Source organism: Thiohalocapsa halophila (genome assembly GCF_016583825.1).
GTDB classification, from domain to species: Bacteria; Pseudomonadota; Gammaproteobacteria; order Chromatiales; family Chromatiaceae; genus Thiohalocapsa; species Thiohalocapsa halophila.
This window is the reverse complement of sequence record NZ_NRRV01000013.1, coordinates 55,651-97,203: the sequence shown is the minus strand read 5'-3', so window position 1 is coordinate 97,203 and position 41,553 is coordinate 55,651. Positions and strand designations below refer to the sequence as shown.

General features: G+C 68.6%; 39 protein-coding genes and 1 pseudogene (1 of these 40 only partly in view). 16 read left to right on the top strand and 24 right to left on the bottom strand.

Annotated elements, in window-relative coordinates:
* The first annotated feature begins 77 nt into the window (after positions 1-77).
* From CKO31_RS07790 to CKO31_RS07770, 5 genes are all read left to right on the top strand, one after another.
* Complete coding sequence (locus CKO31_RS07790; RefSeq protein WP_200235641.1) at positions 78-740, top strand: NADH:ubiquinone reductase (Na(+)-transporting) subunit D; 663 nt, start codon at positions 78-80, stop codon at positions 738-740.
* A gap of 67 nt (positions 741-807) precedes the next feature.
* The gene (nqrE, locus tag CKO31_RS07785) at positions 808-1,416 is read left to right on the top strand and encodes an NADH:ubiquinone reductase (Na(+)-transporting) subunit E (protein WP_200235639.1); all 609 of its coding nucleotides are present in this window, start codon (positions 808-810) and stop codon (positions 1,414-1,416) included.
* 113 nt (positions 1,417-1,529) lie between these two features.
* Entirely contained in the window at positions 1,530-2,750 is a 1,221-nt protein-coding gene (gene nqrF, locus CKO31_RS07780; RefSeq protein WP_200235638.1) for an NADH:ubiquinone reductase (Na(+)-transporting) subunit F, read from the top strand.
* A 205-nt stretch (positions 2,751-2,955) separates the two neighbouring features.
* Entirely contained in the window at positions 2,956-3,144 is a 189-nt protein-coding gene (locus tag CKO31_RS07775) for a hypothetical protein (protein ID WP_200235636.1), read from the top strand.
* Positions 3,145-3,482: 338 nt separating this feature from the next.
* The gene (locus tag CKO31_RS07770; protein ID WP_200235634.1) at positions 3,483-3,899 is read left to right on the top strand and encodes a CBS domain-containing protein; all 417 of its coding nucleotides are present in this window, start codon (positions 3,483-3,485) and stop codon (positions 3,897-3,899) included.
* Positions 3,900-4,254: 355 nt separating this feature from the next.
* Here CKO31_RS07770 and CKO31_RS26745 read toward each other — a convergent pair.
* The 8 genes and pseudogenes from CKO31_RS26745 to CKO31_RS07735 all read right to left on the bottom strand — a co-directional run.
* Positions 4,255-4,422 (bottom strand): annotated as a pseudogene (locus CKO31_RS26745) (dTDP-glucose 4,6-dehydratase); the annotation flags it as partial.
* Between the two features lie 22 nt (positions 4,423-4,444).
* Entirely contained in the window at positions 4,445-5,404 is a 960-nt protein-coding gene (locus tag CKO31_RS07765; RefSeq protein ID WP_200235632.1) for a Uma2 family endonuclease, read from the bottom strand.
* Positions 5,405-5,607: 203 nt separating this feature from the next.
* A complete protein-coding gene (locus CKO31_RS07760; protein WP_200235630.1) occupies positions 5,608-8,049 on the bottom strand; it encodes a GumC family protein in 2,442 nt (813 codons plus the stop codon).
* Complete coding sequence (locus tag CKO31_RS07755; protein ID WP_200235628.1) at positions 8,046-9,023, bottom strand: ExeA family protein; 978 nt, start codon at positions 9,021-9,023, stop codon at positions 8,046-8,048. The genes CKO31_RS07760 and CKO31_RS07755 overlap by 4 nt, the downstream gene beginning before the upstream one ends.
* A gap of 240 nt (positions 9,024-9,263) precedes the next feature.
* Entirely contained in the window at positions 9,264-9,722 is a 459-nt protein-coding gene (locus CKO31_RS07750) for a hypothetical protein (RefSeq protein WP_200235627.1), read from the bottom strand.
* A gap of 67 nt (positions 9,723-9,789) precedes the next feature.
* Positions 9,790-10,941 carry a glycosyltransferase family 4 protein gene (locus tag CKO31_RS07745; protein ID WP_200235625.1) on the bottom strand — a complete coding sequence of 384 codons (1,152 nt, stop codon included), beginning with the start codon at positions 10,939-10,941 and terminating at the stop codon, positions 9,790-9,792.
* A 58-nt stretch (positions 10,942-10,999) separates the two neighbouring features.
* The gene (locus CKO31_RS07740) at positions 11,000-12,148 is read right to left on the bottom strand and encodes a glycosyltransferase family 4 protein (protein ID WP_200235623.1); all 1,149 of its coding nucleotides are present in this window, start codon (positions 12,146-12,148) and stop codon (positions 11,000-11,002) included.
* Positions 12,149-13,279: a glycosyltransferase family protein gene (locus CKO31_RS07735; protein WP_200235621.1), complete on the bottom strand. Its 1,131-nt coding sequence runs from the start codon at positions 13,277-13,279 to the stop codon at positions 12,149-12,151.
* A 174-nt stretch (positions 13,280-13,453) separates the two neighbouring features.
* Between CKO31_RS07735 and CKO31_RS07730 the strand changes: the two genes are divergently transcribed.
* Entirely contained in the window at positions 13,454-14,959 is a 1,506-nt protein-coding gene (locus CKO31_RS07730) for an O-antigen ligase family protein (protein WP_200235619.1), read from the top strand.
* On the opposite strand, the gene CKO31_RS07725 is transcribed toward CKO31_RS07730, so the two are convergent.
* The 6 genes from CKO31_RS07725 to CKO31_RS07700 form a co-directional block, all read right to left on the bottom strand.
* Positions 14,892-16,142, bottom strand: a complete 1,251-nt coding sequence (locus CKO31_RS07725) for a glycosyltransferase family 4 protein (protein WP_200235617.1) — start codon at positions 16,140-16,142, stop codon at positions 14,892-14,894. The genes CKO31_RS07730 and CKO31_RS07725 overlap by 68 nt on opposite strands.
* A 61-nt stretch (positions 16,143-16,203) precedes the next feature.
* Positions 16,204-17,724 carry an MATE family efflux transporter gene (locus CKO31_RS07720; RefSeq protein ID WP_200235616.1) on the bottom strand — a complete coding sequence of 507 codons (1,521 nt, stop codon included), beginning with the start codon at positions 17,722-17,724 and terminating at the stop codon, positions 16,204-16,206.
* Positions 17,725-17,967: 243 nt separating this feature from the next.
* The gene (locus tag CKO31_RS07715) at positions 17,968-19,128 is read right to left on the bottom strand and encodes an alkaline phosphatase family protein (RefSeq protein WP_200235614.1); all 1,161 of its coding nucleotides are present in this window, start codon (positions 19,126-19,128) and stop codon (positions 17,968-17,970) included.
* A gap of 99 nt (positions 19,129-19,227) precedes the next feature.
* A complete protein-coding gene (locus tag CKO31_RS07710) occupies positions 19,228-19,563 on the bottom strand; it encodes an STAS domain-containing protein (RefSeq protein ID WP_200235611.1) in 336 nt (111 codons plus the stop codon).
* Between the two features lie 62 nt (positions 19,564-19,625).
* Complete coding sequence (locus CKO31_RS07705; protein WP_200235609.1) at positions 19,626-20,045, bottom strand: ATP-binding protein; 420 nt, start codon at positions 20,043-20,045, stop codon at positions 19,626-19,628.
* Between the two features lie 107 nt (positions 20,046-20,152).
* Positions 20,153-21,421, bottom strand: coding sequence for a PP2C family protein-serine/threonine phosphatase (locus CKO31_RS07700; protein WP_200235607.1), 1,269 nt, complete (start codon positions 21,419-21,421; stop codon positions 20,153-20,155).
* Positions 21,422-21,893: 472 nt separating this feature from the next.
* Here CKO31_RS07700 and CKO31_RS07695 point away from each other — a divergent pair, with 472 nt between their 5' ends.
* The 7 genes from CKO31_RS07695 (at position 21,894) to CKO31_RS07665 (ending at position 30,016) form a co-directional block, all read left to right on the top strand.
* On the top strand, positions 21,894-22,709 hold the full coding sequence (locus tag CKO31_RS07695) for a DUF4114 domain-containing protein (RefSeq protein WP_200235605.1): 816 nt from the start codon (positions 21,894-21,896) through the stop codon (positions 22,707-22,709).
* Positions 22,702-24,927, top strand: a complete 2,226-nt coding sequence (locus CKO31_RS07690; RefSeq protein WP_200235603.1) for a tetratricopeptide repeat protein — start codon at positions 22,702-22,704, stop codon at positions 24,925-24,927. The genes CKO31_RS07695 and CKO31_RS07690 overlap by 8 nt, the downstream gene beginning before the upstream one ends.
* Positions 24,924-26,117 (top strand): exosortase-associated EpsI family protein, encoded by a 1,194-nt coding sequence (locus CKO31_RS27375; RefSeq protein WP_200235601.1) that lies wholly within the window; start codon positions 24,924-24,926, stop codon positions 26,115-26,117. Before CKO31_RS07690 ends, CKO31_RS27375 begins: the two co-directional genes overlap by 4 nt.
* Before the next feature lie 40 nt (positions 26,118-26,157).
* Complete coding sequence (locus CKO31_RS07680) at positions 26,158-27,009, top strand: exosortase/archaeosortase family protein (RefSeq protein ID WP_200235600.1); 852 nt, start codon at positions 26,158-26,160, stop codon at positions 27,007-27,009.
* A 105-nt stretch (positions 27,010-27,114) separates the two neighbouring features.
* Positions 27,115-27,717 carry a D-sedoheptulose-7-phosphate isomerase gene (locus tag CKO31_RS07675; RefSeq protein ID WP_200235598.1) on the top strand — a complete coding sequence of 201 codons (603 nt, stop codon included), beginning with the start codon at positions 27,115-27,117 and terminating at the stop codon, positions 27,715-27,717.
* Positions 27,711-29,195, top strand: coding sequence for a D-glycero-beta-D-manno-heptose-7-phosphate kinase (rfaE1, locus tag CKO31_RS07670; RefSeq protein WP_322789108.1), 1,485 nt, complete (start codon positions 27,711-27,713; stop codon positions 29,193-29,195). Before CKO31_RS07675 ends, rfaE1 begins: the two co-directional genes overlap by 7 nt.
* A gap of 38 nt (positions 29,196-29,233) precedes the next feature.
* Entirely contained in the window at positions 29,234-30,016 is a 783-nt protein-coding gene (locus CKO31_RS07665) for a TFIIB-type zinc ribbon-containing protein (RefSeq protein ID WP_200235596.1), read from the top strand.
* A 99-nt stretch (positions 30,017-30,115) separates the two neighbouring features.
* Here CKO31_RS07665 and CKO31_RS07660 read toward each other — a convergent pair whose 3' ends face one another.
* From CKO31_RS07660 to CKO31_RS07615, 10 genes are all read right to left on the bottom strand, one after another.
* Positions 30,116-30,610, bottom strand: coding sequence for a DUF29 domain-containing protein (locus CKO31_RS07660; RefSeq protein ID WP_242475226.1), 495 nt, complete (start codon positions 30,608-30,610; stop codon positions 30,116-30,118).
* A gap of 52 nt (positions 30,611-30,662) precedes the next feature.
* The gene (locus tag CKO31_RS07655) at positions 30,663-30,956 is read right to left on the bottom strand and encodes a YkgJ family cysteine cluster protein (RefSeq protein WP_200235594.1); all 294 of its coding nucleotides are present in this window, start codon (positions 30,954-30,956) and stop codon (positions 30,663-30,665) included.
* A complete protein-coding gene (locus CKO31_RS07650; protein WP_200235592.1) occupies positions 30,956-32,341 on the bottom strand; it encodes a V-type ATP synthase subunit B in 1,386 nt (461 codons plus the stop codon). The genes CKO31_RS07655 and CKO31_RS07650 overlap by 1 nt, the downstream gene beginning before the upstream one ends.
* A 263-nt stretch (positions 32,342-32,604) precedes the next feature.
* Positions 32,605-34,398 (bottom strand): V-type ATP synthase subunit A, encoded by a 1,794-nt coding sequence (locus CKO31_RS07645; protein ID WP_200235590.1) that lies wholly within the window; start codon positions 34,396-34,398, stop codon positions 32,605-32,607.
* A 285-nt stretch (positions 34,399-34,683) separates the two neighbouring features.
* Positions 34,684-35,328, bottom strand: coding sequence for a V-type ATP synthase subunit E (locus tag CKO31_RS07640; protein WP_200235588.1), 645 nt, complete (start codon positions 35,326-35,328; stop codon positions 34,684-34,686).
* 159 nt (positions 35,329-35,487) lie between these two features.
* Positions 35,488-35,841 (bottom strand): V-type ATP synthase subunit F, encoded by a 354-nt coding sequence (locus tag CKO31_RS07635; protein WP_200235587.1) that lies wholly within the window; start codon positions 35,839-35,841, stop codon positions 35,488-35,490.
* Positions 35,842-35,847: 6 nt separating this feature from the next.
* Positions 35,848-36,294 (bottom strand): ATP synthase subunit C, encoded by a 447-nt coding sequence (locus tag CKO31_RS07630; RefSeq protein WP_200235585.1) that lies wholly within the window; start codon positions 36,292-36,294, stop codon positions 35,848-35,850.
* 169 nt (positions 36,295-36,463) lie between these two features.
* Positions 36,464-38,350 carry a V-type ATP synthase subunit I gene (locus CKO31_RS07625; RefSeq protein ID WP_200235648.1) on the bottom strand — a complete coding sequence of 629 codons (1,887 nt, stop codon included), beginning with the start codon at positions 38,348-38,350 and terminating at the stop codon, positions 36,464-36,466.
* Positions 38,351-38,471: 121 nt separating this feature from the next.
* The gene (locus CKO31_RS07620; protein WP_200235583.1) at positions 38,472-39,530 is read right to left on the bottom strand and encodes a V0D/AC39 family V-type ATPase subunit; all 1,059 of its coding nucleotides are present in this window, start codon (positions 39,528-39,530) and stop codon (positions 38,472-38,474) included.
* A gap of 16 nt (positions 39,531-39,546) precedes the next feature.
* Entirely contained in the window at positions 39,547-39,864 is a 318-nt protein-coding gene (locus tag CKO31_RS07615) for an ATPase (RefSeq protein WP_200235581.1), read from the bottom strand.
* A gap of 379 nt (positions 39,865-40,243) precedes the next feature.
* Between CKO31_RS07615 and CKO31_RS07610 the strand changes: the two genes are divergently transcribed.
* From CKO31_RS07610 to CKO31_RS07600, 3 genes are all read left to right on the top strand, one after another.
* The gene (locus CKO31_RS07610; protein ID WP_200235580.1) at positions 40,244-41,044 is read left to right on the top strand and encodes a S1C family serine protease; all 801 of its coding nucleotides are present in this window, start codon (positions 40,244-40,246) and stop codon (positions 41,042-41,044) included.
* Positions 41,045-41,141: 97 nt separating this feature from the next.
* Positions 41,142-41,474, top strand: a complete 333-nt coding sequence (locus tag CKO31_RS07605) for a hypothetical protein (protein WP_200235578.1) — start codon at positions 41,142-41,144, stop codon at positions 41,472-41,474.
* Positions 41,471-41,553, top strand: the 5' portion of a protein-coding gene (locus tag CKO31_RS07600; protein ID WP_200235576.1) for a hypothetical protein. 703 nt of this gene lie beyond the right edge of the window; the window shows 83 of its 786 coding nt (coding positions 1-83); its start codon is at positions 41,471-41,473; the stop codon falls past the right edge of the window. The genes CKO31_RS07605 and CKO31_RS07600 overlap by 4 nt, the downstream gene beginning before the upstream one ends.

Here is a 41,553-nt window from a genome sequence, read left to right as displayed (position 1 = left end):
CCCAGCCCTCAGCCCTCAGCCCTGAACCCTCAGCCCCCCAAATCCCTTTATCGACTGAATCCAAGGCAACACCGACCATGAACGGCAACGACACCAAGCTCCTCGTCGAGCCCATCGTCGACAACAACCCGATTACGCTGCAGATCCTCGGCATCTGCTCGGCGTTGGCGGTGACCACCAAGCTGGCGCCGGCCATCACCATGAGTATCGCGTTGACGGCGGTGATCGTCGGTGCCTGTGTCATCATCAGCCTGATCCGCGATCACATGCCGAGCAGCATCCGGATCATCATCCAGATGACCATCATCGCCTCGCTGGTGATCGTGGTGGACCAGGTGCTCCAGGCCTTCGCCTATGAGCTCTCGAAGCAGCTGTCCGTCTTCGTCGGGCTCATCATCACCAACTGCATCGTGCTCGGTCGCGCCGAGGCCTTTGCCTCCAAGAATCCGCCCTGGCCGACCTTCCTGGATGCCCTGGGCCATGGGCTCGGCTACAGCGCGATCCTGATCGCCGTGGCCGCCATCCGCGAGCTGCTGGGCTCTGGCACCCTGCTCGGTATGCAGGTGCTGCCGCTGCTGGAAGACGGCGGCTGGTACGAGCCGAACGGCCTCATGCTGCTCGCCCCCGGGGCCTTTTTCATTATCGGGCTCATGATCTGGGCGCTGCGCACCTGGCGGCCGCAGCAGGTGGAGAAGCCCGAGTATCGGATTCACATCGTCCATCGCACCGAGCCCGGCTGAGCCGGCGCTCGCCGCCGCCCGCCTTCGTTCCATGATTGTGATGCCCTGCGCCTGAGGAAGCCGTTCGATGGAGCACTACCTCTCTTTGCTGTTCAAGGCGGTTTTCGTCGAGAACCTGGCGCTCGCGTTCTTCCTCGGCATGTGCACCTTCCTCGCCGTGTCCAAGCGCATCGCGACGGCGCTGGGGCTCGGGCTCGCCGTCATCGTGGTGCAGACCATCACGGTGCCGGTGAACGCCGTCATCCACCAATACCTGCTCGCGGACGGGGCGCTGGCCTGGCTTGGTCTGGATAGTCTGGACCTGTCCTTCCTGGGGCTCATCACCTACATCGGCGTCATCGCCGCCATGGTGCAGATCCTGGAGATGGCGCTGGACCGCTACTTCCCTGCCCTGTATCAGGCGCTCGGCATCTTCCTGCCGCTGATCACGGTCAATTGCGCCATCCTCGGCGGCTCGCTGTTCATGGTGGAGCGGGGCTACAACATCCCCGAAAGCACCGTCTACGGCTTCGGGACCGGCTTGGGCTGGGCGCTGGCGCTGGTGCTGCTCGCCGGCATTCGCGAGAAGCTCAAGTACAGCGACGTGCCCGAAGGACTGCAGGGTCTCGGCATCACCTTCATCACCACCGGGCTGATGGCCATGGCCTTCATGTCCTTCTCCGGCATCAGCATCTAGGCGCGGGCGGCGGCGCCGCTTTCCGGAAGCCGTGAGCCTGCTGCCGGCAAGGCGCTCGGTGCGCATATCCAAGGCACGCGCCGCCGCCGGCGGGCGCTAGCGGAGACCCAACCATGCTGACCCTCTCCTTCGGCATCCTGATCTTCACCGCCGTCGTGCTGATGCTGGTGACCGTCATCCTCGGCGCCCGCAACCTGCTGGTGCCCTCCGGCGAGGTGCACATCGACATCAACGGCGAGCGGGACATCGCCAGTCGCGCCGGGCAGAAGCTGCTGGGCGCCTTGGCGGAGGCGGGGCTCTTCGTGCCCTCCGCCTGCGGCGGCGGCGGCACCTGCGGCCAGTGCCGGGTCAAGGTGCTGGAGGGCGGCGGCAAGCTGCTGCCGACGGAGTCCAGTCTCATCAACCGCCGCGAGGCCGCCGAGGGCTACCGGCTCTCCTGCCAGGTCGCCATCAAGGACGACCTGCGCATCGAGCTGCCGCGGGAGCTGTTCGGCATCAAGCAATGGCAGTGCCGGGTGCGCTCCAACCGCAGCGTGTCCACCTTCATCAAGGAGCTGATCCTGGAATTGCCGAAGGGCGAGGATGTCGCCTTTCGCGCCGGCGGCTATATCCAGATCGAATGCCCGCCGTATCACGTGAAGTTCAGCGACTTCGACATCCCCGAGCACCTGCGCGAGGACTGGGACAAATACGACCTCTGGCAGCTCGAGGCCGGCACCAAGCACCGCGTGACCCGCGCCTACTCCATGGCCAATTATCCGGGCGAGGCGGGCATCATCATGCTCAACGTGCGCATTGCCACGCCGCCGCCGGACCACCCGGAGGCCCCGCCCGGCATCATGTCCAGCTATATCTTCGGCCTCAAGCCCGGCGACACCGTCACCATCGCCGGCCCCTTCGGCGAGTTCTTCGCCAAAGAGACCGACGCCGAGATGGTCTTCGTCGGCGGCGGCGCCGGCATGGCGCCCATGCGCAGCCATATCTTCGACCAGCTCAAGCGCCTGGACAGCAAACGGCCCATCACCTTCTGGTACGGCGCCCGCAGCAAGCGCGAGATCTTCTACCGGGAAGACTTCGATGAGCTGGCACGGGACCATGACAACTTCCAATGGCACATCGCCCTGTCCCACCCGCTGCCGGAGGACGACTGGGACGGAGACACCGGCTTCATCCATAAAGTGCTGTACGACAAATACCTCAAGGACCACCCGACCCCGGAGGACTGCGAGTACTACCTCTGCGGACCGCCCATGATGACCGCCGCCGTCATCGGTATGCTGCACAGCCTCGGCGTCGAGGACGACAACATCCTGCTGGACAACTTCGGCGGGTGAGCGCCGGCAGGGTCGGGTGCCTCTTCGCCCGCACCTTGGCCGTCGTCGATGTCGTTGCGCTCGGCAGCGCGCGCCTTGATCGTCGATCCAACCGAGCACCTGCGTGTTCTTCGGGATCTTCGCGGCTCAAATATCGGATCCAGGATCAAACGCGCTGCGGCCGGTCACATACCGCCGCCAACCCAACAGGCAAGAGAAGCCGCCCATGGCCGAACTGCTCTTCACCCTCGTCATCTTCCCGCTTGCAGTCGCCGGCCTGTCGCTCAAGGTCCTCGCCGGCCGCCCCGGCATCACCGGCACCTGCGGCGGCCTGAACCAGATCCCCGGCGTCGAATCTGACTGCGGCGGCGCCTGCCGCATCCCCGGCCGCGTCTGCCCCAACCGCCGCGACTGAAGGCGCACCGGGAGCACCGACACCCTAGCCGCCCCGCCGCATGCCTGCCGGGAGCACCGACTTGTAGCCAGCCCGCCGCGCGCCCCCTGAGGGCGCCGACATTCAGTCGGTCCGCGGTGTGCCCGGCTCGATGCCGGGCACACCGCGTCAAGGCTGCAAGACGCGCACAAACGGGCACGCCATCACTGGACTGACGCAGCCTGGAACCCCACGAGCCCAAGCCGCCCACGCTACCCACGTGACCTGAGCCCATTGAGCAGACCGCGTTCCACCGCGTGCGCACCCTCAACCCAAGGTCTAAGCTTGCCCCCAACACCCATAGCGCCGAGGACCCACCCGTGCTCGATTCCAAAACCGCCAAAGAGGCCATGTCGCGGCACCCCATCACCCTGCACCCGGAGATGGAGGTGCTGGAGGCCGTGCGCATCCTGGTACAGGATGGTATTTCCGGCGCGCCCGTGCTGGACCAGGTGGGTAACCTCATCGGCATCCTCACAGAGCGCGACTGCCTGAAGATCGCCCTGGACGCCGGCTACTTCAGCGAAGGCGGCGGCCGCGTCGAGAACTTCATGAGCACCGACCCGGTGACCGTCGAGGCCCACACCCCCATCACCGAGATCGCCGAGCGTTTCGCCAACAGCAATTTCCGCCGCCTGCCGGTGATGGAGCAGGGCAAGCTCGTCGGCATCATCAGCCGCCGCGACGTCCTCAAGCTGCTGGAAGCCGCCTGGCAGCCGGACCGGCAGCGGATCTGACCGCGGCGGGGCCGAGCCTCGCCGGCGAGCGCTGTCGCGCAGACGCCTTTCAGCATTGGCACCCGGCGGGCCGGGTCAGACAGCCCAATGCCGGAACAGCCAGGTGGTTATGGTTAACGTCCCGATAATTGGCTTTGCGCTGGAAGTCGTCGCGGCAAGGATGCCGCTCCCACGGCGCGGTGTTCTGTGGGAGCGGCGTCTCGCCGCGATGGGTGCTGGCTGCGCGCTGCACGTCGTCGCGGCAAGGATGCCGCTCCCACGGCGCGCTGTTGGCTGTGCGAGCGGCGTCTCGCCGCGACGGATTCTGGCTTTGCGCTGGAAGTCGTCGCGGCAGGGATGCCGCTCCCACGGGGGCCCTGCTGGCGGGGTAGCTGCCGTCCATGACGCGCTGGACCCAGGTCTGGTTGTCCAGATACCAATGGAGCGTTTTCCGCAGGCCGGACTCGAAGGTCTCCTGCGGGCTCCAGCCCAGCTCGCAGCGGAGCTTGGAGGCGTCGATGGCGAAGCGCTGTTCGGTTCCAGGCGATCGGCGTCAGGCGCCCGGCTCAGTCAGGATCATGCTTGTTGCCCAGCAGCGCCTTGAGCCGCGCGAGCTCGGCTTCCGACTCGGCGCGTGCCTGCGCTTCGGACTCAGCGCGTTGTTCGGCCTCGGTCCGGCCCCGCGCTGCGGCCGTCGCCCGGTCCGCCGCCGCCTGCGCGCGCTGTTCGGCCTCGGCCCGTGCTTCGGCCTCTGCTTCTGCGCGCGCCGCCTCGGCCTCGGCGCGCGCGGCTTCAGCCTTCGCCCGCTCCTCCGCCTCCCGCCAGGCGGGCAGCAGGTAGTCGTTGTAGACCGGGTCGTGGCGCAGCTCGGTGATATCCGTGCCGGCCACCATGTCCGCGATGCGGAACTGGAAGCCGGGCAGCGCCTCGGAGCGGATCACGTCGTCTTCCGGCGCGATGGGCCGGTACAGTCCGGTGTCCGGGTCCAGGTGGAAGAACGCCAGGTGCTCGCGCTCCTTGTGCACGATGTAGTACTCGCGCACGCCGCCGGCTGCGTATTCGGCCTTCTTGGTCTCCGTGTCGCGGGCGATATCGGCCTGTGACAGGTCCGACAGCGCCTCGATGCAGAGGTCATAGACGCCGTGATAAGACGCATCCAGCGGCAGCAGCGGCTGGGGGTTGTCGCGGCGCACCAGCGCCAGGTCCGGCCTGCGGATCACGGTCTTGTCCGGCAGGGCGAGACGAAAGCCCATGTCCGGCACCGACTCCTGCGCCACGGGCTCACTGCGCAGGAACCAGCGCAGCAGCTCCGCGAGCCAGGCGAGCGCGAGTAGGGTGCCGTAGTTGGACACGGGCTTCTCCTCCAGGCGGCCGTCGTTCCATTCGTACCGGATGTCGGACTCGGAGTAGTACCGGCACCAATAGTCATGCTCCGACACCAGACGGCCGGCGTGGGAGACGGGCTCCACGGGATGCTCCTCCTGCGGAGCCACCGGGGGCTCGGCGAGTGCGGATCGGCTGCTCATCGATCCCTCCTCGGGTTCATCGGTTGGCTTCACGCTAGCACGGATCGTGCGACGGGTCTGCCCGGGCGGGTCGCTGTCGGTGCAGCGCCGAACTGCGCGGGGACGCCCCGTGCGCTCGTGGTGCTGTTCATCCGAAGCCGCGGTTGACCGGGTAAAAAGACGCCGCCAATGCGGCATCGAGCTGCGTATGAGCAGGTGCGCCCTCAGCCCACTGCCAGGTCCTCGTCCACCAGCACCGGGTCCTGCTTGGCCTTGCCACGTTGCTTTTTGGACTTTGGCGGCGGCTGGAAGGTGCGCTTGCCCGCGATGAGGCGGCCGGGGATGGCGGTGACGACGACGGCGCGGATCTCGATCTCGCGGGCGGCGAGGGCCTCGGCGGCGGCCTTGAGGTCGGCGCGGCGGGTGTGCCCGCTCCTGGCCACCAGTAGGACATTGCCGATGTTGGCGGCGGCCTCTATGACGGCCTCCATGGCGTTGACGGGCGGCAGGTCGTAGAGCACGTGCTCCCCTTCGCGCTTGAGGCGCCGGGCGAGATCGCGGAAGCCGCGGCTGCCGAGCAGCAGCAGGCCGCGATCGTCCGCATAGTCGCCGGCGCTCATCAGGCGGACATAGGGGTTGGTGGTGGGCTCGAAGGCGTCCTCCGGTGCCGCATCGCCGCTGAGGACGTCGGTGATCTCCGCCGGCGGGTGCAGCGCCTCGACGCCGAGCAGGGTCTCCGGACGCGGACCGGCATCGGCGCGCACATCGGCGTCCACTAACAGCGTCAGCTCGTCCTTGAGCGCCAGCGCCGAGGCCAGGTTCACGCCGATGACTGAGCGCCCACTGGCGGGCTCGGCGCTGGTGATAGCGAGGCTGCGCCACGCTTTGGGGGTCAGTGCGGTATGCAGGTCGTTGACGATGCTGCGAAACAGGGTCGACACGGGCGCCGTGGGCACGGCGTGGTCGACGACAGCGTCATCGGCGTGCGGCGCCTGCTGGAACTCGAGCACCAGGTCGCAGCCGGTGATGCTGCGGGCGTCGCGGGCGGTGCGCACCAAGGGGTCGAGGAATTCCAGCGCCAGAGCGACGAAGAGTCCGAGCCCGCCGCCCAAGATCACGCCTGCGGCGCCCACCAGCTTGCGCAGGGACGGTTCCGGGAACACCGGCGGGATGGCGCGCTCGAGGACGGTGAAGCCCGGATCGTTGCGCAGCAGGGCAACGCGGACTTCTGCCTGCCTCGAGGCGAGCTTGTCCACCAGCTGCTCGGCCTCGCGCAGCTCGCTGGCGAGCTCCTGGTAGCCGGTGCGAGCCACGGTGAGCGCGTCGAGCTGGCTGCGGGCGCCGTCCAGGGTCTGTTTGACGGCCGCCGCCTGGGCCTGGAGGATCTGGATATCGTCTTCCAGCTGCTGGGCGCGGAGGCTCAGCTCCTCGCGTTTGGGATTCAGGCGGTACTCGTTCTCGGGCGCCACCTCGTCGTTGCTCTCCTCGATGAGCTGCTCCAGGGTGGCGATACGCTTTTGGATGCGCTGGATCTTGGGGTTTTCTTCTGTATAGCGGGTGCGCGCCTCCTTGAGCTCCCATTGGTAGTCAGAGAGCCGCTGCTTGAAGGGGCTGTAGTAGCGTGAGATAGCGACGACCATTTCGGGCTCTTCGGCGATCTGCGCGCGAATGCGCTTCAGGGCCGCGCGCATGGCGCCGGCCTCTGCGGTCTGGGTCCGATACTCGGTCTCCAGCGCCGAGACCTGTCCCACCAGCACCGTCAGTTGATCCGCCAGGCTCGCGATGTCGTGCTCTTCTTCGTAGGCGAGGACGGCCTTGTGGGCCTCTTCCAGCTCGGCGCGTGCCTCCCGCAGTTGGCTGCTGTAGTCGTCGAACGTCTGCTCGATGTCCTGCCGGCGGATGGCGGCGGCGTTCTCCAGGAAGAGCTCGGCGACGGTGTTGGCGATGCGCACGGCGGTCTGCGGGCTGTCCCAGACGGCGCTGATGGAAAAGAGCTTGGAGTCGCGACCGACGCTCACGGAGATCGCGCCCGCCATGGTCATGCGCAGCACCGAAACGCCGACACGCTCCATGGTCGCGTCCAGCGAGCTGGGTAGCTTGATGGTGTCGATGAAGGTCTGGAGGTCGTACTCCTGGGGCCGGAAGGGCGGCACCTCGCTCAGCTGGAAGGGGTCCCGGTGCGTCTCGGCGATGAGCGTGACCGTTGCTTTCCATTCCCGCGGCAGTGACAGCGCCAGCAGCAGGAAGAGCAGGGTGACGATGGTCGCGATGGCGACGACGATCCATTTGCGCTGCCAGACACCGCGCGCATAGCGCATGACATCGATATCGAGGCCGCCGGACTGGGCTTCGGAGTCGTCGCCGAAGCCGGGGAAGGGCGGGAAGGCGGGCGCCGCCGGCGGCTCCGCGTCGGCTCCGTCATCGGTGAGGGCCGGCGGCGGGGACGTCGACGCCGATGCGCGGCGCTCGGGTGCGTCGGTCGTGCCGCCGGTGCTTGCCTGCTCGTCGTCGCCGGCGGGGTCCGGCACGTCCCAGGCCGCTTCTCCCGGGCTGTCGTCGGCGCCGCCGCGGTCCCGGCCGCCGTGCGCTGGCTGGCCGTCGTCTTGGTCTGCGTCCGAGCTGGTGCGTCGGCGCAGGCTCGCGTCGATCTTCAGCGAATCACTCACTGCGACCCGGTCCGCACCGCGTGAGCGGCATTCATATCCCGGTCCAAACCGTCATCCAGCAGACCGGATGCCGGCTCCTGCGCCATGGCGAGGGCGCCGTGGCGGCGCAGGTCCGCCACCACCACCTGCACTGCGGCGGCATCGAGCCGGCCGCGGCCCTGGTTGAGTACATGCTCCAGAGCCAGTTTGCAGAGTCGATTGATCTCCCGCGGGATGCCGAGACTCGCCTGATGCAGCAGGGTGATGGCGGCGGACTCCAGCGGTGGCTCCCCGATGAGGCCCGCGGCTTTCAGCCGATGGCGGACATAGTCGCCGGTCTCGGCGGCGGTGAGGGCGCCGAGGTGAAAGCGCAGGCTCACCCGCTGGTCGACCTGCGGCAGCCGCGCCAGGCGCTCGCGCAGCTCCGGCTGGCCGATGAGGATGAGCGTCATGAAGTTCTGTCGCTCGGAGGCGATGTTGGTGAGCGCCTTCAGGGCCTCCAGGGTGTCGAGGCCGAGCTGCTGCGCCTCGTCCACCAGCACGATGAGATGTTTGTCCTGGCCCGCCACTTCCTCGGCGAGGGTGCGCTTGAAGGCGGCGAGCCGGCTGTAGCGGTCCGGCAGGTCCGCGCTGTGCACGCGGGCCCCGCGCATTTGGCTCAGCATCTCCAACAACAGCCCGTCGAAGTCCAGCAGGCTGTTCTCGATATTGACTCGGAGGTGATCGGCGGACGACAGCTGCGCATAGAGCAGGGTGCGCAACAGGGTCTTACCGGCACCGATCTCGCCTGTGAGCAGGCCGATGCCCATGTTGCGGTCCTGGGCCAGGAAGAGCAGCCGGGACAGGGCCTCGCGATGTGCGGCGGACGGAAAGTAGAAGCGTGTGTCGCGCGTGTTCTCGAATGCCGGGCGAGGTGGGTTGTCCGGGCCGAGCTCGCCCATCTCCGCCGCGTCCGCCGCTGAGACCTGGCGGGTTTCCGGATCGGGCTGGGACACGGGCGGATCGGTGTCTCGGGGATCGGCGGACATAGCGGGACCAAGGCTGCTCGCTTCCCAGTATATGCCAACGGCGGCCTGACATCGGTGGCATCCTGATCAGGGCCTAGGGATTGTGCGGGGAGCCGCAAGTCTTAGCCAAAACGAGAGAGTCTGGGCGGGTCAAGCCCGCGGAGATATCCGGCCTAAGGGTCGCGAGGGCTCGAGGGCGTGCGCACGCAGGCGCTCCACTACGGCAAGCTAGTCGTCGGGAGACTCGGCGGGCGGATTGTTCATGAAAAAGGAGACCCGTGCCGGCAGCGGCGGGACACGGATCAACCGCGCCTGTTGGGCTTGGCCGGGGAACAGTGGTACGGCCACCAGGCTCAGGGCGAGGTCGTCGCTACTGAAGCCAAGGGGGTGGCGCAGTGGGCTGTAGCCGATGAACTCGCCGTTGAGATAAATGGCCGCTGCGGTGGGTATGCTATCGATGTCTACCCAGCGGCGGGTCTGACCATCGGGTCGGCTGGCGGCGGTTGCGGTGGTGTGACCGGGCTCGGCGCAGTCCGCGGCGAACGCCGAGCAGCCGCGCGCGAGACCGCCGCTGAGCGGCGCTGTGCAGCCGCTCGCCGCCAGCAGTGCGGCGAGGGCCGCCGTCAGCACACTGCCCGCGTTGGCCCGGGCCGTGCGGCGAGCGGTCTTTGCCTGGGCTCGCTGCATTCGCCGCCCGGGCCCGACGCTCGGCAGCGCCTCTGGTGTGCCGCTGCGGCGCAATCCGCCCATGGCTTCAGGGGCGCTTCTGAGCCGCCAGGGCTTGGAGCTCTGCCAGCGTCGCCGCGGCGGCGCGGTCCCAGGTAAAGCCTGCCGCTCGCGCCTTGCCTTGCTCCGCCAGGCGCGCACGCAGCCGGCCGTCCTCGAGGAGCTGCGCAAGAGCGCTGGCAATAGCGTCGGCGTCCGTCGGGTCGAACAGGAGCCCGGCGTCGCCCACGACCTCGGGAATACTGGAGGTGTTGCCCGCGCAGACGGCGGTGCCGGCCGCCATGGCCTCCAGCACCGGAATGCCGAAGCCCTCGAACAAGGACGGGAAGACGAAAACCTCGGCCTCGGCGTAGAGCGCCGGCAGCAGCTCGCTCGGTACGAAGCCGGCAAAGACCACCGCATCGCGCAGACCGAGCTCTGCCACCCGAGCGTCGATGGCCTCGGCCCCGCTCCAGCGCCCGCCCGCGAGTACCAGGCGATGGGGCAGGTCGCGGCTGCGCCGCAGTTGCGCGAAGGCTTCCAACAAGCGGACGTGGTTCTTGCCGGGGTGCTCCAGGCGGGCGGTGTAGAGCAGGTAGGGCCCGTCGATGCCGAGCTGTGCCCGCATGGCGGCGACAGTACTCGCGGGCTGATCCGGCGTGAAGCGGCCGAGATCGGCACCGTTGTGGATCACGGCGATGCGCTGCGCCGGCACGCGGGCGAAGCTTTCCAGGTCTCTGCGCGTGGAATCGCTGACAGCGATGACCCGATCCAGGCGGCGCATCATCGCCGGCAGGACACGCATGATGTAGGCCATGCGCAGCGCGTCGTACTTTTGCGGCACATGCAGCTGCGAGAAGTCGTGCACGGTGCCCAGGCTCGGGACGCCGTAGGACCAGGCGAGCCGGCGGTTGCCGGCGGGCATGAACACCAGCTCGCAGCCGTGTGTGCGCAGCACCGCCGGCAGGCGCAGCAGATGCCAGCCGATGCTGGCGACGGGGTGGGCGGTCCAGTCCGGAAAGCCGACGACCTCTAGCCCGGGATGCCAGGATTGCACCCAATCCCGCTCGCCGTTACCGACGAAGGCGACAAGCTCGTGCTCCGGGGCCAGCGCCACCAGACGGCCGACGATATTGGCCATGTACTGGCTGATGCCCGATTTGCCGCCGTCGCCGGCGAAGGCGGAGATGCCGATGCGCATGCTGGTTGTGGCTCGTGCTATGCGTGTCGTTGTTGGCTGCGCCCGGCCTTGGGGCGCGCTAGCCGGCGTCTGCCACGGCCTCCTGCAACACCCGGGTGAGATGGGCCAGGCAGGCGTCGGGGCTGTAGCGCTCGCGCACGCGCTTGGCTGCACGCTTGCCGAGCATGCCGGCGAGCTCGGGGTCCGCCAGGAGCCGGGCCAGGTTCTGCGCGAGCGCGTCGGTGTCGGCCTCTCGCGCCAGCAGGCCGGTGATGCCGTGGTCGAGCCAGTCCGGGATGCCGCCGACGGCGAAGGCCGCCACCGGCCGGCCGCGGGCCATGGCCTCGATGCCGACCATGCCGAAGGGCTCCGGCCAGCGCGAGGGCACCACACTCACCGAGGCCCTCGCGTAGTAGTCGTCCAGCGCCGCATGGTCGACCCAGCCGGTGAAGGTGATGCGGTGGGCGATGTCCAGCTTGACGGCCAGCGCCTTGCAGGCGGGCAGATGGTTGCCGGTGCCGACGATGGTGGCGTGCCAGTCGCCGGGCACTTGCGCCAGGGCCTTGAGCAGCAGGTCGACGCCCTTGCCGCGGATCACCTGGCCGACGTAGAGCACTTCCGGCGAGTGCGACGGCGGTTGTTGCTCGCAGCGCGCCAGCGACTGGGGCACCGGCGGCACGATGCGGATGCGTGCCGGCGGCAGACCGTTGATGCGAAGCTCATCGCGCATCCAGCGGCTGCCGACGATGAGCCGGCGGACCTTCGCATGGGCGGCAATGGCGGCCCGCACGTCGGCGGTGCCCTTGAGCGCAATGGGCCATGGCCCGCTCGGTGCGCGCTGCACGAAGCAGAGGTGGGTATAACAAGCCCTACCGGCCGGCTTGTCGCAGACCTTCTGGCTGATGGGGAAATACTTGTGCCGGCGCGGGCATACCAGGTCGTGGTCGTGCACCATACGGGCCGTGGGGAAGCGGGCGGCGAGATCGGCGACCCGCGCCGGGTCTTCGAGCTTGTGCAGCAGGAGCACGTCGGGCCGAAAGCGCTCGATGGCGGCCTCGTCGGTGCCGGTTTCGGCGAAGACGCCGAGGTAGTCCGGCCGCGGGCTCGGGTCGGCATGCAGCAGCCCCTGGGGCAGCCCGCGCGCGGCGAGGCCCGCGGCGATGTCGTGCAGGATCTGCTCGACACCGCCGTAGAAGCCGGCCCGCTCATGGACGTGAAGTACGCGCATTCAATCCACCAGCGCCAAACGCTTCAGGATGTTGCCGAGGTGGTCCACCAGGCGCCGCTCGCGGTAGTAGCCGACATAGACCTCCCGTGCCTTGTCGGCGATGCGTCGGCGCTCGTCCTCGTTGTCCAGATAGTACCGGCACTGATCCAGCATGTCGGACATATCCCACTTCAGCGGCACATAGGTCTCGCCGGGGAAGCAGACATCCGGCTCTGTCTTGATGTGCTCGAGCGAAGGCTTCAGCAGCAGGGCGCCGAAATACATGGCCTCGTAGTCCTTGGGCGTGTACTCACACCAGCCGGACGGCGAGACGAAGATCCGCGCCTGGGCCATTTCCCGATAATATTCGGAAAACGAGACCTTGCCTGTGGAGGAAACTACTGCGTAGTCGTCGGCGAGGTGGTTGAGCTCGGCGATGGTGGTTTCGCGGTGCTTGCGAGTCCAGCCGGCGTAGAGGGTGGCGCGGCAGTAGGCATCGATGGTCTTGCCGCGCCCACGTACGCCGTCCAGCGCCGCTTTGGCCTTGGCGGCGGCGAAGCGGTGCGGCTTGTCCTTGCCGAGCAGCACCAGGTCCGGCTTGCCCTCGGCGAGGTAGATCATCCGCTTCCACAGGCCGAAGTTCCAGCCGAGCATCAGCTTGTGCTCGTGCTCTGCGGGCAGCTCGGACTGGAAGAGCTCGGTCCAGACCTCGGATAGGATGCTGTCGGAAGCCTGGCCGATTGCCACCAGGTATTGAATGAATTTGGAGCCGCCGAGGAAGCGCCGGGAGTAGTCGTCCCAATCGGTGTTGAGATACTGCTTCAGGTACAGGTCCACATACGGCAGGATGCCGAAGTGCGGCGATTGATTGCCGTCGCCGTAGTCGAAGTGCACGAGCTTCTGATCCGGGCAGCTGCGGCGCAGCTCGCGGTAAAAGTCCAGGAGCTTGTGCCGATCCGTGTCCCAGGGCACGGAGATGACGATAAGCTCGCCCGAGAAGGCGCGGGCGTCGATCAGCTTCTGCTGCAGGCTGTCGGAGACGATCTCCCGGCTGGTCAGCCCGAAGCGCGATTGCAAATCCTCTTTGTAGTGGATGAACGGATACAAAGACCCATGGCCGAAGCCGGTGTTGGACAGTATCAGGGCCTGCATCGCGTTCTCCGCTGTGGGGGTGTGCTGTCATTGTTATGGCCGGCAAGGCCGCAGGTGGGTCAAACCCCTGCTAAGCCCATGGTAACCAAAGTGCCGGTCCCTTGCCACGCGACGCTACCCGAGTGCCCGGCTGCGCGTGCCGGCGCTCGATAGATAAGGGGTCTGACCCCAACGATGCCGCTGCCGCCTGAAATCTTCCCCGAGCCCATCAGCCTGAAGCAGCTCGTCTTCGTGGTGGCGACGCTGGGCTTCCTCGCCATGGCCATCCCGGCGGCCATCAAGTTCCCGTGGATGGAGCGGGTCTGCATCGGCGGCATCCTGTTCATGGCCATCAACCCGGTGGATGTGACCTTCTTCAGCTACACCAACTACCGGGGCGACATCCGCGGCATCGAATTCGGCATCACGGACTGGCTCACCATCGTCCTCATCGTCACCATGCAGTTCGCGCCGCGCTGGAAGCGCCGCCGGCTCTATTACCGCAGCCCGAACGATGTGCTGATGTGGGCCTACCTGGTCTGGGCTGCGGCGTCCATCGCCTGGGCCCTGATCCCGCAGTTCGCGTTCTTCGGCGTGACCCGGCTGATCCGCGCCTTCGCGCTCTTCTGGGTGGCCTATAACTATGTCCGCGACGAGGACGATCTGCGCTTCGTCATCAACTGCGTGGTGGCGCTGACCTTCTACAGCTTCTTCCAGGTGCTGCTGGACAAATATCAGCGCGGGGTGTTCCCGCCGCGGGGGTCCTTCGATCATCAGAACACCCTGGTGACCTTTCAGAACGTCATGAACTTCATCATCTTCGCGGCGTTGCTCGGGGACACGGACAAGGTCTTCGACAAGCGCAGCCTGGTGTATTGGACGGCGCTCGGCGCCGGCTCCCTCACCAGCGTCGCCACCCTCTCCCGCGGCGGCATGGTGACCATGGTCATGGGCTACGCCATGATGACGCCCATCCTGCTGTGGTTGAAGCAGCCGGGGCGCAAGCGCGGCAAGAAGCTCATCGCGCTCGGCATGATGTTTCTGGCGAGCCTGCCGGCACTGGCAGTGGTGCTGCCGCCCATCATCGATCGGTTTCAGAATGCCCCGGAAGAGTCCGCCGAGGCGCGGGACCTCTTCAACGAGGTGGCCAAGGACATGGGGGACACGCGTTTCCTCGGCATCGGCCTCAACAACTATTCATACGGCACCGCCTACGTCGACCAGTACCGCGATAGCCTGCCCCCCATCGATCACGGCGGACTGGCCCACCATATCTACTGGCTGCACTACGCCGAGCTCGGGGTCATCGGGCGTGCCCTGTTCATCCTGCTGATGCTGGGCTTCATGGCCGTGATGCTGCGCTTCATCCTGCGGCGCCGAGACAGCCTCGAGCGAGTGTTCACCGTCGGCGTGCTGGCGGGCTTCGTCATCGCTATGCTGATCGGGCTCCTGGAATGGAACTGGCGCCAGTCGCAGATGACACTCACCTACATGATGCTGGCGGGCGTCGTCTGTGCGCTGCCGCGGGTGGAGCGCGAGCGCGAGCGCGCCGAGCGGCGCCACCACCAGCAACTGCTCGCGCTGGCCGCCTATGCCCAACAACAGCACGCCGGCGGTGGCCGGTCTGCGGCAGTCAGCGCCCGGCGGCACGCGGGTGGGCTGCGATCAGCTCGGCATATAGGTCGCGCAGCCGGGTACTGATGGCGCGCCAGTCGTAGTCGCGGCGGGCCTTGCGGTGGCCGGCGTCTGCCAGGCCGCCGGCGAGCGCGGGGTCGTCCAGGACGCGGCGGAGCTGGGCGGCCAAGTCGCCGGCGTCCCCCGGCTGCGCGTGCAATACGTCCACGCCGTCCTCGGTGAAGGACGGAATGCCGCCGACGTGCGAGGCCACCACCGGCAGCCCGGCGGCCCAGGCCTCCAGGATGACGATGCCGAAGGGCTCGTGCAGCGAGGGCAGGGCGAAGACCTCCGCTGCGTGGAAGGCGCCCGGCAGCAAGGGATCATCCGATCGCAAGCCCGGGATCAGCGTCACCCGTTCGCCGACGCCGAGCTCGGCGATGCGCGCATCCAGCTTGTCGCGGTAACCCGCCACCGTCACCGGTCCCAGCAGCACCAGATGCAGGTCGGGCTGGTTGGGCAGCAGCTCGGCCAGCGCCTCCACCAGAGTGATCTGGCTCTTCTGGTAGTCGATGCGGCTCACGCAAAGGATGATCCGCCGCTCCGGCGGGATGGCATAGGCGCGGCGGAAGGCGTCGGCATCGCCGCCGGCGAAGGCCTCGCAGTCGACGCCGTTCGGCATCAGCTCCACGCGCTGGCCCGGCAGGCGCTCGCGAGCGGCGGCGCGCTCGTCGTCGCCGACGCAGAGCACGGCGTCCGCGTCCCCAAGCACCCGCCGCGAGCCCATGGCCATGCCGAACAGGCGGCCCCATTCGACGGTGCGTTGGATGGGGGCAAGCATTTGGCTCATTTCCCCGGGCGGCACGACGAAATGGCCGCCGTGCAGGGTGATCACATAGGGGATGCCGCGGAGCTTCGCCGCCGTGCGCACGGCGGCCCCCAGGCGCTTGCCGCTGTGGGCGTGCAGCAGGTCGACACCGGGCTCCCGCAGCAGGGCCCAGAGCAGCGATAGCGACAGCAGATTGCCGCCTTTTTTGTCCATGTCGCGGCGGGCCGCATCGTCGAGCCCCCAGAAGGGGTAGCTGTAGGGAAAACGGCGCACGGGCACGCCGCGGATGGTCTCGGCCCGGGTGTCCGACAGGGCGAGGCTCGTGAAAATGCCGACATCGTCACCGCCGGCGCGCAGGGCCCGGCTCGTCTCGAGGATGGTGGTCTCGGTGCCGCCCCACTCATCGGCCACGAAGCGTCGGGGGACTTGAATGATCTTCACCTGCATCTCCGCTTCGTGCGCTGGCTCACGCGCTGGCTCACGCGCTGGCTCATGCGCTGATTCACGCGCTGGGATGGGCCGTCGCCGGACGACGCTTCAGCTTGGCGGTGATGAAAAGCCGCTCCTCGGCTCTCACCGATGTGAGGTAGAAGGTCAGGTAATAGACCAGCGCCGCGGTGGCGCCCTGGAGAAAGACCCACTGGAAGCCGTCGACGGCCGGCTGCAGATAATCGAGCCCGTAAGCGGCGGCCAGTGCCGGTGCCAGGGGCGGCAGCACCGGCCAGATCGCCTCGCGGAAGAAGCGCCAGAGCGAAATGCCCCGGGACCAGCAGGCACGGGGGATGATGACCAGCACCTCCACGGTGAAGGCGGCAATCAGCGTCGCCAGCGCGACACCGTTCAGGCCATAGTCCTGGATCAGAATCACCGACAGCACCAGGTTCAGCAGCGCCGAGGCGGCCATGGCCAGGGCGATGAACTTATGCTGCCCGTTCATCGCCAGCACATTCGCGGCATTGAGCTGCATCGCAGTGGACAGGATGGCACCGAGCAGCAGCCGCAGCACGGGCACGGCGCCGGCGAAGTCCTCGCCCATCCACAGCAGGATGATGGCCTCGGCATAGAAGAACAGCAGGGCGACGAAGGGCAGCGCGATGGCCATGCCGAAGCGGGTGCCGTCCAGCAGCACCCGGTCGATGGTGGCGTCGTCGCCGCCGCCGCGAGACTGCGCCACCAGCGGCATCAGGGCATTGGAGAACTGCTTGTTCAAGTAATAGGTGTACTCGGCGATCTTCGCACCGATGGCATACACGGCTACGGCGGAGAGCGGCAGAAACGCCTTGATGACCAAGGGGTCCATGCGCAGGATGATCAGCACCGCGATGTTCGCAATGAAGAAGTAGAACGAGAAGCCCAGCAGCTCCCGCACCCGCGGCCGCGAGAACAGCCGCGGCGACACCGACAGCCGCGGCGTCAGTGCGAAGGCCAGCACCGTCGCCAACAGCGGCCCCAGCAGCATGGTGAGGCTGGTCGAATAGATCAGCGCACGAATGCCGTAATCTGCATTCAGCAGGGTGACGATGAGCGCGGCATTGAGCAGCTGCATCGCCAGATCGATGCCGTTCACCAGTGCCATGCGCCCGCTGCCGTTCAGCACCGCCTTGAACAGGTTCAGCGGTAGATTGATGGCCACGACGCCACCCAGCAGCCACAGCGCCAGCTGGAACCAATGCCGCATGGTCGGGTCGAGATCGAGCCAGTCACCGGCAAAGGTCGACACCAGCGCGACAATGGCGATGCAAAGGATGCCGAGTCCCAGATAGACCCCGAGCAGCGTCGCCAGCACCTCGTTGCGCCCGGCATGATCGCCGCTGCCGTGGAATTCCCCCATGTACTTGTTTGCGGCCGTGGCGAAGCCTAGGTCCATGAGCCCGAACAACGCCACGACGGAGAAGATCAGGGACCAGAGCCCGAATTGGTCCACACCGATCTTGCCGACGATGAAGGGCGTGAGGAAGAACACCACCACCATCACCACGACGAAGCGCAGATAGCTGGTGGCGATGTTGATGATCCAGCGCATGTTCAGGGGCTAGGTGTTGAGGGCTGAGGGCTGAGGGCTGAGGGGGAAGCTAGGGGCCCCGGCGCTCGGTGCGCCGCGCCGGGGGCGAGCTCGGGCAGGTCGGGCTGAGGTACGAAGCCCGACACGATGCCGGCAGCGATACCCGGATGGTCGGGCCGCCTGCTCTCGGCCCGACTGGCGCCGAGGTCGCTGCGGGGCGCCCGCGGGTCATGGCTGCCCGGTTGCATCGGCGCGCCGGGGCACTCAGGCGCTCACGCCGGCCTCGGCGGTCATGACGTGGAAGATGTCGGTGATGGCCTGCGGGTCCCCGGGCGGCGGGACGTTGCTCAGGAGGCAGGCGTCGGAGTCCGGGTCGTCCGGGTGGTAGCCGTGCATGCCGGTGATAGGCTTCAAGCCCATGTGGCAGGGCACGATGATGACGCCCGGGTTGGTCAGGAAGATGAGCTCGCCGTATTGGTGGCCGTCGAAATCGCAGCCGAGCTCGCGCAGCTCGTCCTCGGAGAGGATGCGCCCGTGCGGCTCTTGCTCCAGGGCGGCGACGATGCGCCGTCGCGCCTCGTCGGTCTTCAGCCAGAAGCGGCCCATGGTGGAGTCATAGGTGGCAACGTAGTCTTTGTCGAATTCGAGCCCAAGGGCCTCGATGCGCGCCATCAGGTCGATGTGCGTGTGCACCGTCGCCATACCATGATCCGAGCAGACGAAGAGCCGAACGCTGTCGTAGTGGCGTTCCGCCACGGCCAGCAGGTCCGTCAGCTCGCGCTCGTACCACGCCATTTTCTTGTCTACTTCCGGGCTTGCCTTGCCCACCTGGTGCAGCAGCGCGTCCATGGACGCCATGTACAGGAAGGCGAAGCGGATTTCGCCCTGCTCGATGTCCGCTTTCACGGCGGCGAGATTGGCGTCTTCGGGCTGGCGCCAATTGGAGACGTGATAGGGCACGCCTTCACGCTCCAGACGATCGAAAATGTTCTCGCCGCGGTTCAGCCCGCCGGGCTTGAACAGGTCCTTCTTCTCGCAGTAGTCGAAGAGCCCGATCTGGCTGAAGGGCACGCTGTAGAGCTGGAAATAGCCCGTAAAGCCATAGGCCCGCTTGACGAGCTTACTGAGCTGGTTGCGCACCCGGCCGCGGTCCACCAGGCTGCGCGGCAGCACGCCCAGCGGCTTTAACGCTTTGAAGGGCGAGTGCTCGGGGTCGTAGTAGAAGAAGGACCAGTGCCCGTGCTCGCGCGGCGTGAGGCCCGAGAGGATGGACGGCACGCAGGCGGAGGAGAAGCCGAAGGTGGAGCGCAGCTTGCGCCGGTGCGGCAGGCGGTCCTCAAGGAATTGCCGCCCGCGCAGCACCTCCCAGCCGAGGGCGTCGATGAAGCAGACGATGGAAAGCTGCTTGGCTGCGCTGTTGGTCATGCCATCCTCCGTTGTTGCCGGGCTCGGGGCCGGGGGCGTTGCTGGTTGCGGGAGACTGTGGCTGGGCGCGTTGCCGCGGCGGCGGGCGTGGTACCCCGCTTAGCCGAAGGCGCGCACGGCGGCCGTCTCGTCGTCGAAGATCTGGAATACCGTGTGCAGCCGCGTCAGCTCGAACAGTGCCCGAATGCTGTCGCTCATCTGCGCCAGGTAGAGGTCGCCGTCTAGTTTGCGCGCCGTCTGCAGGCCCGCCACCACGACGGCGAGCCCGCTCGAGTCCATGAAGGACGTCTCTGCGAGATTCACGACCACCCGGCCGGAGCCGGATTGAATGATCTCCTTCAGCTGCGCACGGGCGTCGCCGGCGTTGGCCATCACCAGCCGCTGCGGCAGGGTAACGACATCGATGCCGTTCTCTTGTCTGTGCTTGAGGGTCATGGCTTACTCCGATTTGTCTGGGGTTGGGTGCGGCGTTGGCCCGGCGGAGGCTCAAGGTCGGCTCAGTCAGGGGCTGGCAGCGGCCGCCTCAGGGTCAGCAGGTTGACGCCATCGTGCCGGGCATAGGCCACGCCGGGGAAGCTGGCGCGGATGATCTGCCAGCCACGGCCGCCCGCGGCATCCGTCGCCGCCGGCTCGCCGCTCGGCAGCGGCAGCGGCATCGGCCGGCCGTGGTCGCGGAGCTGGTACAACAGCTCCGTGGCGCTGCATTCCCCGCTGATGGCCACGGGCTGGTCGGGCTGCAGGTCGTAGGCATGCTCGATGATGTTGTTCACCGCCTCCACCAATGCGAGCTGAAGGCCGAAGATCTCGAGCTCGTCGAAGCCGGCCGCCCGTGCCAGCAGCATCAGGCGCGTCTCGATCAGGCCGTGCCAGGCCATGTCATCCGGGTCAGTGCTGAAAGCGATGTCCACGCGCTGCATGGGTTCTTCGGCTCAGTGCAGGTCCAGCGTCTGCGGCAGGGCCCATCCGAGGCAGCCCTGCCGACGCGCGCCGCGGCGGTGGCTCGGATCGGCGCGTGGCCACTCGGTCATGGCGCCGGCCGCTCGATGATCAGAAGCGACACGTCGTCCTCCAGCTCCGCGTCGCCCCGCCATGCCAGCACCGCCGCGCGCAGCAGCTCGGCGAGCGCGTCGCTGCTGGCCTCGCGATGCCTGCGCAACAGCGCGCACAGGTGCTCGATGTCGAAGGCGCGCCCGGCGGCGTCGACGCAGTCGGTGATACCGTCGCTGTAGGTGACGATGCGCTCCCCCGGGGCGAGCTCGAATGCGTGGGTGCTGTAGTCGGCGGTGTCGAACATGCCCACCGGCAGCCCGCCCTTGGGTGCGAGCTCGATCTCCCCATTGGCACGCAGCAACAACGGCTGTGGATGGCCGGCACTGGCGAGTCGGCCTCTACCCGTGTGCGGGTCCAGTACGCCATACACTACGGTGGCATAGCTGGTGACCTCGCCATCCGGACTGCAGAGCTGTGTGTTCATCGCCTCCAGGAAGCCGGCGGGATTCAGATACTCGCCGCTGCCGAGGTTGGGCGCCAGGATGCCGGACTGCGGCACCAGCGAGCGGCTCAGGCTGGTAGAGAGCAGCGCCGCCGGGATGCCGTGGCCCGCGACGTCCAGGTGGTAGAAGCCCATTTCGTCGCCGGATACCGGGAAGAAATGAAAACTGTCACCGGAGATCTTGGCCGCCGGCAGGAACAGCCAGCCGGCGCGCAGTGGCGCGATGCCCTGATCCGACACCGGCAGCGAATCGCGCTGAATGCGCGCGGCCGCCGCGAGGTCGTTCTGGATCTGCCCATAGGCCAGGTCCAGCGCGTCGTGGCTTTGCTTCAGCCGACGGTTCTGCTCCGCCAGACGCTCTTCCAAGCCCAAAATGCGCACGCCCACTTGGAGGCGAGCGCGCAGGACCTGCACGTCGAAGGGCTTGCCGACGAAATCGTCGGCGCCGGCGTCGAGCCCGTAGACCAGGTCCGTGTCTTCGGTGCGGCCGGTCAGCAGCATCACGTAAACATAATGGGGGAAATCTTCCTGGCGGATGGCGGCGCACACTTCGGGGCCGCTCATGCCGTCCATCATCCAGTCGCAGATCACCAGCCGAATGTCGCCGGCGCGCAGCCGCTCTAGGCCGTCGGCGCCGTTGCTCGCCAGCTCCGCATGGAAGCCCCACTTGCGCAGGAGTGCGCGGACATAGGCGCGCACGTCCGGCGCGTCGTCGATCACCAGCACTTTCAGGGGTGTTGGCGTCGGCGTCGCCAGATGCGCCGCTGTCCCAGGCTCCGGCAGTGGCTCCGATGTGCTCATCTGCGCTTGCGTCATGGACGTTGCGAGGTCCTTACCGGGGTTGAGGGGCTAGGGACAGGGTCGGCTCAGGGACGAGACTCGAAGCCGAGGGAGCCCCGGGCGGCCGGCGCGGTTGCCGCCTGCGCGTCGCAATTTGCGCCCAAAGCTGGCGACTTTTGCATCTTGCAAGTCTCATGGCTACCGATGCTCGCCCTTCTGCATGGTTTTGTCGGCGAGGGTGTCACAGCGATTTCCCTGCGGCAACTGGGGCTTGACTCCATGTGGACTTATGTCGCATCACTGAGCCCTCGCGCTTCCGGACCGAGAGCTGCACCCATTTGCGGGCACGGAACCTGCTTGTCCCAGGCACCTGCCCTGCAGCTGTGAAGCGCAGCTCAGCATCCCCGCTCGACTCGCATCAAACTGAAGACCAGCTTGGGTGCGCAAAGTCGCCGCGGCCGCATTATTATCCTAGCTGATAGGAGCATACCTGATGCGCAAAAGAGCATTCACCCGATCAACGAGCCTCGTCACGCAGCGCCCCGCCTTGGCGCCCCTGGCCGCAGGGCTTTTGCTGCTGTCGGGCCAGGCGCTGGCCGTCAGCGACATGTCCAGGAGCATCTACGCGGTGGAGCTGGACCCCGCCGAGCTGAACGCGGTGCAGAGTCTGCTGCCCGAGCAGCGCGTCAACTCGGCCTTCGTCAACAGCGCGGTGGATCCCAACCTGCGGCTGTTGGAGGATGCGGAAGTGTCTGTGACCTTCATCGACGAGGGCGCCGGCTACCAGAACAGCTTCGGTTACTTCCTGTTCGACGACGAGCAGAGCATCCTGGACAAGCGCACCATCTTCGCCAACGCCAGCAAGGAGACCGCCAAGAAAGGCAAGGGTGCGGCGGCCAACAAGAAATTCGGCGGCCTGGAGGCCGGCGACACCGTCGACATCGGTAAGTTCGACGCCGGCACCAACATCGGCTTCTGGCTCAAAGGTAACGGCTTCGCGGACCCGAACGGCCACACCTATTACACGCTGGATCACCTGAATCCGGACGGCTTCCGCCATGTGGCCATGATCAACGACGCCGTGAACGAGCAGATCGTGCTCGGGGTCGAGGATCTGTTCAACCTCGGGGATCAGGACTTCAATGACATCGTCTTCACCGTCAGCGCATCGCCCTTCTCGGCGCTGGACGTAGACGGCCTGCCCACGGGCGCGCCCGAGGCTGGCCCCATCGCGACGGCGCTGATCTCCGCGTCCCTGCTCGGCGCCTATGCCCGCCGGCGTGGTCGCTCGGCCAGGCGCCGTGGCTAGCACCGCCGCCGGCACCCGGCCGGTGCCGCCGACGGATCCGCATCGGCGCACCAAGCTCATCGCCGCCGGTGTGGCGGCGCTCAGCATTCTCTGCTTGCTGGCGCTGGTGATCATCGTCGCCCGCGAGCAGATGACCAGCCCCGCCATGGCGGTGGCCGACGCCCGCGGCGGCGCCGACGCTGGCGACCAGCGCCAGGCCCTGGAGGCGCTGCTGGCGCGGGACCCGCACGACGACACCGCCGTCGCCGAGCTGGCGGCGCTGGCCACCGCCGAGCGGCGCTGGCGCGAGGCCGCCGAGCAGTGGGGCCGGCTCGCCAAGCTCGATCCCCTGCATCCCGATGCCCGTTACGAGCAGGCGCGCGCCCTGCTCGCAAGCGGCGACGCCGACGCGGCCACCGTGGTGCTGGGCGCCGACGGCCGCGAGTCCAGCGGTCGTGAGCAGGTCCTGCTCGCGCGCGCGGCCCTGCTGCGCGGCGACCGAGAAGCCGCCCGCCGCCACGCCGATGCCGCGGCGGCTGCCGCTCCCGGGCTGCCGGCGCTGGCCTTGCTGCAGGCGGATCTTGCCTTCCTCGCCGCGGACGATGCCCGTGCGGAGGCGCTCTACACGGACCTCCTGGACGCCCCGGACACCGCTGCGGCGGCGCAGCTCGGGCTGGCACAGATCGCCCTGCGCCGCGACGAGCAGGCAGCCGCCCTGTCGCGGCTCGCGGCCATCCCCGCGGACGCCGGCTACCAGGCGCTGCGGGCGCGGGCTGCCCTATACCGCCAGCTCGGTCGCGATGCGGCGGCGGCCACGGATCTGCGCGCGCTCATCGAGCGTTACGGGCCGGTACCGGACTTGGTGGTGCCCCTGGCCGAGCTGACGGCCGCCGCGGAGGACGCCGGCGCTGTGCGGGCCCTGCGCGAGTCGCTCCTCGGCAGCGGCGCCGCGGCGCTCGCCGCCAGGCATTATCTCCAGGCCATGGAGGTCTATCTTCGGCAAGACCTGGATCAGGCGCGGGACTATCTCGGCTGGTCGGCGGACTTCTTCGCCGGCCGCGACCTCTATCGCTGGATGCAGCTGGACGTCGGCGCCCGGCTCGGCGACCCGGCACTGGTGGGGGCCGGCGTGCGCGCCCTCCAAGACGGAATCGTCAGCCCGCTGCGACAGGCCCGGGCGGCGGCGGTGCTCACGGCCGGGGCGCGGGACTTCGCCGATGCCGGCGACGCGGACACCGCGGCGGCGCTGGCGGACGCGGCCCTGACGCTGGTGCCGGAGCTGGCATCGGCGCGGCTGGTGGCCGCACGCGCGGCGCTGCTCGGCGACGAGCCGGATCGGGCCGAGGCGCTCGCCAGCGCCCTGCTCGACGACGCCGACCACCGTGCCGCGGCGCTGGAGGTGCTCGGGCGCGCCGCGCTGCGCGCCGGGGACACGGCGCTGGCCGCCGAGCGCTTCGCCGAGCTGGCGGCAACCGTGCCGGATGCCGGCATCGGGCGCTACTGGCAGGGCGTCACCGCGGCCCGCGCCGGCGACCTCGGCGCGGCCGAATCCCACCTGCGCGCCGCCTATACCAACCGGGCGGACCCGCGAGTGGAAGCGGCGCTCATGGACGTGCTCATGGCGCGCGAAGACTGGCAGGCCGCCGAGGCCCTGGCGAGCACCCTGCTGGACGCAGAAGACGCCGCCACCCGCGCCCGCGCCCGGGCCTACCTCGGCGGACTGCTGCGCGCTCGGGGCGAGCAGGCAGCCGCGGCGCAAGCCTATGCGGAGGCCGCGGCCACGGACCCGGCACGCGCGGCCTATGCGCTGGCGGCGGCGGACCTGTTCATGGCTGGCGAGCGCTGGACCGACGCCGAGCAGCTGCTCGCCGCGGCGGCGGCCCGCCACCCGGACAATCGCTACCTCGCCTTCAAGCAGGCGCTGTTGGCGCAGCGCGCCGGGCGCCCGGCGGCCGCGGAGCGGCGCTACCGTGCCCTGCTGGCCGACAGCCCCGGTTGGGCGCTGCCCATGGTGAATCTCTCGGAGCTGCTCACCGAGGCGCCGGAGGCCTTGGAGCTCGCCGAGCGCGCGGCGGCGCTGACGCCCGAGTGGTCGGACGCCCAGTGGAACCTCGCCCAGCGCCGCGCCGAGGCCGGCGACACGGAGGGGGCGCTGGCCGCCGCCCGCGCCGTGCTCGCCTTGGCGCCGGAGCATGCCGGGGCTCAGGCGATGGTGCAGCGCCTCGGTGACGCCACGTGACCGCCGTGGGCGCGCCGCAGACCCGCCCCTGGCGGCTGCTGGCGCCGGCGCTGGTGATGCTGGCGCTGCTGGCGCCGAACCTCGGCTGGATCTGGCAAGCCTGGACCAGCTCGCCGCTGGATGCCTGGGGCTGGGCCTTTCTGCTGTTGGGGATGCTCTGGTGGCTCCTGGTGCTGGATCTGGTGCCGCCGGCGGCGCCCAAGCGTGTCCTCGACCCTGCCGGCTGGTCGCCGCTCGCGCTGTTCGCGGTGGCCGGCGTGCTCGGGCTGGTGCTGGACGTGCGCGTAGCCCAGGCCGCAGCGGCTCTGGGCATCGGCTGGGCTGCGGCCTGGCTGCTGCTCGGCGGGCGCTTGGCCCTGCTGCTGGCCCCGGCCCTGGTGCTGGGGCTGCTGGCCCTGCCCACCACCGGCTACCTGCTGCAGCTCGGCTGGACGGCGGCCGTCGGCTGGCTGGCGCCGGCGGCGGGCCTAGCGGCAGGCGCCGCCGGTGTCATGCTGCTGAAGGCGGGCGTTGCGCTGACGGCGCTGGCCGCCGGGCTGCTGCTCGGTGGGCTGGCCCGACGTGGGCGCCTGCCGGCGCTGCGGGCGGCGACCACGGCCTATGCCGCGGCGGCGGCGGTGGCCATGCTCGGACTGGTGGCGGCACTGAACCCGCCCGGCTTCGGCCCGGCCCTGCTGCTCGCGGAAGACGAGTGGGCCTTCGGGCCCTGGCTCGGCGCCGAGATCCCCGTATCGCCGGCGGAGCGGCGCCTGTTCGCCGACAGCCGCAAGCTCAGCAAGCGCCTCTACAGCACCCGCGACGGCCAGCGGGTGAGCGTGCTGCTGGTGGAGAGCGACGATGTCCATGACCTGCACACCCCGGAGTATTGCCTGAGCGGCAGCGGCTGGTCGCTGCTGCGCGATGCCCCCCTGACCGCTGCCGATGGGCCGGCGCTGGCGTTCGGCGACGCCATCCCGGCGGCGGGTGCGCTGACGGCCGTGCGTGGCGGGCAGCGACTGGCGGGCGTGTACTGGTTCGGCTCGGATACGCGCTCCACCGACGACCTCGCCGGCCTGCGGCTACAGCGGCGTCTCAGCGACGGTCCCTGGCGCATGATTCTGGTGACGGCGGTGGGAGACGGCGACCAGCGCCCGGAGCCTGCGCTGCGGCGCTTCGTGCGCGATGCCCCCTGGCTGGCCGGGGAGTCCTGAGCATGCCGATGCCCCCTGGGATGCCGAGGCCGGAACAGCGATGACCGTCGACGGGGCAGGTGCGGCGGCCCCGCCGACGCGGGTCTGGCCGCTCGTGGCCGGCGCCGGGCTGGTCGCCCTGGGCCTGCTGGTGCAAAGCCCGCAGGTCCTCACCGGCGAGCCGCTGGCGCACCTGATCCTGGCCGCCACGGCGGCGGTGCTGCTGCTGCAACGGCTGCGGGCGCCGGCGGGCGCGGCGAGTGCGCTGTTGGGTGTGGCCCTGGCCCTGGCAGCGGCGGCGGCGGCCTTTGCCTCGCCCCTCGCCGGCGCACTGCGGCCGGGGCTGCTGCATGCCGCGCTGGCGCTCTTGCTGCTGAGCGCGGTGGCCATGGGCTTCGGCGCGCGTATGGCGGGCCGTGTCGCGGTGCCGCTGCTGGTGCTTGTCGTGCTGGTGCCGGTGCTGCCGCTGTTCGAGGCGGCCCTGAGCTATCCCATGCGCCGGCTCTCGGCCTTGTTGGCGGCGGCCGTGCTGTCCCTGGGGCCGGGGGAGGTGAGGCTCGCCGGCACCGAGCTCGCTTGGGGCGATCTCCGCGTCAGCGTCACGTCCGCCTGCAGCGGCCTGACGCTGCTCCAGAACCTGCTCTGGGTGGCCTGGTGGACGGTGCTGATGCGCCACGCTGGGCTCTTACGGCGCGGGCTGCACATGCTGCTGGCGCTGCCGGCGGTGGTGATCGCCAACACCCTGCGGGTCATGGTGCTGGCGCTGGCCGCGGCTTGGCAGGGCGAGCAGGTGCTGCTCGGCACCACCCATGTGGTCATCGGCTGGTTGGCCGTGGCGGTGGCGGTGGGGCTCTTCCTGGCCATGGAGCAAGTGTTCCCGGCGAGCGCCGGGCCGGAGCGGGACGCGGGCTGAGGCCGCCGGTGCCGGGCCCGGGTCCATTGCCAGCGCCGTCGGGCGCTCGGCATACTGGCGCTTTGACCTGAGCGCCGCCGCTGCCGGCGCTGCGCCGGAGCCCGCATGCGAGACCTCATCGACGCCACCATCGCCGCCCATGTCGCGGTGCTGCAGGAGACCGGTGCGCTGGCGCCGGCCATCGCCGAGCTCGCCGCGCGGGCCGCGGACAGTCTCCAGCGGGGCGGGCGGGTGTTCTGGATGGGCAACGGCGGCAGTGCGGCGGACTGTCAGCACCTGGCCGCCGAGCTGGTGGGGCGGTTCGAGCGCGAGCGCCCCGGGCTCGCATCCATCGCGCTCACCACCGACAGCTCCATCCTCACCTCCGTCGCCAACGACTACGGCTTCGAGTCCGTCTTCGCCCGCCAGGTGGAGGCGCTCTGCCGCGACGGTGATGTGCTGGTGGGCCTGTCCACCTCCGGCAACAGCGCCAATGTGCTGCGGGCCATGGAGCGTGCGGCAGGCCGCGGGGTGTATCGCGTCGGCCTCACGGGCGCCGGCGGCGGGCGCCTCGCCGACACCTGCGAGCTTTGCCTGTCGGTGCCGTCGAAGGTCACCGCGCGCATCCAGGAGGCCCATATCGTCATCGGCCATATCCTCTGCGACCTGGTGGAGCAGCGGGTGACCGGGCGGCTGCCGGACCCGCAGGCGGCGCAGGGCGAATGCTGATGTTCCGGGAGCCGCAGCGCGTCTTGGCGGCGGTGCGCGGGGGCTTCGGCGGCGCGCGCGTGCTGGTGGTGGGCGACCTGATGCTGGACCGCTATCTCAGCGGCGATGTCGGTCGCATCTCGCCGGAGGCGCCGGTGCCCGTGCTGAAGCTGGGCGGCGAGCGGGCGGTGGCCGGCGGTGCCGCGAACGTCGCCCGTAACCTGCTGGGGCTCGGACTGCGCGTCTCCCTGGCCGGTGTGCGCGGCGACGACGCCGACGGTGCCGCGCTGCTCGGCCTGCTGGACGCCGCGGGCATGGATCACGCCGCGGTGCTCGCGGATGCCGAGCGGCCCACCACCAGCAAGACCCGCATCGTCGGCAACCGCCAACAGATGCTGCGCATCGACGCCGAGGACACGGCTGCGCTTGCAGCGCCCATGGCCGATGCATTGGGCGCCGCCGCGCTGGCGCGCCTGGACGAGGTCGATGTGCTGGTGCTCTCGGACTACGCCAAGGGCGTGCTCACGGGTCCGCTCTGCGCCCGGCTCATCGACGCCGCCGCCGCCCGCGGCCTGCCCGTGCTGGTGGACCCCAAGGGTCGGGACTTCTCTCGCTACCGCGGCGCGACGGTGCTGACGCCGAACCGCGCCGAGCTGGCGCTCGCCGCCGGCGCCGATGCCGCCGATCTGGATGGGCTGTTGGCGCAGGCGCAGCAGTTGCGCGGGGACCTCGGCTTGGTGCAGCTGGTGGTGACCCTGGGCGAGCTCGGCATGGCGCTGGTGGATGCCGGCGGCATCACCCGGGTGCCGGCGGTGGCGCGGGAGGTCTTCGATGTCTCCGGCGCCGGCGATACCGTCATCGCCGGCATCGCCGCCGGGCGGGCCGCCGGGCTGGACCCGGTGGACACGGCCCATCTCGCGAACCTCGCCGCCGGCGTGGTCGTCGGCCACCGCGGCACGGCGGCCATCGGCGCCGACGAGTTGGCGGCGGCCATCAGCGGCGAGGCGGCGCTGGAGCAGGCGGCGAAGATCCGCGACCTGTCGGCGATGCGCGCTCAGGTGGACGCCTGGTGTGCCGCGGGCGAGCGCGTGGTATTCACCAACGGCTGCTTTGACCTGCTGCATGTCGGCCATGTCACCTACCTGGAGCGTGCACGGCGCTGCGGTGATCGGCTGGTGGTGGGGCTCAACACGGACCGCTCGGTGCGGGCGCTCAAGGGCGCCGGGCGGCCGGTCATCGGCGAGCAGGACCGCGCCCGGGTGCTGGCCGCACTGGCGGCCGTGGACGGGGTGGTGCTGTTCGATGCGGACACGCCCATCGAGCTGATTCGTGCGCTGCGCCCGGACGTGCTCGCCAAGGGCGCCGATTATCGCGAGGACGAAGTGGTCGGCGCCGCCGAGGTGAAGGCCGGTGGCGGGCAGGTGGTGCTGGTGCCCCTGGTGGCGGAGCGCAGCACCTCGGCCATCGTCGGGCGCATGCGCCCCAACGGCGAGCGTTGACGCATCGGCCCGTCTGAAGATCGAGCGCGAGGCGGTCTATGGAGTGTCCCAAGTGCGGTGCAGCGGAGCAGGACGGGCAGGCCATCTGCACCGCCTGCGGCCTTGTCTTCGAGAAGTATTGGAAGTACCACCCGCGGCCCGGCGACGAGGCTGCCGCGGACAGGATGACCTCCCCGCCGGTGGCCGGCCAGCGGCCCACGGGCCGCCTGCGCAGCCGTGCGGGGGCCGGCGGTGGGCGCGGCCCGCTCGCCGAGCTGCTGCTGCCGACGCCCACGGCGGACCCGCCGGCCGCTTGGGCGCGGGCGGCGCTATTGGCGGTGCTGGTGGTTTGGGGGCTCTGGTTTATTACCTCGTCGGTGGCGAGCAATGCCGCCGGCGAGTCCTTTCTGCATCTGGTGAACCTGCCCTTTCACGAGGCCGGGCACGTCTTCTTCGGCATCTTCGGGCAATTCATCGGCTCCCTCGGCGGCACCCTCGGGCAGCTCCTGATGCCGCTGACCGCGATGCTGGTGCTGCTGCTCAAGACCCGCGACCCGTTCGGGGCGTCCGTGGCCCTGTGGTGGCTCGGCCAGAACTTCCTCGACATCGCGCCCTATATCAACGACGCCCGTGCCGGCGAGCTGCCGCTGCTCGGCGGCAACTTCGGTCATTCGGCCCCCTACGGCTTCCACGATTGGGAATATCTGCTGACCGAGACCGGCCTGATTCGCATGGACCACCAGATCGCTCAGGCGAGCCACCTGCTCGGCAGCCTGATCATGCTGGTCGCGATGGTCTGGGGCGGGGTGCTGGTGTATCGGCAGTTGGCCGCGGAGCGGTGAGGCTAGAACAAGGATCGCACCGGGAAGGATACGACGCGCACGCAGGGTATGGCGGCGAGCCGATCCGCAGGGTCCCGGCCGCAGCGCTCGTCGCGCGCGTCAGTCGGCGTCGGGCCAGAAGTCGGTGCTCAGCAGCTCATCAATGCTATACGGGCAACGCTCGGGGAAGGTGGACTCCGGCAGCCCGGTTTCGTTGGCGGCGTTGAAGACGCCATCCGGATACACGTCAGCGATGAACTCCTGCAAGCGGCGGCGTAGGCTGGGGCTCTCGCGCAGCCGTCGCTCGATGGTTCGTCGAGCATTGTAGATGGAGCCACGCCAGCCGCTGCTGCGCTGGTCCGCCTGGTATTCCCATTTGAGCAGGTGGGTGATCAGGACCCGGAAGTGGCTGCGCACAGTCCGGCCTTCACTGCGCCCCATGTCCTCCAACTCCTCGGCGATGTTCTCGGCGTCCAGCCCTTCCAGGCGACCCGCACGCAGTAGGGCTGCGTTCTCAAAGAGCCAGCGGGCATAGTCCTGCTCGTACAGCTCGGACAATTGCCCGGCGCTCGGTTCGACGGTGTGCTCGGGGTCGGGTTTGGTCAGCGCAGACATCGGGGCGCTCCGCCTCGGGCCGTGGAGCAGCGTGGGTGCTCAGTAACGCCTATCACAGCATCGACTCAGCATCGCCCGCAAGGCGCTCGCGTGCAGCGAGGCACTCGTCCCCGCCCATCGTCAGCTCTCGGCAGGGCAGGGGCCGGTGCTCGTAGAAACGGCAGTTCATCGCGTTGCGGTCGACGGCCGCACACCAGCCGTCGTCGAGCCGGCGCATGCGGCGATTGCCGGCGGCATCGGCCTCGGTCAAGTGCGCGATCAGATGGCTCGGGATGTCCTCAACGCCGACGCAGGGGACTTCGAGTCGGCAGCAGGCGGCGGCGCAGCTGTCGCAGGTGATGGGCATTATTCAGACTCGGCCGCCCGATAATACTTCGCCAGCTCCGTCTCCGACAGGCGTGTCAGCATCTCCCGCGGGAAGGCGCTCATGAGGTCCCAGGCGAGGTTGAGCGTGGCGTCGATGCTGCGGTCTTCGGCCTCGTCCTGGGCGACGAAGCGCTTGTCGAAGTCGTCGGCGAACTTGAGATAACGCCGGTCGCGCTCGGAGAGCTCGTCCGCGCCGATGATGCTGGCGAGGTTGCGGGTCTCCAGCGCCCGAGCGTAGAGGGCGTAGAGCTGGGCCGCGACATGCGGGTGGTCCTCGCGGGTGTCGTCCTTGCCGATGCCGTCCTTCATCAGCCGGGACAGGCTCGGGGAGATGTGCACCGGCGGGTAGATGCCCTGGTTCTGGAGCTCGCGGGAGAGCACGATCTGACCCTCGGTGATATAGCCCGTGAGGTCCGGGATGGGGTGGGTGATGTCGTCGGAGGGCATGGACACCACCGGCATCATGGTGATGCTCCCGTGGCGCTCATGGATGCGCCCGCAGCGCTCGTAGATCTCGGCGAGGTCGGAATAGAGATAGCCCGGATAGCCCTTGCGCGCGGGCACGTCACCCTTGGCCGTGGCCACCTCCCGCAAGGCCTCGGCGTAGTAGGTCATGTCCGTCATGACCACGAGCACGTGGCGGTCGAGGTCGTAGGCCAGGTACTCGGCGGCGGTGAGCGCGGTGCGCGGCAGGGTGAGGCGCTCCACCGGCGGGTCGTCGGCGAGGTTCACGAACATCACCACGTTGCGCAGCACGCCGGAGTTGGCGAACTCGTCGCGGAAGAACTTGGCGTCGGCATAGGAGACGCCCATGGCCGCGAAGACGATGGAGAAGCTGGTGTCCTCGTCCTTGAGTTTGGCCTGGCGGACGATCTGCGCCGCGAGCCGGTTGTGCGGCAGGCCGGAGCCCGAGAAGATCGGCAGCTTCTGCCCGCGCACCAGGGAGTTGAGCCCGTCGATGGTGGACACGCCGGTCTGGATGAACTCCCGCGGGTAGGTGCGCGCGGCGGGGTTGATGGCGGAGCCGCCCACGGGCCGGCGGATGTTGGAGAGCACCGGCGGGCGGCCGTCGCGCGGCTCGCCGAGGCCGTTGAACTCGCGCCCGAGGATCTCTGGGGACAGGGCGATCTCCACCGGCTCATCCAGGAAGCGCACCCAGATGTCCTCCAGGTCCAGGTCCTCGATGCCCTCGAACACCAGGATCAGGACCTCTTCGTCCGCGGCACGGATCACCTGCCCGTCACGGGTGTCGCCGGCGCTGTCGGTGATGCGCACCCGGTCACCGAAGGCGACGCCGGGGGTATCGCGAACGGCAATGAGGCCGCCGTGGGCTCGGCTGGCGGTGCGGTATTCCTTAATGCTCATGGCGTTGCGGTTTGTGTTGGGCTGAAACGTGAACGGAAGCCGGGCGTTGTTGTGGCCGGCTTAGTACGAAGTACGAAGCACGTGGGGCGGCTCATGAGCGGTAGTCCGGTTCTTCGCGCTGCGTGCTTTTCGTGCTTGCAGGCGAAGTGCAGAGTACGGAGTACGTGACGCGATATCGGCATGGCACCCCGTACTTCGTACTTCGTACTTCGTACTCTTTTCGGTCGCGAAGCATGTCACCAGCTCGTACTCCAATGCACTGATTAATCCACACTCTGCTTGGCATACTCCAACCGAATCCCCTCGAACGCCTGCTCGACTTCCTGCGCGAAGGTGCGGATCTCCGCCACTTGGTCGCTGTTGTACATGGACTTGCAGCGGCGCGCCTTGGCGAGCTGGGGCATGTCGGCGAGCTCCGACACCGGTACGCCGATCTCGATGAGCGCCATGCCCTTGTCGTAGATGGACAGGGCCAGGTCCAGCAGCGCGAACTGCTTGTCGGGCGAGCAGAAGGTGTCCACGTCGTCCAGCGCGCTTTGCTGCAGCACGCCTTCCTTGATCAGCGCGGCGCCCTCCAGCTGCCAGCGCTGGGCGTCGGACAGGGCCTCGGGGCCCACCAGGTTGACGATGCGCGAGAGCTCGGCGTCGCGGGCCAGTAGTGCCAGGGCCTCGGTGCGGCGCTGCTCCCAGCGGCGGTCCACCTCTTCGTGCCACCATTCGGCGGCGGTGTGGACATGGCCGGAGAAGCTGGTCACCCAGTCGATGCTCGGGTAGTGGCGGGCGTCGGCGAGCTCCTTGGACAGGGCCCAGAAGGTCTCGATGATGTCCTTGGTGTGGCTGGTGACAGGCTCGGAAAAGTCGCCGCCGGGGGGCGAGACGGCGCCGATCAGGGTCACAGAGCCGGAGCCGGCGCCATGGGTCTCGACGCGCCCGGCACGCTCGTAGACGGCAGCAAGCCGGGAGGAGAGGTAGGCCGGGTAGCCTTCCTCGACTGGCATTTGCCCGAGGCGGCCGGAGACCTCGCGCAGAGCCTCGGCCCAGCGCGAGGTGCTGTCGGCGAGCATGACGACGTCATAGCCCATGTCGCGGTAGTACTCGGCCATGGTGAGGCCGACGTAGACGGAGGCCTCGCGCGCCACCACCGGCATGTTGGAGGTGTTGGCCACCAGCAGCGTGCGCTCCATGAGCTTGCGCCCGGAGTAGGGGTCTTCGAGCTTCGGGAAGCTCTCCAGCACATCGACGAGCTCGTTGCCGCGCTCGCCGCAGCCGACGTAGATGACGATGTCGGCGTTGGACCAGCGTGCGATCTGCTGCTGCACCACGGTTTTGCCGGCGCCGAAGGGCCCGGGCACGGCGCCCTTGCCGCCCTTGAGCTGCGGGAAGAAGGTGTCGATGACGCGCTGGCCTGTGATCAAGGGCGAGACGCCGTCGTCGCGTTGGTGATAGGGCCGCGGGCGGCGCACCGGCCAGCGGTGGTAGAGGCTGAGCCTGTGGCTGGTGCCCTTGGCATCACGCACATGGGCGATGGTGGACTCGATGTCGTATTCGCCCGCCGGTGCGACCTCTTCCAGCTCGCCCTGGATGCCGGGCGGCACCAGCACCTTGTGCACGACAACCTCGGTTTCCTGCACCGTGCCGAGCACGGTGCCGGGGCCGACGGCCTGGCCGGGCTCGAGGTCGTGGCTCGGCTCGAACTCCCATTGCTTGGAGCGGTCCAGCGCCGGCACGTCGAGGCCGCGGGCGATGTAGTCGCCGGATTGCAGCGCGATCTTCGACAGCGGCCGCTGCACGCCGTCGAAGATGCCGCCCATCAGGCCGGGGCCCAGCTCCACCGACAGTGGCCAGCCTAGGCCCATGGCGGGCTCGCCGGGGCGCACGCCGTCGGTGCCCTCGTAGGTCTGCACCACCGCCTGTTGGCCGGATAGCGAGATCACCTCGCCGACCAGGCCGATCTCGCCGATGCGCACCTGCTCGCCGCTGCGCACGCCGGGCAGGTCGATGGTGACGATGGGGCCGTTGATGTCGCGGACGGTGCCGGTGCGGTGTTTGTCGGGCATGGGTGTTCAGGTCGGGGTTGGGAAAACTGGCAAGAAGCAGGGACGCTGGAGCAAGTGGCGAGTAAGAAGTGCGAAGTGCGAAGTACGAAGTACGAAGTACGAAGTACGAAGTACGAAGTACGAAGTACGAAGGAAGTACGAAGTACGTGGGGCCGGCTTATGAGCGGTAGTCCGGCTCTTCGCGCTGCGTACTTTTCATGCTTTCAGGCGAATTGCAGAGTACGGAGTACGTGGCGCGATTTCGGCATGGCACCCCGTACTCCGTACTCCGTACTCCGCACTTCCTCATCCTCCTAACAACGCCCCCGTCTCCAGCCCGTTCGGCAGCAGCCGCTCCAAGATCGCCTGCTGGATGCGCAGGCGCAGCCGTGCCATGCGGCCCTCCAGGGTGTTGTCTACGCGAATCCGCCCGTCGGCACTGCTGACCAGCACGCCGGCCTCGGTGTCGATGGGCTCCTCCGCCAGTGTGACTCGGGCGTCCTCGGGCAGTGCCGCTTTGACCGTCTCCCAGTGCTGGCTCAGCAGCTTGAGATCATGGGCATTGGCGGCGACTCGCAGGTCGTCGTGCTCCATGGTCTCGGCGGCGGTGGCAATGAAGCCGGTCAGGGTCTTTAGGTAGGCCTGCGTGTCTTTCGCGTGTGTCTGCATGCGCTCGGCGAGGCGGTGCTCTACGTCTCGTACCAGGTTCCAGCGCACTCGGTCCAGGTGGCTTTGCAGCTTCAGCTCCTCCGCCTGGACCTGCTGGCGGTAGGTGCGCTCGCCGAGGGACTTGGCGATGGCCTCCTCGCGCTGCTCGCGCATGCGCAGCTTGTCCGCGGCGTCGCGCAGGATCTGATCGCGGGCGCGGTTGGCGCGCTCGCGGTACTCGTTGGCCAGGCGCTCGGCGCGGGCGAGGATCGCCTCTTCGAGCTCGTGTGCTTGGGTGACCATTGATTGAGGGCTAGGGGCTAGGGGCTAGGGGGGTGAGTATCGAGTGTCGAGTAGTGAGTATCGAGGAGCGAGTACCGAGGAGCGAGTAGCTCCTTCCTCGACACTCGATACTCGCTACTCGTCACTCGAAACTCGACACTCGAAACTCGAAACTCGTCACTACGAGCCAAGCTGGCTGGAGCCGAACATGGCCTGGAGCCGGTCGGCGACCTCGCTCTCCAGTTGCACTGGACCCGCTAGCGGCGGCACGGCGATGACCACAACGCGTCCGCCTTCTCGGCGCACCCGCGCCAAGTTGGCGGCGCCGGAGCGCATGACGTCTTCGTCGACGATCACGAAGGCCTTGTCGCGGGACTGGTGCAACTGGCGAAAAATCTGGTCCACGTCCTCGGGGCTCGGGTTCGCATGCGCCTCGAAGCCGATCAGCCGAAAGCCGTCGGCGAGGCTGTCGGCGCCGAGAAAGAGCATGCGCGTCGCCGGTAGCTCCGAGGCTGAGTCTGGTGCGGCGGCCATGGTGGCTCAGATCCGGTTCAGCAGCAGGATGGAAATGACCAGGCCGTAGATGGCGATACCCTCGGCGAGGCCCAGATAGATCAGGGTGCGGCCCAGGGTCTCCGGCTTCTCGGTGATGGCCGCCAGCGACGCCGCACCGATGGGGCCCACGGCGATGCCGGCGCCGATGGTGGAGAGTGCCGTCGGGATGCCGGCGCCGAGGATGGCGATGCCCATGCCGATGCTGATCTCCTGCACCTCGACGACCTCCATGGCCTCTTGGGCGAGGACCTCGTCGATGCCCAACAGCAGCAGCCCGAACTGTGCGGCGACGAAAACGAGCAGCTGTCCGCCCACGGCGGGCTTGCTCCAGCGCGGCAGCCGCAGACTGGCGGTGGGGCGCATTTCCAGATAGAGGCCGGTGGCGATGAGACCGACGACGGCGAAGGACATCAGGACGGCGAGCCAATACATTACTGTCGTTCCTCGAATTCTGAAGGTGCGTTGCTGAAAAGCTTGAGCCGCGGGCTGCGGTTGCTGCCGGGCAGCCGGTGTGAGCCGGCGGCCGTGCGGCATTGATTCTTTGCCTACTTGACGATGGATGTGGCGATAGTGGGGCTGCCGGGATTCAGGTCTGCATGGGTCAGCCCGCGCCGGAGGCGCCGCGGCGCAACCGCAGTGGTGCGAACTCGTGGCCGGAGCCGGAGAAGTAGCGCGAGAAGCCCTCGTAGTACTGAAGCCGCATGACTTGAATCATGACGATGCCACCCTCCAGCACCAGCACGAAGATATTGCCCAGGATGATGGCCAGGATGTGGCCCATGGTGCCCATCATGTCCGCCAGCGTCAGCACCGCCAGGGACAGGGCGGCGTGGTTCAGGCTGAAGGCGGCGACGCGCAGGAAGGAGAGTGTGTTGGAGATGTAGCCGATGATGGTCTCAAGGGTCTCGATGAAGACCACCAGCACCCGCTCCCCGGCCGGCACGTCGAGATGGCGCCAGGCATAGACCGCCAGCGCCGCCAGGCTCGCGAGGATCAGCCACAGTGGCAGACTGCCGAAGCTGCCGGTGGCGGTGAGCCGCAGACCACCCCAGACCAGCGCCAGATAGAACACCAGATTGACGATGCCGTGGTGTCCCAGCCAGGCACTCGCCGGGTCCTTGACGGCGAAGCGATTGTAGATGGCCAGCAGACAGGCCACCACAATGAAGACCACGCCATAGCCGAGCGCAATCTTGAGCATCAGGATCGGGTGATGGATGGGGCTGGTCCAGAGTGCGGGCAGCAGCTCTTCGTAGCCGAAGATGCTGCCGTAGAGAAAGCCGAAGAACACCGACGACAGGCCGGCGGTGACCCCGAACAGCCAGAAGCGGCCCAGCTTGTCCCGGAAATACCAGCCGAGCCCGGCGATGACGGCACCCTGGCCGACGTCGCCGAACATGGAGCCGAACATCAGCAGGAAGGTGAAGGCGAAGATGGGCGTCGGGTCCACTTCGCCGTACTGGGGGATGCCGTATTGCTGGACCAGGGTCGCGAAGGGCGCGAGCCAGCGGTTGCGCACCGGCACCGTGGGCACCAACGGGCGCTCGTCCGGGCGCGGGTCGCGGAAGCTGAGGTCGAAGGGCATCGACATGCTCTGCTCCAGGCGCTCCGCCAGGCTCGGCAGCTCTCGCAGCGGTACCCAGCCCGAGAGCATGGCGAGCTGGCCCGCACTGTGGATGGACGGGTCCAGGGTGACGAAAGGCTCGGCCAGCAGCAGTGTGCGGCGGGCGTCCAGTAGGGTCTCCCGGTGCTCTTGCTCCCACTGCGCAAGCTCGGTGCGCAGGGTGTCGCGCTGGCCGGCGAGCTCGGCCCGGCGCGCCGCCAGCTCCTCGCGCTTGGCGTCCGGGTCCATATCGGCGAGATCGCTCGGGATGGGCAGGGACTGGAAGCCGGCGGACGTCAGCACCGAGCCGAGCTGCGCCTCACGCTCGCCGCGGGGGCCGACGATGATGACATGGGCGCTGTCGCCGCGCTCAAGATAGTTGAACAGGATGTGATCGGCGAGCTGGACCGCGCCTTCCAGCCGGCTCACGTTCTCCCGCGGCACGATCCCGACATAGAAGTCCAGGAACCGTGTCTTGCTGCGCAGCTTGCCGAGATCGATCTTGAGATTGGCGAAGTTGTCCAGCGCCACCTCTTGATCGCGGATGAAGCGCTCTTCTTCGTCCAGCCGGCGGAAGGCCTCTTCAAACCGCGAGGCCTCCTCCCAACGCTCGCGCAGCAGAATGCCGACGGCGGCGAGCTCGTCGGGGTGCACCACGTGCACCTGCCGGATGATTGGCGTGGCCGGCACATCCACGAGCTTGGCGATCTTATCCAGCCGCGTGGCGGCCTGGCGGTAGCGCTCGCGATAGTCCCGACCCGGCGCAGCCGACAGTGCCTGGGTCTCCGGCGGGCGGTTATCCGGGTGGAAGCTAGCGGTCTCGGCCAGGGTCAGGGACGCCTGCGGTAGGTCGTCGGCCATCACCAGCAGGCGGACATGCTTCATGGGCAGCGGACGCAGCAAGGTTCAGTTCTCCGCCGGCAGTGGATCGGGACGAGGCTCACGCATGCTCGGTATTGACACGGTCGTCTGGCTCGGTGTGCTCGGTGTGTCCAGATGACGGCGCTCAGGCGGCGGCCCGGATGCCGCTCGGGCAATGCGGGTCCGCCAGGCCCACGGCGATGTGCACCACGTCCTGCGGCAGGCCCAACAGCTGGCCCTGAATGAGCGCGTAGAGCTGGTGGACGTCGTGCTCGCGCAAAATCAAATAAGCCAGCGCGCGGGCGACGCCTGAGCGCCCGCGCTTGAGGGTGCGCCGGCACTCGTCGATGAGCATGGCACCGACGCGGCGCTGCACCTCGATGAGGCTGGGGCTGCCCGCCAGCATTGTGTCCAAGGGTGGGGGCATGGCCGCGAGCACCTCATCGAAGCCGTCGATGTTGGCGAGGGTCAGCAAACGGTCGCGGTGCAGCAGGCGCTTGGAGGGCACCAGCTGGTAGAAGGCCTCGCTGGGCGAGAAGCCGAAGGAGAAGCGAAAGCGCAGCAGCCAGAGCACGTTCACGCGATCCAGCACCGCGCCGATGAGGTTCTGGATCGCGGGCGCCTCGGACCCGCGCAGCAGCGTGCCCTGGCGCGCCAGCTCGGCGTAGTAACGCTGATCCACGGCCGCCTCCAGCACGAAGGCATCACGGCGCTGCTCGTAGGACTCGCGCGCCTGGCGGGCGATGAGCCGTAGCGGCCCCCGCTCCAGCACCCGCAGCAGCTCGGGCACGTTCTCCGCCCGATACAGCTCTTGATGCGGCAGCCGCACGCGGGCCGGAAGCTCATAGAGGTTCTCGCGGATCTCGCCTTGGTCCAGCTCGTGGAGCTTGCCGCGGATCAGGGTCTTCAAGTTGAACAGCGCATACTTGCGCGCCCACGCCAGCAACAGCCCGCGCTCGGCGGCCGCCATCGGCCGCGTCAGCACGGCGAGGTCGGCGAGCAGCAGGTGCAGCAGGGTCTGCTCCACGGCGCGCGCCTTCGTCCGCGGGCGCAGCTGCTCGTCCAGCAGGGCCTCCAGCTGAAAGCGCTCGGCCAGCGCCGTCAGGTCCAGCCGGGCGAGCTCCGCGAGCTCTGTCGCCGCCAGCAGCTGCACGGACATGGCCGTGACGCGGGTGTTGAGATAGGCCTGATCGGTGTTGGTCATGATCGGGCGCGTGCAGTCAGCGGCTCGGATCGACGAGCAGCTCGAAGGCGGTTTCCAAGGCCTCCTGCTCGCGCTCTTCGGCCGTGTTGCGTAGCTGCACATGGCGCTCGTCGTAGCGGCGCTTGAGCTCGGCGATGGTCTGCTCGGCGCGCTCCTCGGCCTTCCCGATGAAGCTGCGGTGCAGGTCCGGCACCCGGGCCGTGAAGCGCTGGTCCTCCGCCCGAGCGTCAGTCATGGCGGCCTGGATGATGCGCTCACGCTCCTGCTCCGCCTCCTGCGCGATCTTCTCGGCGCGCATCTCGGCATCGAGCAGGCGTTTCAGGGTGTCATCCATCGGCGACTCCGGGGCGGGGGAATGGGTGGACGCAGGGTGGGATGGTGGTCCGACGGCGCGAAGATTAGCGAAAGCATGGCCCCTCTGGCCAGCGCCGGACGCCTCAAGCTTGCCATGGATCAGTAGTCAATAATGGGCTTATAGAAGCCTTTGGCGCCTCGGGTGATCTTAGGGCATCGCGCCCCGAGGCCCTCGGCATTGATGCGTGTCATGCGTACTGGCGCGCCGGCGGCGCAGCATGCCGGCAGCGAATCCTGTGGACTGTGCCACAGGTCCCGCGACTCCCATGAGTATGTACTAATATTCCACTAGGGACGTGGTGATTTGATGTCGCCGTCACCCGGCCGTTGCCGCGCCGTCCCCGCACCGAGGAGGCCAGATGCCAAACGCCGTCCAATCCAGCACCCGCCGCACCTGCGAAGCGTGTCTGCTTGCGGCCGGGCTGCTCGCCCTGCCGCTGGCCGGCGGCCCGGCGCTTGCGGACCTGCCCGCCACCGCGGCGCAGATGAAGCGCAGCGTCGTCGCCGTCGGCACCTACATGGCCGTGCGGCAAACGCAGAAGCAGCCGCGGGGCACGGGCTTCGTGGTGGCGCCCAATCATGTCGTCACCAATGCCCATGTGGTGCCGCGCAAGCTCGACGAGGGCAGGCGGGAGACCGTCGCCGTTTATCGCCCGGGCGCCGACAACCGCACCGAGATGCGCCCCGCCAAGCTGGTGGCCGCAGACCGCGAGCACGATCTGGCCCTGCTGCGCTTCGAGGGCGGCTCCCTGCCGGCGGTCACCCTGGGGCGCACCGCCGACATCCGGGAAGGCCAATGGGCGGCCTTCACGGGCTACCCGCTGTTGGGTGCGCTCGGTCTCTATTCGGCTACCCATCGCGCCGTGGTGGCGGCGCTGGCACCCATTGCGGCGCCGGTCGGCTCCGGGCGGGAGCTGACACCGGAGATGATCAAACGGCTGTCGGCCCCCTTCAAGATACTGCAGCTCGACGCCACGGCTTACCCCGGCAATAGCGGCAGCCCCGTGTACGATGTGGACTCGGGCCGGGTGATCGGTGTGATCAACAGTGTGTATGTCAAGCGCACGCGCGAGTCTGCCATCAAGGATCCGAGCGGCATCAGCTATGCCATCCCGGTGGATCATGTGCGCGCGCTCATGAGCAAAGCCGGGCTGCGTTGACGGCGGGGTCGATGCGCAGCGCACAGATGCTGGGCGCGGCGGCGCCAGAACCGCCGGCGCGGCAGCGGATGCACGGGCAGATGGGACGACAGCAGCCATGACTGACCAGCGTGCGGACGGCCGCGCCGTTGACGCGGCCTTCAATCGCGTGCTCGGGGCCGAGGCCGAGGCCCGGCAAGCCGTGGCCGCCTGCCGTGACGCGGCGGATGCCCGCATCACCGCCGCCGAGCGCGAGGCCCGCGGCATTGCCAAGCGGGCCGAGCGCCGCATTCGGGCCGCGCACCGCATCGCCGACCGCGGCATTCAGCGCGGCTTGGAAGCGCTCGCTGCCGATGCCGCCGCCGATGAGACGGCCACCGAGCCGGATGCGGCACTGGTCGACGCGCTGGCGGCCGCGTTGGCCGCCGAGCTCACCGGGGGGCAGCCGTGAGCGCCCCCGACCGCAGCTTCGCCCACGCCCAGGCGCGGGTGCAGGCCCGCTACGGACGCCTGCCGACAGAGAACGACTG

Excerpts from the sequence above, each read along its gene's own strand:
- CKO31_RS07790 (WP_200235641.1), top strand. The coding sequence starts at position 78 with ATGAACGGCAACGACACCAAGCTCCTCGTCGAGCCCATCGTCGACAAC.
- nqrE (WP_200235639.1), top strand. The coding sequence starts at position 808 with ATGGAGCACTACCTCTCTTTGCTGTTCAAGGCGGTTTTCGTCGAGAAC.
- nqrF (WP_200235638.1), top strand. The coding sequence starts at position 1,530 with ATGCTGACCCTCTCCTTCGGCATCCTGATCTTCACCGCCGTCGTGCTG.
- CKO31_RS07775 (WP_200235636.1), top strand. The coding sequence starts at position 2,956 with ATGGCCGAACTGCTCTTCACCCTCGTCATCTTCCCGCTTGCAGTCGCC.
- CKO31_RS07765 (WP_200235632.1), bottom strand. The coding sequence starts at position 5,404 with ATGAGCAGCCGATCCGCACTCGCCGAGCCCCCGGTGGCTCCGCAGGAG.
- CKO31_RS07750 (WP_200235627.1), bottom strand. The coding sequence starts at position 9,722 with ATGCAGCGAGCCCAGGCAAAGACCGCTCGCCGCACGGCCCGGGCCAAC.
- CKO31_RS07745 (WP_200235625.1), bottom strand. The coding sequence starts at position 10,941 with ATGCGCATCGGCATCTCCGCCTTCGCCGGCGACGGCGGCAAATCGGGC.
- CKO31_RS07740 (WP_200235623.1), bottom strand. The coding sequence starts at position 12,148 with ATGCGCGTACTTCACGTCCATGAGCGGGCCGGCTTCTACGGCGGTGTC.
- CKO31_RS07735 (WP_200235621.1), bottom strand. The coding sequence starts at position 13,279 with ATGCAGGCCCTGATACTGTCCAACACCGGCTTCGGCCATGGGTCTTTG.
- CKO31_RS07730 (WP_200235619.1), top strand. The coding sequence starts at position 13,454 with ATGCCGCTGCCGCCTGAAATCTTCCCCGAGCCCATCAGCCTGAAGCAG.
- CKO31_RS07720 (WP_200235616.1), bottom strand. The coding sequence starts at position 17,724 with ATGCGCTGGATCATCAACATCGCCACCAGCTATCTGCGCTTCGTCGTG.
- CKO31_RS07715 (WP_200235614.1), bottom strand. The coding sequence starts at position 19,128 with ATGACCAACAGCGCAGCCAAGCAGCTTTCCATCGTCTGCTTCATCGAC.
- CKO31_RS07710 (WP_200235611.1), bottom strand. The coding sequence starts at position 19,563 with ATGACCCTCAAGCACAGACAAGAGAACGGCATCGATGTCGTTACCCTG.
- CKO31_RS07705 (WP_200235609.1), bottom strand. The coding sequence starts at position 20,045 with ATGCAGCGCGTGGACATCGCTTTCAGCACTGACCCGGATGACATGGCC.
- CKO31_RS07700 (WP_200235607.1), bottom strand. The coding sequence starts at position 21,421 with ATGAGCACATCGGAGCCACTGCCGGAGCCTGGGACAGCGGCGCATCTG.
- CKO31_RS07695 (WP_200235605.1), top strand. The coding sequence starts at position 21,894 with ATGCGCAAAAGAGCATTCACCCGATCAACGAGCCTCGTCACGCAGCGC.
- CKO31_RS07680 (WP_200235600.1), top strand. The coding sequence starts at position 26,158 with ATGACCGTCGACGGGGCAGGTGCGGCGGCCCCGCCGACGCGGGTCTGG.
- CKO31_RS07675 (WP_200235598.1), top strand. The coding sequence starts at position 27,115 with ATGCGAGACCTCATCGACGCCACCATCGCCGCCCATGTCGCGGTGCTG.
- rfaE1 (WP_322789108.1), top strand. The coding sequence starts at position 27,711 with ATGCTGATGTTCCGGGAGCCGCAGCGCGTCTTGGCGGCGGTGCGCGGG.
- CKO31_RS07665 (WP_200235596.1), top strand. The coding sequence starts at position 29,234 with ATGGAGTGTCCCAAGTGCGGTGCAGCGGAGCAGGACGGGCAGGCCATC.
- CKO31_RS07660 (WP_242475226.1), bottom strand. The coding sequence starts at position 30,610 with ATGTCTGCGCTGACCAAACCCGACCCCGAGCACACCGTCGAACCGAGC.
- CKO31_RS07655 (WP_200235594.1), bottom strand. The coding sequence starts at position 30,956 with ATGCCCATCACCTGCGACAGCTGCGCCGCCGCCTGCTGCCGACTCGAA.
- CKO31_RS07650 (WP_200235592.1), bottom strand. The coding sequence starts at position 32,341 with ATGAGCATTAAGGAATACCGCACCGCCAGCCGAGCCCACGGCGGCCTC.
- CKO31_RS07645 (WP_200235590.1), bottom strand. The coding sequence starts at position 34,398 with ATGCCCGACAAACACCGCACCGGCACCGTCCGCGACATCAACGGCCCC.
- CKO31_RS07640 (WP_200235588.1), bottom strand. The coding sequence starts at position 35,328 with ATGGTCACCCAAGCACACGAGCTCGAAGAGGCGATCCTCGCCCGCGCC.
- CKO31_RS07635 (WP_200235587.1), bottom strand. The coding sequence starts at position 35,841 with ATGGCCGCCGCACCAGACTCAGCCTCGGAGCTACCGGCGACGCGCATG.
- CKO31_RS07630 (WP_200235585.1), bottom strand. The coding sequence starts at position 36,294 with ATGTATTGGCTCGCCGTCCTGATGTCCTTCGCCGTCGTCGGTCTCATC.
- CKO31_RS07625 (WP_200235648.1), bottom strand. The coding sequence starts at position 38,350 with ATGAAGCATGTCCGCCTGCTGGTGATGGCCGACGACCTACCGCAGGCG.
- CKO31_RS07620 (WP_200235583.1), bottom strand. The coding sequence starts at position 39,530 with ATGACCAACACCGATCAGGCCTATCTCAACACCCGCGTCACGGCCATG.
- CKO31_RS07615 (WP_200235581.1), bottom strand. The coding sequence starts at position 39,864 with ATGGATGACACCCTGAAACGCCTGCTCGATGCCGAGATGCGCGCCGAG.
- CKO31_RS07610 (WP_200235580.1), top strand. The coding sequence starts at position 40,244 with ATGCCAAACGCCGTCCAATCCAGCACCCGCCGCACCTGCGAAGCGTGT.
- CKO31_RS07605 (WP_200235578.1), top strand. The coding sequence starts at position 41,142 with ATGACTGACCAGCGTGCGGACGGCCGCGCCGTTGACGCGGCCTTCAAT.